Genomic DNA, 57,671 nt, shown 5'->3' with positions numbered 1-57,671 from the left:
TCGGCCAGGTACATCAGCGGCAGCACCGCATCCCCGATGCGTCCGTGCATGCGGGCACAGGCCGGACACAGCAGTCCCCCGTCGAGTGCCGGATGTACGTTCTCACACTGGAAATCCAGCAGGCGGTCCATCCACTCCTGCAAAAGTGCAAAAGACTCATCCTGCAATTCAGTACCCGCGTCATTGCGTTCCGCAGCCGATACATATCCTCCCGAAATCAGGCAAAAAAATAAGAAGATAAAAGCAATCCGTTTCATGTGTTTTTCCATTAATATTACTTCTCACAAAAATAAAAGATTCCGCCCGGCCACGATTTTAAAGTCTTGTAAAAAAGATTCCATTCTGTAGAACCCCTATCTCATTTTTGTTGAAAATCCTATTACTTTTGTACAATCGCCGGATACTCAACAAGAACACCATTCTTTTACACATACCAGCAACGCAAATACAAACGGGCTGGCTACATTTGGGAACTGAAAAACATACAAAACTTTTGCGATATGAAAAACCTATCTTTACTCGTATGCGCTGCCGGTTGTGCAGCTTTCGGGAATCAGGCAGCCGCCCAGGAACGTCCCAATATCCTCTGGCTGACATTCGAGGATACCAGTGCCGCCGAATTCGGCTGTTACGGTAACCCCGACGTACATACTCCTCATGCCGACAGCCTCGCGGCACAAGGCATACAGTTTACCAATGCCTGGTCGGTCGCTCCCCAGAGTTCTCCGGCCCGTTCGTCACTGATTACCGGATGCTATGCCACGACCTGGGGAATGGACGTGCACCCCGTACCTTATGATACTCCGGCGGATATCTTCTTCCCGCAACGGTTGCGCGAGGCAGGTTATTACTGTACCAACAACAGCAAGACGCATTATAATTCGACGACCAACAACAAAAGCTGCTGGGACGAGTGCAACAAGAAAGCCAGCTACAACAGTCCGAAGCGGGGAAAGGACCAGCCTTTCTTTGCCGTCTTCAATACAGTGACTTCGCACATGGGCCGCATCCGGACCTTCCACACCGACGGCCGCCGCGACTATACGCAGGAAGGCATCTATCCTCAGCAGCTCACCTTGCCGAGCTACGTGCCCGACCTGCCGGAGGTACGTTCCGACTATGCCGGACATCTGGAAGCCGTGCAGGACGTCGACCAGTGGCTCGGATTCTTCCTGACAGACCTGAAGGAAAAGGGACTGGATGAGAATACCATCATTTTCTTCTTCAGCGACCACGGTGGCTGTATTCCGCGCGGCAAGGGCTATCTGTACGAAAGTGGACTGAGAGTGCCTCTGATTGTGTACTTCCCTCCCAAGTGGAAGCACCTGGCAGGAGACCTGCAAGGAAAGGTCGGCGACCTGGTGAACTTCACCGACCTGGGACCTACGGTATTGAGTCTGGCGGGAGTCAAACCGACCCGGCAGATGCAGGGAAAGGCGCTGTTCGGAAAATATGCCGACAACCGGAAACGGGAGTACAACTTTGCCATCGCGGCCAACCAGCTGCACCACTTCATGCCGGTACGTGCCGTCAGCAACGGACGCTACAAATACATCCGCAGTTACCTTCCTTACCGCCAGTTTGCCCTGCGCAATTACTACCAGTGGGGAATGCCTTCGAACAAGGCCTGGGATGAACTGGTACTGGGAGGACACAATACTCATCCCGAATGGGCACTGACCTTCGATGCGCATCCGGCCGAAATGCTGTTCGACCTGCAGAACGATCCGGGGGAAATCCACGACCTGTCTGCCTCGGCCGACCATGCCGCCATCCTGAAAGAAATGAGGGAGGCACTCGCCGGACACATCCGCGCAACCCTCGACCTGGGATTCTTCCTGCCTACTTCCCGTACCGGACACATCCTTTATGAAACCGTGCGCAAGGAGAAATACCCGATGGAAGACCTGTATGCAGTGGCCGAAACCGCCGGTACGGCTACCCTCAAGGACGAGGCCCTGTTCCGGAAAGCCATCACAAGTTCATATACTGACATGAGATTCTGGGGAGCCGCCGGTTATGCACAACTGGGAAGAAGCGGTCAGCTGAAAACATGTCCGGATGCCTTGCTGGCCCTGCTCCACGATGCCGACCCCTATGTGGCTGCCGAAGCTGCCTATGCGGTGGCTTACCTGGGACATGCCCCCGAAGGTGTGGCACGCCTCGTCACCCCGGTAAAGGAAGAGCACCGGAAAATCGGCTATTCGGCTCTCGAATGCCTGTCGCTCGACAAGTCCATGCAGTCGTTTATCCGTCCTTTCCTTCCGGAATTGAAAAAGGCTGCTGAAACTCTGCCGCGTCTGGCCAATGAAGATGCCGGACTGATGGCCAGAGGCATCCTGGTCAACCTCGGGGAAATGAAAATCAAGGACCTCCACGGACCGGAAGCCTATAAAGAGGGACTGAAGCTGAACCACGGACGCCGTCCGATGGTGCCGCTGCCCAACAACTGATTTCCGGAATTTCTCCCGGGAGTCTCCGGCTCCTTCCTCTGTCTGCCTCCCGACAGACTCTTTTTTCGGAAGACAAGCAGAGGAAGTGCCGCACAATTAGCTCTGTAGGAAAATGCATAAAGGAATTTGAAGCAAAAGCTGGCGATGTTTTACTGAAAACCTCGCCAGCTTTTTCCAAAAGGCCGCGAGGTTTTGCCGCACGCAAAACGAGAAAGGATGTGATCCATAAAGAAAGATTTTCCTTTCCGTAACGTAAAGAACACCCATCACTCACAAAGACAAATCCGATTGAATAGATAAGTTGATGACACACATGAAAAAACTCATTTTTACAGGACTTCTCTGGTTACTGACCGTGACATCGGGCAAGGCACAGGAAATCGTCTTTGCCGGATACTTCGATGTAGCGACCGGCAGTCCGGAAAATACCGAAGTCACGGGACGGATTCACCTGGAAAGCAACAAGGAAGCTCCCTCCCGGAAAATTCCGGCCGGTTACCGTTTCGAGATTCTCCGTCAGGATGACCGGCCGCTGTTCCGGGTCGAGACCCAGTTCGATGCCTGCGGACGCATCATGGGCGTCTTCCGGGTCGATGAAGGAGAAAACACCGGGCTTCAGGAAAAGACCTGCCGCATGGAAGTGGCACTGAAAAGCGGCAGCCGGACCCTGCAGACTTTCCCGGTAGCCATCCACATTACCCGGCAGACCCTGTGGGAACTGTGCTACGAGCGCTACCTTCCCATGGCCCTCTCACAAGGCAGGCTGTACGGCAGCAAACGGCTGTCGGATGAAAAGGTGGCCCGGCTCATCCGGCAGGTAACAGCCGGCAACGGGCGTTTTCAGGGATTCTCGTGCTATCGGCCGCTTCCCCTGAAATTTCAGTACACCCCGAAACAAAAGAATCCTTCCCTCAAGCCCCTGGACGACGAATGGATCCAGGTCTGCAACCTGATAGGAGGTATGGGACGGGCCTACTGTCTCTCGAAGGTCTATGGCACGGAGGGAGACCCTCAGGCACGGGAAGCCCTGAAAGAAGCCCTTTACCAGGCCCTGCTGGCCTACACCTCGTGCGTACCGATAGAGGGAGATGACGTACTGATCAACGGGCAGCCCATCGGAAAGTACACCGGAGACGGCATCAGTCTACTGCACAATTACGGACTGATGAACTACAGTACCACTACGCACCAGTGGAAACTGTCGGACCCGCTGGTGGTACCGGCCCTGGCACTGATGCCCGACATCCTGGAAGGTATCCGACAGAACGACAGTACCAGTCTGCGCCTTCACCAGAGCCTGATACGCTACTTCCAGCTGTTTACTTCCATTACGGAAAAACGGCGGGAAATCGACAACCCCGAACAGCGGTGGGGCAACCTGACCGATACCCTTTATTCGGCAGGAGCCTGGGCGGATGCCAACCTGGGACACCGTTCGCGCACCCTGCTGGCCCTTCCCCTGATCTGGGGAGACTACAACCGTCCGGTGACTTACGTTCCCTACTGGTACAGCAGTTTCTATCATAACCCGCCTTTCAAGGGCTTCAGTTTCTCGCCGGGATGGAGTCCGCACGGAGTCATGGCCGACGTCAGCCGGTGGATGACCAAGTTCGGCATTCCTGCCCACCGGTACGGACAATCGGGATTCCACCCCGACGGCACCGTCTCCCACCACATCGGACACGGAACGGATGCGGCCATGGTGGCCTATGGCTTCGAATGGCTGACCGACTGCAGTCACGGCTTCCGTTACTTCAAGGATACCGATTTCCGGATTGACAGTCCCTACTACCAGTTCCAGCTCGACCGCCTGCTGGAGGTATATCCGTTCTTCTTCTACAAAGGCCAGATGGATTTTCTGGTAGCCGGAAGAAGTTATCTCAGCGACCTGAAAAAGTTTGTTTCCAAGACCTACCTTCAGGCAGTCAAGGCCCTGGAAGCGGCACAGAGCCGGGATACGCGACTGGAAAATCTGGACAAGCTGAAGGCAGTGGCCAAAGAAATCAGCAAAAACCGCTTCGAATGCTCGGGTACCCGGGCCTACTGGGTCAACGAGTTCCTGATCCACCGCAGAGGAGCACAGGAAAAGCCTTTCTATGCCTCCCTCAAGCTGAAATCGGAACGGACGGTAGGCATCGAAGATTTCAGTAAGGTACGCAAATCCTGGCACGGGGGATACGGTATCCTGCAACTGAAAGTCAGGGGAGACGAATACGACCAGCAGGTGTTGAGCAACATGGACTGGCATGCCCTTCCGGGACTTACGGAAGAATGGCGGAACGACCCGCTTCCTGCCGAAGGAGGTTCACAGGCTTCCCTCCCGGGAGCCAACAAGGTGGCCGGGGTACTGGCAGACGGGACCTATGGAATGGGAATCTATCATCACCTGCCTCAGGAAACCTACAGTTCGGCTACGGCCCTGAAAAGCTATTATTTCCTGGAAGACCGGATCCTGGCTTTGGGAAGTCACATCCAGCGGTTAAGGGAAGGACAGGGACAGGCCATCCACACCTTCATCGACCAGTCGGAGTTCAGGGATACCCTGACCTGGTATGCCGACGGCCGGCTGCATCAGGCAGTGCCCGGAGAATCGGTGGCTGTCGGAATCCATACGACAAAGCCCTGCTGGATACATACCGGCGAAAAGGGATACATCGTCCTTCCCTCGCACCGGATCCGGCTGCAAATCCGTACGGGAAAGGAAATCCATGTGACCGACCGGGAGATTGCCGACGGAACGCCCAACTTCATCGTAGCTCTGGAGCACGGCATCCATCCGGGAAAAGAGGACCTGGACGACCGGTATGCCTACCTGGAAATCCCGAACGTATCGGCAGCAGAAATGCCTCAGCGCCTCCGGGAGGTGCTGCAGGACCTGGAATACCGCTGTGCATCCGATTCCATACACGGAGTGTTCTCACGCAAGGAGCAAATCAGACAGTATGCCTTCTTCGCTCCCGGAAGCCTCCGTATCGGGGGTACGGAGATTCGTTCGGAAGCCCCAGCCATGGTCATGCTGAAAGAGGATGAAGCCCAATGGACACTGAGCGTAGGCAATCCTGCTCCGGACGGAGAAAGACAGACCCTCCGTTTCTGGTCGTCTACCCGCCTGCCGGCAGGCAACTATGCCTATACCCCGCAGGGAGTCAACCGGGTGAAGGGCGAATGCATCCGCATATCCGATTACGGCACCGGCAGTGAAGTGACCGTGGAACTGCCCGACAGCCGCGACGCCTCACAATACCATTATCAGTCGGAACTGTATGCCGCCTCACCGCTGGTCATCCGGATTCCCAAGACATCCGGTTCCGTGGAACACCGTAAATAAGCGGTGGAAAACAGTCAATAAATCGTGGACCGTTCCACCACAGACATAAAAAAATCCAGCCGCCCCATACGGAGCAGCTGGATTTTTTTCAATCATTTCTAATGGCTAAGATCTCAGGGCACTTCCATTTTCGGAAAATCCGAAAATGGTACCCTTACTTGTTTCCTGATTCACAACCTTTCCCCGTGCAACTGCCACTTCCTCGGGAGGCCACAGCCGCACTACCTATTTTATCTTGTCCGGCAGGCAACCGCCTTCACTCTCTTACTGCTTGTCAAAACCGATTGCCCACTCTTTATCTTCCGTCTTGTCGGGAACAAACGATACCCGGACCAGTCTTCCTTCGACCTTCACCTCAGCCTCACGGTCGCCGAATGTCGCTTTCCGTACCTTCCACTGCTCCGGAACCACCAGCCGCAGTTCGTACCGGTCACCTTTCACCACCCGGCTACGTCCGGAAAGACACTGCTCCTGCCTGTCCCAGTTTTCCGCCTTCACATCCATCAGTCCCTGAGTAATGTGACGCGACGTACTGAGCACCTGCGGACAGCGGCTGACCTTACGCAGCGACCACACCTTGCAGCCAGCCGGCTCCAGCGTAGCCGTCAGTCGGCCGGAAAGTCGTCCGAGATAAGCATTCTTCCAGAAGTCGAATACCTCATAGTCCCCTTTCTCATCCAGGTCCATCCGCCCGAACGGATACGAAACCGCGGTACTGTCCTTATCCGACCAGTTGAAGAGTCCCACAATGAATGTCCTGCCGTCGGTTACCCGCCAGATACGCGGCTTTTCCGACTCCAGAATATCCACCGGACGCGCATTCAGACTATGCGTAGGCAGTCCCCGCTTGATCAGTTCCAGGCGCTCTGCCGGCAACTGTGCATACTGCATGCTGGTGGTACTCATCGCTCCGGAAACCGCCTGCCAGGAAACCATCCAGCGGGCCTTTTCCAGCGGATTGCTCTCCCTTACATAATACGGGTCGGGGTCGTTGTACCATACCTTATTATTCAGGAAGTACAGATTACCCGCAAAGTCGGCACCCGTGGTGACAATCCTCCATTTCCCGTGCATGGCCCCGTCATTGTCCGGACCTACGCGCATGGCATGCACCCTTCCGAATGCCCCCGCAAACGAACTCATATTCTGTGTGGCACTGCATCCCAGCAGGAAGACTCCGGGAGCCTCCTCGTTCAGGATGTCCATACCCTTGCGGAAAGCCTGCACGAAAGTCAGCGTAGAATCCTTCAGCACCGCCTCTCCGAAGAGCGGCTTGCCGTTATAAGCCCGCTGCACATACACATTCTCCGAAGGCGCACCGGTATGCAGTCCGTCAATCTTCCAGTAGCGGTATCCCCATCCGTAAATCGTCCGGAAACGGTCTCTCAGGAAAGCCTCTCCCTCCGGACCGGTAGCATCGATGCAAGTACCCGACCAGAGCCGTGCCGTATACGGCTTGCCCTCCCTCGTCTTCGCAAAAATTTCCGCATTACAGTACGGACTGTTCGCATCTCCCGAGAACGGCATGAACCAGATACCCGGAGTCAGTCCCGCACGGTGAATCTTATCGGCCATGGCCTGCATGCCGGAAGGGAAATTCTCATTGCCCTTCATGAAATTCTTGATCGGGCCACCGTTCAACTGGATGCCTCCCTTGACTCCCGTCGGCGAATTATACGTGATGCCGTCGATCATGGAACTCTGCCAATGATCGTCTATCTGAATCGTATTCAGTCCGTAATCGTGGAGCGATGCAGCCACAAAATCGGTATTCTCCGACAACATTTTCTCGTTGGAAGCCCCCGAACCGCTCAGGTTCCGGTGATACCAGGTACTGTATACCTCCGGTTTTTCCGGCAAGTGAATGCCGTAGGCCTTTGCCAGGAAATCCCCATACAGTTCCAGTCCCTCTCTTCCGTCTTCAAAAAAACCGATCATCAGCACATCCGTACCCCGGCTTTTTCCCACCGGCACCAGATAATGTCCGAAATCGAGTCCCGACTCAATCGTATACGTCTTCGAAGCCGGATCCCACCGAGGTTCCATCACTCCAATGCCCTGGAACTGTGTCAGCCAGGCAGTCAGCACCGACTGATAGCTGCCGGCATCGGCCAGCAGTGAATACGAGAAACTGCCCTCTGCCTTCTCCAGAGGCTGCAGTCCTCCCGAACCCAGGGAACGGAACGAAGCGGCCGGCTGAGCCACCGGAATCTCCAGCGAAGCAATCCGCTGCTTCCGGATGTGAAGGCTCTGCTCTCCCCCGTTGTGAATGACCGAATGCACCTGTACAAACGGATTCCGGGCAAACACCCGCAAGGTAGTCACGAACCCATTGTCGCACTTCACTTCAAGCTGCTGCCCCTGTCCCCACAACGAATCGGTCAGCAGACTCTTCTCGGCTTCCAGAATCTTGCCTTCCAGCCTCAACCGCTGGGTACGGAACTGTGTCTTCTTACTTTTCAGCTGAATCTCATTCTGCTGAAAGACAACCTTTACAAATGCATTTTCCACAGAGACACGGCTCTGGGAAAATGCATTGAATGTACATAAACAACCACAAACCCACAATATCAGTTTTTTCATAGATATGCTTCAATAAAAGGTGTACCCATTCCTATTTTCTGTCAGAAATTCAAGCACTTGGTTTCGCCACGCTTGAAGTTCAGCCGCTGGGTCTGTCCCTGATAGACCACTTCTACCTCCTTATCGGACGCACTGGTAATCTCAGCCGTCTGCAGACGACCCTCTTTCCAGGCAAGACTGACCGTGAATCCTCCGCGGGCCTTCAAGCCACTGATGCTACCCTCTTTCCAGCTGAGCGGCAAAGCCGGCAGCAGGTGAATGTTGTTCCGGTGACTCTGCAGCAGCATTTCGGCAATACCTGCCGTGGCCCCGAAGTTACCGTCAATCTGAAACGGCAGCGCATTCAACAGGTTGCGGTAAAGTCCGCCCTGATTCTCTGCCTGCTTGCCCGCATCAATGAAGTTGACCAGGTTCGTCAGTGCCTCGTGAGCCTTCTCTGCCTCGTACAGACGCGACCACAAGGAAATCTTCCAGGCCATGCTCCATCCCGTCGTACGGTTGCCTCTTGCCTCCAGCGACTTGCGGGCAGCCTCGAATACCGGAGCATTATCGGCAGTGATGTCATAGCCTGGATACAGGCCGAACAGATGAGACACGTGACGATGCTGCGGTTCACTTTCTCCATACTCCTTGTCCCATTCCAGCAACTGTCCCTTGCTGCCGATCTGATAGCCTTTCAGGTCTTTCAGTTTATCTTCCAGCTGCAAGGCAAAATCCTTGTCGGTATTCAATACCCCGGCAGCCTTGACCGTTACCCGGAACAGATGGCGGATCAGTGCCTGGTCCATGGTACTTCCCTCACAGACCGAAGCCGGAGTTCCGTCGGGCATGAGGTAAGCATTCTCGGGCGAAGTACTTACCGGAGTCACCCACTCACCCTTGTCATTCTTCACCAGCCATCCCGCATAAAAACGGCAGGCCTCCCTCAATATCGGATAATACCGGCGAAGGAAGGATGTATCTTCCGTATACAGATAATGCTCCCAGATATGGCTGCACAACCAGGCGCCGGAAGTATTCCAGAAGAACCAGTATACAAATCCGTCCGACGGATAAGCCTCTCTCCAGATAGAGATGTTGTGATGAATGGCCCAGCCATCGAGTCCGTACATGTCATGCGCCAGTTTCTTTCCACGCTCGGCTGCCCCTTCCAGGAAACCGAACAGCGGCTGATGACACTCCGACAGGTTGGTTACTTCAGCCGGCCAGTAGTTCATTTCCAGGTTGATGTTCAGCGTATATCCCGAGTTCCATGGCGGAAGCACCTTGTCGTTCCACAGTCCCTGCAGGTTCAGCGGCTGTCCGTTGCCGCGCGACCCCGAGATCATCAGGTAACGGCCGAACTGGAACAGCTGGGCAATCAGCATGGGATCCTCCTGCTGGTGGAAACGCTTCAGACGTTCGTCGGTCGGCAGTGCCTTCTGCTCTTCGGAAGCCGGAAGGCGGAAATCCACCCGGTTGAACAACGAACGGAAGTCGTTCACATGCTCCTCATACAACCAGCTGAAAGTCTTTCCCTGATTAATCCGTACAGCCTCTGAAATCAACTGGTGCGGGTTAAGTCCCTCCAGCACCGGACTCTTGTCCGGTCCGTTGTAACTGGTAGCCGCATAGATGACAAATACCACCTCACTGCAACGGGTAGCCTCCATCCGGTTGCCGACCACCTTACAGCTCTCTCCTTCATACGACAGCGGATACAAGGCCGCCTCGAACCGCATGCCCCGGTCTTTCAGTTCTTCTCCATAAATTACGTGTGCCTCCCGGATGACCTCTCCCTTCTCGTTGAAATACTCCGGATGCAGTCTTTCGGTATGGAACTTTCTCATATTGGCAATGTCCCTGCGCTGCGCATGAGACGGTGCCTGCCCCTGCAGACTGAGGCCGTCCTTGCTGCCGGTCACCTTGGCAGGATGCTCGGAAGACAGACGGGCCGTAAAGTTCAATACCGGCTTCTCCGCCGTCATTCTCACCACAATGGCCTGGGCAGGATAAGAGGCAAACACCTCTCTCTTCACCTGTACCCCGTCTTCCTTGTACGAAGTGGTCACCACCGCCCGTTCCATATCCAGGCTGTGCACATAGTCGGTAATCACTCCCTTGCGTGCAAAATCAATCCACAGGTCCCCACAAGGCTGGTAAGCCTCATTCAGCCGGCCGATCCACTGTGCCTGCATGAGTTCACCGGCTTCCGCATTCTTTCCTGCTTTCAGCAACTTGCGCACCTGCGGCAGCAGAGACGGTACCGAAATGTCCAGCGGACGCTCAGGACCTCCACTGTACAGCGTATTCTCATTAAACTGAATCCGCTCACTGTCAGTCTTTCCGAAAACCATGGCTCCCAACCGGCCGTTACCCACCGGCAACGCCTCTTCCCAGGCCTGTGCCGGCGACTTGTACCACAATGTCCAGTCGGTTGCCGGCTGTGCCTTGCCTTCAAAGGCTCCCAACCCCAGGCACAACCCCAAAATCAAATATTTAACTTTCATCTTTACTTCTTGATTGATAAATGATAGTTCTCACCACGAATGGTTGAAATCACTACATAAGTCTCATTTTTCTGTGCATCATGAGTCACCTTCACCGCCTTCTGCGGACAGGAAACCTCATAAATGCCGTTCAGCGTAATCTGTGTATCAAACGGTTTTTCCTCCTGAATCACATCCTCTTCGGTAAGCAGGCCCATGTGTGCCCGGGAAATACGGCGCATGTCCGGTTCACAGATAAACAAGTCCATCCCCTCTTCCTTCTCTTCCAGCACATACGCCAGCGGCACATTCACCTGTTTCACACACAAATCCTGGAATGCCTTATCGGCCTTGAACAACGCACCGCACACCACATTTTCCGCTGCATTCCGGATAATGTGAGCCTCGTTGTCTGCCGAAATCACCTCGATGCCCTCCTTGCCGGACAGCAGTTTCTTAGCCTGCTTCATGTCACGGCTCTTCACAATGTAATACTGGTAACCGGCTGCCTGAGGCGCCTTGCCATGATCAATGTAGGCACAGGCATATTCATCCTCCTTGTCCAGTACTACCTTGCCTTCTTTCACTACATACAAGAAAGAAGGATCGTTCAGGATCGTTCCCTGCTTGCCTTGCTGCTCACGCACCTTTCCCTCGAACGCCTGGAACAGCGTAGTGACAGTCGGATACACCTCATCCTTGTTCTGGATATCCGAACCCAGACAGAACAGATAATCCTTAAATGCAAAGACCGACTTGTTCGCACGGAACGTCAGGTCGTAAGAGATATCGTGCATGCGGAACGAGAACAGGGCACATTTCTCCGAGCCGTCTACTCCGGCCAGGAAGGTCTCATCCGAGAAATTACGGTGTCCGGAACTGGAGCCACCCTTGTCAATCAGCTTGTCATCGGGCAACACCTTTACCGTAGTACCCGAAATGTGGTTCCAGTTGAACCGCTCCTGCTCAGGATGGAACGACTTCTTGCCGTTCTTCAGGTCGAAATACTCAATCTGTCCGTACGCCAGGTACCGTCCCTTCAGGTTTTCAGAATTAGACGATTCAAAATCCCAGATATAGCGGCTGAAACCCTTGACATTAAAATGCACCCGTTCGTCCTTCTCGACGAGCAATCCCGAATAAGGCATGAACAGCGCTCCCTTCAAGGCAGGCTCTTCAGCCCCCTCCGTCCGTGCCAGCTTATCCATCAGTTCGGCTTCTCCCACCGTCGACGTATAAGCCAGGTTCGAATTCACATCCTTCAGATAGTCGTTGACCGCCTGTGCGTTCTCCGGTCGGTTGATGATGCGCTTGAAAGCAGCCGCCAATTCCCTGTCAGGTGTATCGTATGAGAATGCCACATACGCAAAGGCCGGCAACAGCGTCTCCAGTACCTGCTGGCTCTTCGGGAAACGTCCAACCGTTCCCGCAGGCACCTCCAGGTTCGCACTGAAGAAACGGAACGTCAGCAAGCCCTGCTTCAGGTTGTTCAGCGTTTCCTCCGACAAGGCATAGGGCGTATCGTGCAAGAGGTAAGCCACCAGCGCCCCTGCATACAATGCATGCGGATAATACGCACTGTTGTACGGACCCCGATGATGATAACCCGAGAAATCGGCCTTCAGGGTTCCGAAGAATCCCGGTGCAATGCCCAAGGCATTATCCATATATTGCTTGTAAGCCGTCATGGCCACCTGTCTCTTTTCCGGGTCAGTCAGCGACAACGCATAAATCAGTTTCGGAATAGCCAGTGCCCGGAGATTATCGGCCACCTCTCCCGCATGCTGCGGCAACTGATAGCACAGTCCGAACAACGTAAACCAGTTGAACGCATTCAGTTCACGCTGGTACACCTCAGGCTCCAGGTAATCCTTCAGCAGGAAGAACGAATGGAAATATCCGGAACTGCGGAGTTTCTCGAAACACAAGGTTCCCATACCACTTCCGTCGGCCCATCCCTGGTCATTGAACCAGTCATAGATGAACTTCGCCTTTTCCAGACTCTCCCGATTACCGTTTTTACGATAATCCAAAGCCAGCGGCAACAGCATCTTCTCGTTGACGTTTCTGAACATCCTGATCTTCTGTCCGTCGATGACCGACGGGGCACACATCGGATACAGAGGCTCCCCTACCGGTACGTGTCCGGCAGTATACTTCACCTTAATCTCCGCTGCCTGTTTCAGTCCCTTGCCGATAAATCCCTTTTCAGCCTCTTCTCTCACCCGGCTCCAGTCGGAAGCCGTTCCCTCGCCCAGATACCACCGGGTAAGACGGTCGGAAATACGGGCAATGTCCTGGTCGGTAGACGCAATCACCCGGTCCACCTGTTCCGGAGCCTTCCGGTAACCGATAAAATCAGGAATCAGACTGAAGTCCTTGTGATTGACCGTATACTGCGCATCCGACATCTTCTGCCAGGAAACCTTCGGAGTAAACTCTACGAAATCCAGGTAAATTTCTCCCCCCGTCTTTCCTTCCGGGAATGTCAGCCGCACATCCTTCAGCCTAGTACCGGCAGGCACATTCAGATCGGCCTGAAACTGGCTCCACAACGTACGCCAGCCTGTAAAATTCAAAGAAAAAGGAAGTTGGGCAACCACCTTGCCCGAAGCATCACAGAAAGAAAAGACCATCGGTGCCTCCACCGGACGCGTATTATAAATCCACGCAGTAATTCCACCGTTCCGGCTCTTGGCCGCCTTGTCAATTCCCTGAGGCGAAGGCATCAGAAATTGCGCTCCCGGTTCCCAGGTAATCTTCAGTGCATGTTTCCCCAATTTGTATTTATCTGCAGCTACCTGCATCTTCCCCTTATCAATGCTCCAGTGCTGCGGTACACGCTGGTCTTCGAAAGAATAAATCTGAGCATACGACTTCAGGCAAGAAGTAAGAGCCAGAAGACTAAGTAAACAAAGTTTTGATTTCATAGTTTTATAATATCTTCAACATTAAAGTGACCCACAAAGAATAAAAAAAGAAGGAAGGATAAATAGTTATTCTTCCTTCTTTCATATGATTCGGAGGGATTACCAACCCGGGTTCTGAACGAAGTTAGGCATCAAATCCTTGTCTCTTTGAGGAATAGGAAGGAGTTCATGCTTGTTTTTCTTGGTAAATTCGTAACAAATGTACCATTCACCTCCATCGTTATACCATGTTACAATATTGTCAAAGGTTTCCTTGATGGCATCCACATAGATTCCCCAGCGGATCAAATCCTGACGGCGATGTCCTTCGAAGGCCAACTCGTAAGCTCTTTCAGTACGAACGGCTTTCTGGAATCCCTGATAATCAAGTCCCGACAAGTCGCAAGTGCTGCTTGCAACCTCCACCGGCAAGCCAAAACCACGGCGGCGTACCATGTTGATTGCCTCGTAAGCTTCTGTGGTCGGTCCCTGCTTCCATTCGTTCAGGGCTTCTGCATACAGCAACAGCACATCCGCATAACGCAGTATATACCAGTTGATGTTCGACAAGTTGGCATCTACCAGGTAGTTCGCGTCATTCACATACTTTTCAGTATCCCATTTAGCCGGGCAGATACCATCCATATATGACTTCTTGGCATCATTAGGAGCATCATCCTTCAAGGCTTCGTCAAGTGTATACTTCTTGCTGATTGGTTTCATCACACCGTTCTCACCGGTTTCGTCATTCTTGCCATACTGGTAGTTGGCGAACGAAATGGCATAACGCTTGTCCATCGGCTGGTCGTCACCGTCTTTAGGAGAACTGTCTCTCCAAGAACGGAGGAAGGTAGGAATCACACGCCAGTTTCCGGCATTGCGGACACCGCGGATACCGCTGGCAGCCACACCGTTCCACTTACCGATACGACCGCTCGGGTCAGAAGCAGCCACACCTGTGATGGCCGGTGAATAGAAGCTGACCTCAATCAGACTTTCCGTACCGTCCCATACACCGTTACAAGTGTTTTTCCAAAGCTGTTCGAAATCGCTCAGCAAATGATGCTTGCCCGATTCCACCAGAATCTTGGCTGTCTTTGCAGCCATTTCCCACTTGCTGGTATCCTTGATCGGATAACCGGCCCAGGTAGCATATACCTTGGCCAGCAAGCCCAGTGCGGCACCCTTGGAGAAACGGAAGCTGTTGTCACTTCTCACGTTATCGTCTACCGTATACGGCAAGTTGTCTACCGCATACTGCAGATCTTCTTCAATGAACTTATATACATCTACCGGATCGGCCTGTGTGAAAGTCGATGGAGAGTCGTAAGACTGAGCCGTATTGGTAATCAAAGCCACATTGCCATACCAGCGTACCAGTTCGAAATAATACAAAGCACGGAGGGCTCTGGCCTCAGCCATGTATACCACAGCCTGCTCCTGTTCGCGGGCTGTATAACTTCCGATGCGGCTGTTCAATGTCTCGATAAAATCGTTCGCACAATAAATCGCCTTGTACAGTCCGGCCCAGGTAGCACGGACCTCATCCTGTGTACTGGTATAAGCGTTGGAAGGTACCAGACGCAGACCTTCGGTAGAGTTACCGGTACATTTCGCAATATCACTCGGCAAAGTAAACAGCAGTGAAAGATGATAACGGTACATGCTTTCCTCTACCATGTTACGGTATACCCCGTACAAAACATTCTGCGCTTCGGAAGCCGTTTTCATGTAATTTTCCTTTTCAACTTCCCCATAGTTATTCTCTTCCAGCGAACAAGAAGAGAAAGCAAATACACAGGCCAGCGCTGCAGCGTAATATTTTATATTTTTCATGCTCTTAATCATTTAAAATTGTACTTCTACACCAAAAGTAAATACTCGGCTCTTCGGATAAGCTCCCCAGTCGAATCCCGGCATCAGCGGACTGTTCTTCATGTTGACTTCAGGGTCATAACCGCTGTATTTGGTAAATGTCAGCAAGTTCTGAGCAGTTCCATATACTCTCAGGCGACTGATATATGCCTTCTTGGTCCACTTGCTCGGGAAGGTATATCCCAGCGTAATGTTCTTCAGACGCAAGAAAGAACCGTCTTCGATAAAGCGTGAGTACAATTCATACTTCACATATCCCTTAGCCGAAGGCACACGGTTTGAAGCATTGGTCGGTGTCCATCTGTCGGCTACCTCTGCCAGCTGGTTGGTACGTTCGTCCTGAGACTGAGTCTGGAACATACGGGTAGCATTATACACATCGTTACCGTAGTTGAACTGGAACAGGAAGCTGAAGTCAAGTCCCTTATATCTCAATGTATTGGTGATACCACCGTACCAGTCAGGCAGACCGTTACCGATTACCGTACGGTCGTTGGTAGTAATCTTGCCGTCGCCATCGATATCCTTATACTTCACCATACCCGGCTCAGTAGTACGTCCGGCATGTTCACTCATATCAGGAACGCCCGGTTTCAGTACCAGTCCGTTCGGAGTCTGGTTGAAGTCAGAATACTGATAAACACCGTCGAATTCATAACCGTACATCAATCCCAGAGACTCACCCACCTTTGCGATATAGTCATATCCGGTAAAGTTGCTGTTGAAACCGGTTCTTACATACATTTCAGTAGCTCCATCCTGCAGGCTCTTCAGCGTATTCTTGATGAAAGAGATATTGAAGTCGGTAGTCCAGCTGAAATCCTTAGTCTGGAAGTTCACGGTATTCAGGTTGAATTCCATACCCTTGTTCTGGATCTTACCGATGTTCTGCCACTGTGAGCTGAATCCGGTTACGTATGCCAGGTCCTGTGCCATCAGCAAGTCCTTCGTATTCTTGATGAAGAAGTCGGCAGTCAGGTTGATACGGTTGTCGAACAATCCCAGGTCGATACCCACGTTAGTCGTAGTAGAACCTTCCCATTTCAAGTCCGGATTTGCCAGCTGTTTCGGAGACAACGAAGTAATCAGTTTGTTTCCTACACCATACTTCATTTCAGTATACAGGTTCATAGACAGGTAATTACTGATACGGTCATTACCAACCACACCCCATCCGGCACGCAGCTTCAAGTTGGAAATCGGTTTGATATTCTTCATGAATTTCTCTTCCGACACACGCCATGCAGCAGCAAATGACGGGAAGTAACCCCACTTATGCTTGTCAGAGAATACACTGGAACCATCGGCACGGATTGTAGCCGTCAACATATAACGTTCACCGAAGTTGTACACACCACGAGCAAAGAAAGACAACATCTTCTTGTCTTCTCTTGAAGTAGTTACCGAGCTAGGAGTAGCACCCAGGCCCAGATTATCATTACCCAAGTCATCAAACGGGAAATCCTTAGCCTGTCCGTACAGCAGTTCAGAACTTCTGAAAGAATATTCGTGTCCAAGCACTACATTCAAGGAATGTTTCTTCTTGAACTTCGTATCGTATGTCAATGTATTACTGTTCGACCAGCGCAAATCCTTTGCCATCTGTGTAGAACCATACACACCACCGCTTCGGTATGCCTGGCTGGATTCTTCTCCATAGAACGTATCCGAACGAGTGTTCGTAGTATTATAAGTACCTGCAATACGCAGTGTCAGTCCTTTCAGCAGTTTCACGCTCAAAGCCATGTTCGCACCCCAGTATTCACTCTGCTTGCGGTTGTCAACAGCTTCTGCCTGCTTGATCGGATTCACCTGAGAATAGTTACCTTCTTCCAGTTCAATCGGGTCGACTGCAGAGTTCAGCAACTCATCGTCTGTAGTTTCCAGACCACCGGTAGGTCTTGCACGCAGCAAACTGGACAATACACTCAGTGTACCACTGGTACCTGAAGTACCGATACCGTCTTTCACCGTATTTGCATAGTTAACGGTAGCATCCAACTTGATGGACTTGTTGATATCCTGTACCAGACGCAGTTTTCCTGTATTCTTCTTGTAACCACTGTTGGTAAAGATACCCTTTTCATCGAAATGAGAGAACGAAGCAGAATATTTAGTAGATTTTGTACCACCACTGATACTGAAATCATGGTTCTGTGACCAGGTCGGCTTGAACGCCGCATCCTGCCAGTCCACACCGGCTACGTCGCGGTAATCTTCCAGGCTCTGGTAAGCATAAGGTTCACCAGTCTCTTCATTGATACCCTCCTTGAAATAAGTACTTCCGTACTTGGTAGGGTTGATTTCCAGCTGCAGTTTCACAAATTCATAAGGAGAAAGCAAGTCGAGTGTCTTGGCAATCTCACGGTGGCTGGTAGATCCGTTATAAGTAATGACAGGCTTTCCTTCCTGACCCGACTTGGTAGTTACCAGGATTACACCGTTTGCCGCACGGGCACCATAGATAGCAGATGCAGAAGCATCCTTCAATACGTTGATAGATTCAATATCGTTGTTTGCAAGATAATCGATATTGTCAACTTCAAAACCATCGACAATATACAAAGGTGAAGAATCACCGTTGACTGTACCCACACCACGGATCTTGATATCAAATCCAGAACCCGGAGTACCGTCCGACTGTGTAATCTGCACACCGGCAATCTGTCCACCCAGTGCTTCTACTACAGAACTGGTCTTGAAGTTTTCGATAGACTTAGAAGATACCGAAGAAACAGAACCTGTCAAGTCACTCTTCTTCATACCACCGTATCCCACAACCACGATTTCATCCAGCTGTGCATTATCCGGCACCAGTTTAATGGTCAGCTTCTTGGCACCTTTCACCTTCACTTCCTGGTCCTTATATCCAATATATCTGACTACCAGTACCGCATTTTCAGGAGCCTGCAATGAGAAATTACCATCCAGGTCGGTTGCCGCACCTACATTCGATTTCTTGACCTGGACAGTCGCTCCGATCATCGGCATATCGTTTTCATCCAGTACCACACCCTTCACTTCTATCTTCTGCGCAAAAGAAGCGATGGCCATCAGAAGAGCCAAGAGGGTAAATACCCCTCTTTTGCTCCACATTTTTACAAGACTATATGTATTCATTCCTAAATAATATTATTATAGATATTACAGATTAAAATCGCGTATCAAACCAAATGGCAATCGGGAAAATACCGGTTCCGTTTCCTACATTGTTGCTGTTTCCATCAGTAACAAATGTCATCTGTCCGATCATGACACCGTTTGCAAATCCATAATCGTTCTGCCATTTGTTTGCATTAATCTTCACAGCCTGACTGGCTGTTTCATCCACATAACCCAATGCTACAGAAAGTTTTCCGGCATTGTCATAGTATGACAACGGAGCTCTTGCACCCGTGTTGATACCCTTTCCGATGGCATCGTAATAAGCCTGCCACATGCTGTTCATGAACGATCCCTTCACACTAGGCTGTCCTTTCAGGTGTTCAGCCGGTCCGTTCAGGTTATAATAATCGAAAGTACGTCTGTAATCCATCAGGAATTTACTTCTGTCGGCTACACCGGTTACTTCAGGAGCTACAGAAACACCTCCGGTACGAGGATTCACCTGCATTACAAACGGAGTATATCTGACAGTTACTCCTTTGACAGGAACTGAACAGTCGAAGAAGATCGGAGTCTTGACCGTTACTTCAGCAGGTGTACCCTTTCCGGCAGTTGTATTGACAACCACCATGATCACCTTGTTGTCTTTCCAGCCCTTTCCGGCACGTACGGTAAACTTACCCGTTGTCTTATCGATGCTGATGGCACTTGGTGCAGAAGAAGATTCGGTATCGATAGAATACTCTACGTTAGTTGCATTCTCGCCCAGGTCGGTATCTACCACATCGAATGAGAATGTTTCGAATTCAGCCTGTGAAGTCGCACGGAACTGACTTGCATAATTCTTGGCAGGAGTCAGGTTCAGGTTGTTACCCCAACTTACATAAGTAAAGTAGTTCGGGTTCTCGTTTACAGTCAGTGTAAACTCGTCGGTGAGTTCACTCTTGATATTCTTGGCAGAAACCGTAACCGTATATACACCGCGCGGAATAGAGTTGCCTTTCTTGGCAGAAATCACACCCGTCAACGGATCAATCTGCAGATCGCTCAGCTTGCTATCCAGATTTACAAATGAATAAGTAACTTCACCACCGTCTTTCTCTGTCGGTTCGATTTCGAAAGCCGTATTCTGAATAACCTCCAGGTCATCGTAAGCCAATTTGGTAATCGGTTCGATAAAGGCCACGATAGAAATGGTATATACATTCTCGAAGTCGGCAGAACCGTATTTATTGGTTGCAGTCACCGAAACCACACAGTTTTCACCGATTTCCAGAGCATTGTCGGCAGCTAGTGAGATCACTCCTGTAGCCGGATCAATACTTACCGGAGCATCCGGCAGAGAAACCGACTTGATGGCATAAGTCAGTCCGTCCAGAGAACCCGTACAAACCGGAGCCACTGAAGAGAAAGCAGAATTTACTTCCACTCTTGCTACCTCGGGCACATAAGTCAGAGCCAAAGGACGAGAAGTCACGTCGATGGTCAGTGCATCCTGGAAAATACCCTCCTCAGAATCCTCACCTACCACAGCAGTAGTCAGTTTCAGGTCAAGTACATATTTACCCGGCTGGATAGCAGAAGCCCCTCTTACGATGGAAATCTCTCCGGTAGCCGCATCAATCTTAAAGAAATCATTTTCAGTCACCTTCACACCGTCCTTGCGTACATTGGCAATCAGGTATTTAGAAATAGAGATATGATCTCCATCTGTAGAAACCTGTGCAGTAGGCAGTTCCACCTCACTCTCGGTGTCGATGATATCTGCATAATCAACTGTAATTTCATTCGGTTCCACAGTAATTCCATCAGGCACTGTCTTCATCATGTTGATGCTTACGATATCTTCAAACGAATAATAGTCGCCGTTTGAGAAACAAGAAATGCTCAGCGTATACAATCCCACCGGAAGTGCTCCCGTGTTCTGTATTTCAATCGCTCCGTTGCTGGTAATGGTAAAGCAATCGGTTTCATAAGGCTCCCCGTCATGTTTCACACCGATTATCGCAAAATCATACGGCTGTCCTCCTATGTAAGTAGGAGCATCCAGGGTAAAATTCATCGAAGGACCTATGTCGGTCACACCGGCATAGTAAAGAGCAAAATCAGTGGAATCTGTTGTTTCCGGATCTGTACAAGCAGAATGCGAAAAACAGAAACCCAGTGTCAGCAAGACAAACAAGATCTTAGACCAGATTTTTTGTAACTTAAGTTCCATTTTTTAGATTGTTATAATTATAATGTATATTTCAGTTGATATTCTTTTTCACCGATCTTCACAGAAACCGCAGCCCCTTCCTGATGGAATGTTCCGGCATTTTCCGATGAGTTATCAGTAAAGCGTGCTTCAATGTTCAATCCACTCAGGTCGCTGGTCTTGTCAAACGGATAAAGCACCGTAATGAAACGGGCTGCTCCGTTCGCCGGCTTGCGGATAGTGTACTGATATCCCTTACGTGTTCCGGTAACCTTACCCAGGTCATTGGAAGTATCGGAATCGACCGTTGAGACACTGAAATCCTGAGCGGTTTCCGCTACGGTACGGATCAGCAGGTTATTGCTGTCGAAAGTAGTGTGCGCACCGAACTGTCCGCTGGCAGAAAGATCATCATAAGCTGTTACATACTGTGCATCCGACAACAGATGGAAATTCAGGTTGATCTTGTCCGAGTTGCCATTGCCGTATCCCTCATCCACCAGGACAAAGAACTTATCCTCGACAAAGAACACTGCACGGCGGTGAGTCAGATTCGCATACGACTGATTTTCGGTAACCAGCAACTGCACGTTGCCGCTCTGTGTCTCATGCTTCAACATCTTTCCGTTCATGAAACCGTTGGCAATGGTCTTACTCAAGTCAGTCATCGTATTATGATTCTTGGTAGCCAGATAGGTCTGACGGTCTGCATTCGATGAAGAAGTTCCCCCATAAGAATATACTCCGGCATCCGGGAAGAAGTTGCGTCCGTTACGATAGAGTCCGAAAGTACCGTTATCCGGCTGGCAATGCCATTTATTCTCCGGGTTGTTGTTGTTTTTCAGAATCATCATCATGGAAGAAGCATCCCAGCCGTTTCTCAACATATAATAACCAGCCTTGTCGTAAGCCTTGAAACGATACGAAGGTTTGCTTCCCTGACGTCCTTCATAAGCCACCCAGCGCAGTTCCTGATCATCCGGGAACATATCCACGTATTTCTTCAGGTTCTTCAGAAGCACATTCTTGGTCCATGATACCGAACGAGTATCATTAAAGTTATCAATGGTATAATTAGGATAAATGATATCCATTACAAAACGGGCCGAGTTTCTCAGCTGTTCGGTATAGTTTTCAGGGAAGAGCGACAACTTGCCGTTCTGCAGTGCCAGCTGGTACATGTCATAAAAACCGGCAACCACACCGATGTGATAACTAGGATCCAGTTCGTTCTGCACTCCGTCTTCCAGGAACTGGTCGGTTACCTGCTTACCCATTGCGGCAGCACCTTCCTGCAGCCACTCAGCCGACTTCGTAAATTCAGGCATCAGAATACCCGCAGTAGTAACCGCCTGGTACATGGCAGCCTCAATGTTTCCCCCATCAGTAAAGTAATTATTACGTACACATTCTACATGGTCATAGAAGGCAACCAAAAAAGTAGAAAGCCATTCAGGAGTGAAGTTGGAAGACTGGATAAAATAAGCGAAGACATCAATCTGGTCCACCAGACGTTCAGTAGGCTGCAGTCCATACCATTCTACCTGGTCTTTGCTGACCTTTCCTTCCGGACAAGAGAAAGTTTCCAGCCAGCTGGTATATACTGTTTTCCAAGAATTGAAATACTTCTCATCTCCTGTCACACGATAAGCCTTTCCCTGAGCCGGCAGCCACTGATGACGATGTTTCTGAGAAACGAATTCCTGGTCTTCTATACCTTCGGGAATAAAATTCCAGTCGATCTTTCCATCCTTTTCAAAGGAGTAATACACGGCATTTTCCCCTTCGCCGGATTCTTCAAAGTTGCGTACGTAAAAACGATTTTCCAAAGCCTGGTCGGCAATTCTCTTTTCAGAAGCCGTAATAGAAGGATTCACCAGGTTAATACCCGTATTAAAAATGTCCGAACGATTCCGGTAATATTTCAACAGTTCATTCGCGGCATAATAATATTCGTTGTTTTCATAGAATTCTTTTACCTTTTCCAATCCCGGATAATCCAGATTGATGCATTCGAACAAACGGGCATCGATTACCTCATTGGGACGAGAAGGCGGAAGTACCTGAACCCCATCACCTACTTCTTGTGAAGTAGTTACTTCCTCATCACTGCAAGCACTTAAAGAAGATAAAGACAACAAACAAAAAGCATAGAAAAAATGTTTCATACCTATTAGTTTTAGTTATAAAAAGGAGATTTTATTTGATTGCAAAAGTATTATAAAACAAAATGTTCAACCATATTAATTGTTTTTGGTTTATTCAAAAATGTATTTATACTATCACTTTTATTGAAATAACTTTCAATTTTGTCTTCTTTTACCCTAAATCACCTCGTTCACAGGAAATTTGTCCCAGTGTCATGTTCTCAAATCACTAAAAACCATGAACAAAAACGGAAGTCTCCCAATTTGTACGATATTGCCTCCAACCGTACCCCCCGGATTCCCATTCCCGGCTTTTCCATCCCCACAGGCAATCGTACATTAAATTATTTCAACAAAAAGGAGGGTGCGTCAGGCATCCTCCTTCATCAAATTCAATCTTATCAACGTAGTAATTACAAATCAATCAAAATCCGTTTATCCCTCTCCTTTCTTAGGGCGCTTTACATATTCAGTAGGCAAGCATCCTACATACTTCTTGAAACTAGTGGCGAAATACGAAGGAGTATTGAATCCTACCTTTGTGCTGATCTCCGCTATGTTATAGCGGCCTTCCTTCAGCAGGAGGCAAGCCTCCTTGAAACGTATCTTACGGATAAACTCAATGGCCGACTCTCCGGTAATGGCTTTCAGTTTCAAGTGCAGGTTCGAACGGCTCATGTTCATCGCCTTGGCAAAATCCTCGGTCGAGAACTCCGTATTGTCCATATTCTTTTCTACAATCTCTATCGCACGTTTCAACAGTTCTTCGTCCATGGCATTAAATGCAATCTTCTCCGGCTCGATTTCCATCGTCTTGGAATATTTCTCCAGAATACGCATACGGGTGCGCATCATATTCTGTATTTTGGAAATCAGCAGAGACAGCGGGAAAGGCTTGGCTATATAATCATCCGCCCCTATCTGCAAGCCCTCCATCTGGGCAGCTATGTCGGTCTTGGCAGACAGCATAATCACAGGAATATGGCTGGTACAAATGTTCTGTTTTACGTATTTGCACAGTTTTATACCGTCCATAACCGGCATCATCACATCCGTAATGATGATATCGACCTCCGAGTCTTTCAGCAAATCGACAGCCTCCTGGCCGTTGGAAGCCTGAAGCACAGTAAACAAGGACGACAATCCGCTGTTAAGATAACTTCTGATTTCATCGTTGTCTTCTACCAGCAGCAGCGTACCCCGCTTTCCTCCGTTCGAATCGGCACTTTCATAATCGGGCTTCTCGGTATCGAAGAAATACATCTCCTTCGAATTGGTAGAGTGAAGCGTAACCTCTTTTTCGCCTGAAGGAGTATAAAATTCTTCTTCCGAGTAAGCAGAACGGTCCTGAGGGAAATAGATACTGAAACAACTTCCCTTTCCTTCACTGCTGTCCAAGCGGATTTTTCCGTGATGGAGTTCCACCAGACGCTGTACCAAAGAAAGTCCGATGCCGCTTCCCACGTGGCTGTCATCCAACTGATAAAAGCGTTCAAAAATACGCTTCTGTCTGTCCAGAGGTATTCCGATTCCGGTATCACTGATCTGCAGCAGCAAATATCCCTCTTCTTCCGATAACTTCACGGTAATGTTTCCCGATTCGGTATACTTAAAGGCATTGGACAAGAGGTTATTCACAATCAGTTCAAGGTATTTCACATCCACCAATACCTTCTTTCCTTCCAGATCGGATACCAGCGTATACTCTATTCCTTTGTGCCGTGCCAGTTTCTCATAATATGAAAAATTCTCCTTCACCACCTGGAATGCATCTTCCGATGCCACACTGAGCTTAAAGACTCCCAGTTCTGCACGGCGGTAATCCATCAGCTGATTCACCAGGTGCAGCAACCGGTTGGCATTCCGTTCCACGTACTTCAGCTGGTCACGCATCCACCGCTCAGAGCAACGGGCCAGCATCTCCTGCACCGGAGCCAGAATCAATGTCAGCGGCGTTCTCAGTTCGTGAGACATATTAATGAAGAAACGCATCTTCATCTGACTGATCTCCTCCTGATGCAGCTTTTCCTGATGCTCCATCTTCAAACGTGCCTCCATGGTTTTCCGTACCCAAAAATAGCGGAAGGTAAAGGCCAGCAGTCCGATGACCAGCAGCACAAACAAGATACGCGCCCACCAGGTCTGGTACCAGAACGGCAATACAGTAATCTCCAGTACAGTCGGCTCGGTATTCCATTTTCCGTCACTATTGGCTGCCTTCACGCAGAAACGGTACTTGCCATGAGGCAAGTTGGAATAAGAAACACTCCGGGAGTTAGTCAGGTAATACCATTGCTTATCGTATCCTTCCAACTGATAAGCAAAGGTATTGTGTTCTCCCGAAATATAATTGGATACCACGAAATCAAGTGTAAAAGCCTTCTGTGAAGCAGCCAGTGTAATGTGTTTGGTCATCGATATATTCTCAGACAAGATACCGGTCTCGTCATCCGGACGTACCTCCTTATTATACAGAGACAGTCGGGTAATAAAGACCTGAGGAGAATAAGGATTATCCACCAACAGTTCCGGACGGAAAGTGGTTATACCTCCGATACCGCCAAAATACATGGTTCCGTCACTGCCCCGGCAGTGAGAATACGTATTAAACTGATTGCTGGTGAGTCCATCATTTACCGTAAAATTCCTGAATTTATGAATATTCGGATTAAAACAGCTCAGTCCATGGTTCGTACTGACCCAGATAAAGCCGTACGAATCTTCCTCAATGCCATACACCACGTTATTCGGCAATCCGTCTTTTACCGTATAATGCGTAAGCGACTTTTTCCCTTCATTGAAACAATACAGTCCCATGCGCGTTGCAAACCAGATATCATGTCCGGACGACTCATAAATACACTGTATCGTATTAAGACGGCCACATTCCCGCAGAGGCAACGACAGCTTCTCCAGTCCTTCTGCCGTAATCTGGAACAACTGAAGGCTGTTTTCTCCTCCAATCCAAAGCCGGTCGGAACCATCCCTATATAACACATTAATAGACTGGCCTGCAATCAGATTACCGTGTATATCTCTGGAAACCGCACTGAATGTCTCATTATTCTTGTCAAAAAGATACAGTCCGTTTAAGGTACCCACCCACAGATACCGTTCGTTCTGAGGCAAAATGGCATAAATGTTCCGTGAGGCATGCAACGGGTCATCGGAAGTACAATGCTCAATCTGTCCCGTATTCCGGTGAATGACCTTCAGTCCCCCGGCATGCGTTCCCACATATACCCGATTCTGCTTTTCATCAATATAAATAGCCTTTACGTTGTTTGACTCCAGACCATTGGCAAACTCCTGATGCTCATTGAATAAAAATGACTTGAATTTTCCCGATTTCAGGTCATAGAAGTTCACCCCTCCATCGTTTGTACCAATCCACAGGTCGTGGTTGCTGTCTTCCACAATACAACTTACCACATTGTCATTCAATGAATTCTGATAGGGAATCCGCTGTATGTTCTTAAAACGGTTCTTCAACGGATGATAATAATTCAATCCTCCAAAGAAGGTTCCCAGCCACATTCCTCCCTGAGCATCCTTGAATATGCACCGCACCGAACGGTGGCTCAGGCTCTCCGGATCGACAATATTGCTGGTATAAGTCGTAAAAGTATCACTGCTTTCGTTGTAAATGTTCAAATCATTGAAGGTACCCACCCATAATTTTCCATTGGAATCCAGGGCAAGCGAACGGATATAGTTGGAGCTGATGCTTCCCTGTTTTGAAGAATGAAGATAATGCTCCATCGAACCGGTCTGCGGATTCAGCAAATAAAGTCCATCCCCCTCAGTACCAATCCATAAATTATTGGAGAAATCCTGCAATATCGCCTGAATCCCCTTTGAGCCTTTATAAGCATCCACCTCTCTAAGCTCTGCCTTGTCAATGGTATAGACATACAACTTTCCCAGTACATCGCCAATGTAAACATTGTTATCCACACGGTAGATTGAAGACACATCCAACCGCCGGAGATCTTTATTCAGTCCTTCCGTAGAAAAAGTTTTTGTCGGTATATCAAAGACCCTCAGTTTCCCGTCTACACAGACCCACAACTTCTCATCGGAAAGCTCGACAATATCTGTGACAAACGCATTCTGCTTGTTCTTGAAATAATAGTTTTCGAAAATATCTTTTGCCTCGTTATAGAAAGACAGCCCTTTACGGGTTCCCACCCAGATACGGCCCTTACTGTCTGTCTTCAGGATACGAGTGATGTCACTGGCAATGCTGGTAGTGTCACCTGCCCGATGCTGGTATACCGTAAAACTATAGCCATCATATCTGTTGACGCCGTCATAGGTTGCAAACCACATACAGCCCTTACGGTCCTGCGTAATGGAAAATACGGTGCTTTGCGACAAACCTTCATCAATGGATATATGAGAAAAACGAATGGCTTCATTTGCATACGTACAGGAAAGACGTGCACTTCCTGCCCAACTCAACACAAACAAAAGCAGAATGGCTATATAATGTTTCATGGCAATCTCAAGTTATATAATTCCCTCCATCATTCACTTACGTCCTGCCCCCTCGGAGCCGTTCTTCCCACAATCCATATGCTGATTTCATACAGCAGTGCCATCGGCAAACTGACCAGCAGCAAAGTCACCACATCGGAGGTAGGAGTGATGATGGCAGCAATAATCAATACGATAATAAAAGCATGTTTCCGATATTGTTCCATAAACGAGCGGGAAAGAAATCCCAGTTTGGCAAAAAGCCACGCCAGAATCGGTATCTCAAAGGTAATTCCCATCATCAGGCTCAGCATCGTCAATGTTTCAATATAGGAATTCAGCATGATGGTATTCTCCACTTCCGGACTGACCTGATACAAGGCCAGGAAACGAAATGTAAACGGAAAAATCAGAAAATAGCTGAATAGCACACCCAGCATGAACAACAGGTATCCCCACGTAATGACCCGGACCGAATAACGCCGCTCGTTCTTGTACAAGGCAGGAGAAACAAAGCGGAACAACTGGTAAATGATATACGGCGATGCCAGTATCACTCCTGCATACAGTGATACAGTCATGTGCATCACAAACTGGCCCGACAGTTTCGTATTAATCAGCTTCACCTGAAAACTGCCGGTATCCAATCCCGAGATATGCAACATCTCCCCCACTTTATCAAAAAGGCGGTAAATGTAAAAATCGCTGTTTTTGGGAGCCAAGATAATGCTGAACAACTCATCTTTAAAGAAAAATGACAAGAGCATAAACGCAACGATGACAACCACGATGCGGAACAGCGTGCTACGCAGTTCGTCCAAATGGTCCCAAAAACTCAAATCCGACTCATGCTGGCTCTCCACGATAGACTTTTATTTCTTTGTATCTTCTGTCGGGGTATTGTCTTTCAAGGATTCTTCCACCCCGTTCATACCATCTTTGAAACTCTTCACACCTTTACCTAATCCTTTCATCAGTTCAGGAATTTTCTTTCCACCAAACAACAGCAGGACAATCAGTGCTATAAAAATCAGTTCCTGCGTTCCAATGCCCATAAATAATAATATTGTACTCATATGTTTTTCTGTGATAAATTACGATTTTAATTAACCCAAGGTACCTCCGGAGAGCTTCCGGTGGCGACCAGGCAAAAATAATTCATCCCCGTGCGTAAAGATATGAAAATTGTTGAAATATATATCATTTTCTTTGAAAAACCTACATTAATATACATTTCAACAATTCAAAACAGGAAATTCATGACCGGTACATCAAGCACTTATCGGTTAATCAGATTCATAAACTCTTCACGGGTTTTAGCCTGATTGAAAGCACCGGTAAAATCAGAAGTGGTAGTAACCGAATTCTGCTTTTCCACTCCACGCATCTGCATGCACATATGCTTGGCCTCTACCACAACCATTACACCCAGCGGATTAAGAGCCTCCTGGATGCATTCTTTAATCTGCAGCGTCATACGCTCCTGCACCTGCAAACGGTGAGAAAAAATATCAACGACCCTTGCAATCTTACTTAATCCGGTAATATAGCCGTCAGGGATATAAGCCACATGAGCCTTTCCATAGAAAGGAAGCATATGATGCTCACACATAGAAAAGAAGTCAATATCCTTTACAATCACCATATGGTTATAATCCTCCTTAAATTTGGCAGCCAGCAATACCTCCTTAGGATCGACATCATACCCTCTGGTCAATGTCAACATCGCCTTAGCCACACGTTCTGGAGTTTTCAGCAATCCTTCCCGTTCCGGGTCCTCTCCCAGTATAGAAAGGATCTCTCTATAATGAGACATCAACTCCTGAATCTTATTCTCTGGAAACTTAAGTAAGTTTGTATCAATCATTATTCTATTGGTATATTTATTTGTTCACGCACAATGGCAGTCTCCTTGAATTCACCGGTCGATTTCAATTTACGCATCGCCACATGTGCTTCTTCAATACTTTTAAAATCCCCTACCCGGCACAACCAGCGAGGAGGTTGAAAATAAGTATAGACAGGCATGTCAGGAAATTCCTTCTTCACCTTTTCGGCCACATACATTGCTGCCTCACGGGCTGCACGCGAATTGTTTCCGGCATATACCTGCACTCTAAACCCTCTGGTTTTTAATACTTTCTCCGAGTTGGAAGATGTTTTCTTTACATATTTCACGCCCAGTAAGGAAGTGATGTAAGCATCCTGATGGATGGTAACCACCCCTTCGCCCGCACGATTTTCCTGCAAACTTTCCACGATCGTACGCTGCGCTTTCACACCCACAGCCAACAGGCAAAAAAGACAAAAGACAAATAATCTCATCCGTCTACTTTATTAAATGAAAAGCGCAGGGCCGGGAGGCCCGGCCATACGCCTTATTCTGATAATTAATTATTTAAAAGCATCGATAATGCCTTTGAAGTCAGCAACTTTCAAAGCAGCACCACCAATCAGTCCACCGTCTACATCCGGGTTAGCGAACAATTCTTTTGCATTTGAAGGCTTGCAGCTACCACCGTACAGGATAGAAGTGTTTTCAGCAACTTCCTGTCCGTATTTTGCAGCAACCAAAGAACGGATGTGAGCGTGGATTTCCTGAGCCTGTTCCGGAGTAGCAGTCTTACCTGTACCGATAGCCCAAACCGGTTCGTAAGCCAGGATTACCTTACCGAAGTCTTCAGCAGACAAAGAGAATACAGAAGCCAACTGAGCTTCAACTACTTCATTCTGCTTGTTAGCTTCGCGTTCTTCCAACACTTCACCGATACAGAAAATCGGTTTCAGGTTGTTAGCCAAAGCCAATTTAACTTTTTCTTCCAGGATTTCTACTGTTTCGTGGTAGTAAGCACGACGTTCTGAGTGACCCAGGATTACGTACTGAGCACCTGTAGATGCAACCATTTCAGCAGAAACTTCACCTGTATAAGCTCCAGAAACTTTATCAGCGCAGTTTTCAGCACCTACACCGATGATAGAGCTGTCAACCAGCGGAGTTACAGAAGCCAGGTGAATAAACGGAGTACAGATAATTACATCGCAATTAGGTTTATCTGCAACCAGAGCTTCATTCAATTCTTTTGCCAAAGCAATACCTTCCTGCAGGTTTTTGTTCATTTTCCAGTTACCTGCTACAATGTTTTTTCTCATTTTGTTTAAATTTTAAAGGATTAGTATTTATAGTGTTTCATCTTTCTCTTGTTCTTTCTTTTGTTCTTTCTCTTTCCGGGACTTTTCCTTTGCCTTATGCCATCTCAGCCACAGCAAGTCGATTACCGTGAGCGCCAGCAGCGGTCCGATGAACCATCCGATGACCTCGAGCAACTTGTGCAATACCGATTTCATATTCAACTGTCCCAGAGGCAATTTTTCCAAAGGAGCATTCAGCAAATACTCATCCGGCAGATTATCCGAACTCCATTTGTTCAGGACCACTCCCTTTTTCAGCAGCATCAGTCCCGGATTCGAACGGATCATTGTCTTCAGCGTAATGTCGTCCATCAGCGCGAAAGGATATTCCGCTCCCGTAGCATCCTGCCAGGCTGCAATTTCCTTGTCGGAAGAAGCCGTAAGACACAGAAAACGGTAACCGCTGTCAATGCAATAGTCATACACCTCATTGATCAGATCCATTCCGCTGTCATCGGCCTGAGCCAGATAAGGAGCCACCAGCAAGAAGGTATAACTGCTGTCGTTCAAAACCACATCGGTCAGATCCTCTCCATCCTCCTGCGACTGAATGGCAAAATCATGAATCGGCGGTTCGTATCCCTTTTCCTTGATCCGGGTATGAGAGTCCACAAAGACCCAAGTCGTATCCGTAGGCAGCGCATCTACCGTAAACTCCTTCTCCACACCTTCCTTCGCATATATGAAAGTCGTTTCATAAGTCGTCATTTTTTCTCCTTCGGGAATTTCCATTCCCTTACGGATGTCCGCCCCTATGTGATAAGGTCTGAAATCGAAGACCGGAAGATGTCGTATACAAAAAATGGTATAGAAAATGATGAAGACCACTCCATACAGCGCAACCAGCCAATCGACCTTTGTCGATACCAGTTTGACAATCAACGTCTTTCTCCATTTATACAGCGATATCGCAGCAATCAGCAACACCACATTCTTGGCAAAAGTTTCCCAGTTCGACAAGACTACGGCATCTCCGAAACAGCCACAGTCCGATATCGGATTGGCAATGGCCAGCCACAGCGTCAGCGGAGTCATCAGCGACATCACCAGCAACACCAAGGTAGGAGCCACCCTGCGATGAATGCCGAAAAAAAGATAAAATCCCAAAGCAAACTCGAAAACTCCCATACCCATGGCACCCAGATAAGGAACCACCGCAGGCATGAAGTCCATTATCCCCCATGCCTCCAGATAATCCTGAATCTTATAGACCGTGCCCAGGGGATCGTTGGCTTTGACAAATCCGGAGAAGATAAATACAGCCGCCAGCAAAAAACGGCAGATATTCACCCATACAACAACCGCAATATGTGTGTTTCTATTCACCAAATTCCAGTTTAATTAATCCGAAAACCGAATAATTAATCATATCCATATAGTTCGCATCAATACCCTCCGAGACCAGAGTAGCGCCTTTCAGCGACTCAATCTGCTTGGTGCGATAAATCTTCATCAGAATCAGGTCCGTATAAGAAGTGATGCGCATGCTTCTCCAGGCCTCATCGTAATCATGATTTTTGGCCACCATCAGTTCCAGTGCCTGATGTGCATATTTGTCATACAGTTCCAGAGCCTGGGCTTCACTCAGGTCATCGGTCTCCGCATAGCCCTTTTCCAGCTGTATCAGTCCGATGATACCATAATTCACAATAGCGATAAACTCCGACCTGATTCCTTCGGCAATCAAAGCCACCCCCTTCGTCTCGATACTCCGGATGCGGTTGGCCTTAATAAAAATCTGATCGGTTACAGAAGAAGGACGCATAATGCGCCATGCAGCCCCGTAATCGTGTAATTTCTTCGCGAACAAGTCGCGACAAATAGCTATCACATGCTCAAACTGTTGTCTCGTTTCTTCCATATATTAACACCATTATGACCTGACAAAGGTACTATTTTTAAAAGAACCATCCAATAAAAGTCCTATGTTTCATTCTTGCACAAAGCCCAAAAAGGGATTAAAGACTCATCAATGACATGGATGACGCTTTAACCCCTTTATGATATAGCTTTCAAAAATACGCCTCAAAGTGCCTGTCAAGAGCATTTCAGCACCTGACCGATACGCAATGTGGTAGTGCGCTTGATACCGTTCAACTGACACAGGCGGTCAATTGACACATGATACAGACGGGATATCTTTCCTAAAGTATCACCCGAACGCACCTTATGGAAACGGATTGCATGTCTGGCAGCCTCTGCAGCTCCTGATTTTCCACTCTTTACCGCAGCCATGGCTTTTGTACGCTGATAAGAATACATATTGGCTCCGCGGATAAACAGGTAGCTGTCGGCTACGATATCCTGCTGTGGGAAATTAAACATGAATTCCGGATTGATAACTTCACCCAGGAAACGGGTTTCAAAATGCAAGTGCGATCCCGTAGAACGTCCGGTATTACCTCCCAGACCGATCGGATCACCGGCCTTTACATATTCGTCCTCTTTGACAATCTGCTTGGACAAGTGACCGTAAATGGTTTCCAGTCCGTTATCGTGACGAATCACCACGTATTTTCCGTAACCTCTCCGTTCGTATTTCACCATTCGTACCCTACCGTCGAAAGCCGCACGTATGGTATCACCGATATATACCTTGATATCGAGTCCGTTGTGCATACGGCGCCAGCGGGGACCACATTTTGAAGTAATTTTGGTATGGCTTGTAGGCATGCAGAAATTAGTAAGATCAATTCTGAAGCTGTCTGGAATCTCTACAGATTTACCATACGCATGAACTCTTTCATTACTCCAGTTCGGATACAAACTATAAGCCGGATAAACGGCCTGTTCTGCCTTAATCTGACGTATCAGGGCCAATGAATCTACTGCTTTCAGCTTACGATCGATGGGAGCTTGCCGTGCCAACAGATCTTGTCCTGACACATTTACACTGACAAAAGCCAATGCTGCTACTGCAACGGTTTTAATACATTTCAAAATCATTATATATAATATTTTTCAGCCGGCTATGACCTGGAACCCTCTTCTTTTAAAGTTCCTTTTTACCCGATAGCCACTACTGGTTTAAACACTTCTACATTCGAATATCCTCCCCTAAAGTACAAGGACTTTGCAAAAAACGTTCCAAATATAGTTTTTTTTCAGTAATATTCCACTGTAGATTAACGATTTTTCAAGTATTTTACATGCCCGTCAAAGCATTATTTCGATATATATGTTATACAACATAATAGACATGAAAAGAATGTAATCATTCTCCTTTTCATGCCTATCACTGTTCCGGCCTGTCAGGTCCGCCCGTACGGACTTCCTGTATTTCTTACAGGCTATCCTTTTTCACAAATTTTCCGTTTTTCCATTCGTAGCACAGAGGCTGCTCCTTCAAAAACTGCTTCAGCTGCCCGGCCTTTTCCTTTTCCATATACGAGGGCGTCATATAATCGAAACGGATTACAGCATCTTTCTCAGACAGACTGGCCTTCAGCAAATACATATCCGCGTATTTTTTCAATCCGGCCAGCGAATCCGCCAACGATTCAGTGGCAGGTACCGCATAAAAGTCGTCTTCAGCAGGCAAGGTCAGAAAATCCGCCGCATCCAGCCGCTTCCAGTCGGTCGTATAGAAATCCACCTTACTGTCTTCCAACGGCCCCAGATAAGTATGTACCACACACATCACCTTCACCGAGTCGGACAAGGGCAATAATTTCATTTCCACCCGGCTCGATTCGGTTGGCTCCAACAACAGATAGTCGGTTGTCATTTTAACCATCTCCGCACTTCTGCCGAAACGGTTTTTCACCTCAGCCTTCATGCCGCTAGCCAGGAAATCCCCAAAATCCTCACGGTTCACCTTGGTCAATAAAGGAGAAAGCGAATCCGGCAATGCAATGAAAACCGACTTGATATCCTGAGCCTGCAACGTCAGTACACTACACAATACAATCAATAAGCCCGCTATTTTTTTCATATCTTCTTTTTCATTAAGCTATCACCGGCCAAAGGTACACAAATATTTCTTATCAGCAACCTCTCTCTCCTCTGTTCACATTTTTTTTGCTCTGCTCGCCTCCCCCTTCCTTGCGTTTCAGGAAGTCGGTCGGATTCTCTCCAAAGTATTCCTTATAGCATTTGGTGAAATAAGAAGGCGAACTGAATCCCACCTCGTAGGTCACTTCAGCAATGGTCTTCTCGGTAGAAGCCAGCAACGAAGCCGCCTTTTTCAGACGCAGCATCCGCAACAGTTCATTTGGAGAGTGTCCGGTAAGCGCCTTGGTCTTTCGATACAACTGTACCCGGCTCATTCCGATCTTTTCACCCAGGCTTTCCACACTCAGTTCCGGATCCGACAGATGGTCCTCCATCAGCTGCTGCAGTTTCTCCACGAATCCCTTATCCACTCCGGTAATCGTTTCTTTCTTCAGCAAAGCCGCATCGGTAAAGAAAGTCTGCAGCCTCTTCCGGTTATCAATCAGGTTACGAAGGCGTACCAGCAGCAATTCCGCACTGAACGGTTTCAAGATATACGAATCCGCCCCGCACTCATACCCTTTCACCTTCTGCTCGTTCATCGTATAGGCCGTCAGCATCATGATTGGAATATGCGATGTCTGCATCTCCGCCTTCAGTCTCCGGCAACATTCCATTCCATCCATCACCGGCATCATCACATCACAGATAATCGCATCCGGAACGTATTTCAAGGCCTTCTGCACCCCTTCCAGTCCATTCGCCGCTTCCACTACCACATACTTCTCCTGAAGCAGCATCCTCACATAATCGCGTATGTCCTGATTGTCATCGATAACCAGCACCACTTCCTTCAGGTCCGGCCGGATATCCGGTGCCGAAGAAGTCTGTACCGTCTCCTGATCGGCCGACAATACCGCTCCCTCCTTCAGATTCTCCATAATCGCATTCCGGTCATTTCCTTCCGCACAGTTGCCCGCCTGCTTCATCGGCAGTTCCAGGATAAAGGAAGTTCCCTTACCTTCCGCACTCTCCACACGAATCTGTCCGTGATGCATCTCCACGAATGCTTTCACCAAGGCCAGACCGATACCGGAACCGGCATAATGCACGTCAATCTGATAAAAACTTTCAAAGATATGGTTCACATGCTCTACCGACATTCCCACGCCCGTATCGGCGCAGCACAACTGAAGCCATTGTTCGCCGTTGCGTTCCATGCACGTAGCCTTTATCTCAATCTTTCCGTTCTCGGGAGTAAACTTAAAGGCGTTCGACAACAGGTTATAAACCATACGCTCTATTTTCTCCGCATCGGCCACCATCGTATAGTCCTTACCTTCTTCCACCGATACCGCAAAACTGATATTCTTTTTATAGGCCAGCGTCCTGAAAGCCTCCGTCCATTCCTTAAGTTCCTTGGCCAGGTCAAATTCCGACAGGAACAGCTGCAGCTTACCGGACTCAAACTTCCGGAAATCCATAATCTGATTGATGAGCCTCAGCAGTACCGTCACATTCTTCTTGGCCATGTTCAGCAAATAGCGCTCATGCTCTCCCAGCGAATGACTCTCGAGCAACTGGTTGACCGGATCCGCAATCAGCGTAAGCGGCGTGCGGAAGTCGTGAGACACATTCGTAAAAAAAGCCAGTTTTGCATGCGTAGCCGCCTCCAGCTGATTGGACAAGTCGAGCAACTGGTCGCGCTGCTCTTCCAGCTGCTTTTTCTGTGCAGACAGTTCCTCATTAAGATGCTTCTTCACCCAAAAAGCCCGGACCACCAGGAAGAGGATTCCCCCTACCAGCAGCAAAATGACGATACAGGCGTACAGCAACATACGCTGTGACGAGTAGCGCATCAGAAACTTATCCATCTGGAAGTTCAGCAATTCGATTTTCTGGTCCAGCTGAGAGATATGTGTGGTCTGCATCTGCATCACCCTCACATTCGATTTGTCGACAAGAGCCGACGAAAGTTTGTTTTCGCGATTGTATTTTTCTCCCTTCAGGATAGTCATCGCCAGCTGCATGATCCGGTCGCCACCGGTCGGATAGATAAACGTCGCATCCAGCTGTCTGTTGGCCACCATATCGATACCATAGCCCTCTCCGGCAAGCGCATCGATCCCCACAAACAGGATGTCCTGCTGACGTCCGCGATTTTCAGCAGCCAGATAGGCCCCTTTAGCCATAAAATCATTCTGTGTAAAAATCATGTCGATTTCGGGAAAGCGCGACAAGATCGAATCCACAGCCTCAAAAGCCGGCTGCTGTAACCAGGCCGCATCAGCCGATGCCACCAGCGTAATCTCCGGCGCCTGCTTCAAGGCCTCCACCAGCCCCTTATGACGCTCCACTGCCGGGCTCGACCCCTTCAAGCCCATAATCTCCACCAGTTTGCCCTTGCCTTGCAACCGGCCCACGATATATTCACCGGCCTTATATCCGATCTCGTAATTGTCAGCTCCGATATATGCCGAATATTTTTCCGACTGAATCTTCCGGTCGCACAACACCACCGGAATCCCTTTGTCAAAAGCCTCTTCCACCACAGGCGTGATTGCCTCCGATTCGTTCGGTGATACAATCAGCAAATCCACCCCCTGGGCGATAAAAGACCGAATATCCTCTATCTGCGTCTGATTATTGTCATTGGCACTCCGGATCTCCACCTGCACCTCAGGATAGAACAAGGCCTCACGTTTAATTTCCTTGTTCATCTGCTCACGCCACTTGTCATTGCTGCACTGTGAGACACCCACCACGAAACGTGGCTCATGCGGTGTACACCCGCAAACCAGCAAGCACAACCATCCCAACAATATATAAAAATTCCGAATACGAGTCATGTCTTTTTCATTTCAACAAATACAAATTTAAGGTTTTAGGTTTATATTACAAATACTCTCAGAAATTATTAAGTAATATAAAAAACAAAAAGAAAGCCGGCAGCCCTCACAAAGCATCCCCTTACTTTAACGAAAGCTACCAGCCCATCACAAAAAACAGATGTTCTTATTCTTTTACATAGTCAGGCAATACAGGCATTGCACCGTTCTGCGTACATACAAAGGCAGAAGTCTTCACAGCCCGCAAATGTGCCTCACGTACGGTCTTGCCCATCAGGATAGAAGATACAAATGCAGCCGTAAACGAATCTCCGGCTCCTACTGTATCTGCCACCTCTACTTTAGGAGTTTCCACGAAAGACACCTCACCCGGAGTAAACACATAGCTTCCGTTCACTCCGCAGGTCAGAATCAGCATTTTCAGATTATATTTGGCCAGGAGAATCCAGCACTTGTCCTGAAGGTCGATGCCCGGATATCCGAACATACGGCTCACCGTCACCAGTTCCTCATCATTGATCTTCAGAATATTGCATTTACGGAAAGAATTACACAGAATTTCCTTTGTATAGAATCCCTGACGAAGGTTGATATCAAAAATCTTCAGTGTACCCTCGTCGGGCATGGCATCCAAAAAGCGGTTGATGGTCTCACGCGATACCACACTTCTCTGAGCCAGCGAACCGAAGCAGATAGCTTTTGTCTGCTTGGCCAGACCTTCCAGAGCCGGAGTATAAGGAATATTGTCCCATGCCACCCCTTCCTTGATGTCATAGCAAGGAACACCTTCCGCATCCAGAGACACCTGTACCGTACCGGTCGGATAAGGTACCGTTTCAATCATACAGTTCAATTTTTTCTCACGGAAATTCTCCAGGATTTCCATTCCCAGTTTATCTTCTCCCACCGCACTGACCACACGGCTTTCCAGTCCGAACTGAGACACATGATAAGCAAAGTTGGCAGGCGCACCACCAATTTTCTTTCCTTCCGGCAGCACATCCCAAAGCGCTTCACCGATTCCTACAACCAATGTATTCTGATTCATGATATTATATGATTTAGATTTACACAACCGTCATTTCTTAATTTTCAGTGTATAGCCCAGCAGATAAACCACTCCTACGGCCATCACAGCAATCGCTCCGCTCTGTCCTACCGCATCACTTGCCACTCCCATCAGCAGCGGAAAGACAGTACCTCCGAAAAGACCCATGATCATCAGACCCGAAATTTCATTCTTCTTTTCCGGTTCCGACAACAGTGCCTGAGAGAATATGATGGAGAACACGTTGGAGTTACCGAATCCAACCAGTGCAATCGCCGTATAAATTACCGCCAGCTGGTCTGAGACAAACAAACCGATCATTGCCAGCAGCATGCAGCATACACTGAGAAGGAAGAACGAACGTGAAGAGAACTTCTGAAGGATAATCGCTCCGGAGAAACATCCCAGCGTACGGAATATAAAATACAGACTGGTAGCAAATCCGGCCTCCTCCAAAGTCATTTCCAGACGTTCCATCAGAATCTTAGGTGCAGTGGTATTCGTACCCACGTCGATACCTACGTGACACATGATTCCCAGGAAGCACAGCAAAATAAACGGTTTTCCCAACAGGCCGAAGCAAGCTCCAAATCCGGAAGCCTTGTCCGGTTTTTCCTCCTCAATCGGAGTAGCTCCCAGCCAGATAATGGCAATCACTGCAATCACCATATATACCGGGAAAAGCACCCGCCATCCCAGACCGAAAGTCGGCATCGCCTGAGTAGCTCCCCACATGGCGATATAAGGTGCCAGGAACGAAGCAATAGCCTTTACAAACTGTCCGAAAGTCAAAGAGCTGGCCAGTTTATCACCCGTGATGATGTTGCTCAACAGCGGGTTCAGTGAAGTCTGCATCAAGGCATTACCGATTCCCAACAAAGAGAAAGAGCAAAGCATGATACCGTAGCTGTCTCCGAAGACAGGAAGCAGCAGAGAAACAAAAGTCACCAGCAAACTCAGCAATACTGTTTTTTTCCGTCCGATACGGTTCATCAGGATACCGGTCGGCACCGAGAAAATCAGGAACCAGAAAAACACAAGCGACGGAAAAATATTCGCCTGCGAATCGGTCAGGTTCAAGTCAGCCTTTACATAATTAGAGGCAATACCCACCAAATCTACGAAACCCATGGCAAAGAACGCCAGCATCACAGGTATCAGTTTGGCATATTTCATTTGATTTTGATTAGTCATAATAATCTACTTATAAAGTTAATCACTTTGTAATTTTCAAATCTTTAATCTTGTGTCATTGGGATACAGTTCTTAGAAATTGTTCTCCGGTGTATTTACACCGCGCAGGCCAAGAAGAGTAGCAATACTGCGTCTCCCGTACAATTTGGAATCTTTTTTTGTAGGTCTTCATAGCATTAAATTAATTAATATGTTAGCATGAAAGTTTTTTGTTTGTTCACCACAAAAATAAGTGATTATCAGGCCTGACAACATTTAAAAATGCTACATCCTATAGCACTATTGTTACATGAAACATTATTCCCACAGGATGTAACATTTCTACAAAAAGGAGGAAGTTACTGCAGTCTGTACACTTTCAACGACTTCACAGTATACCCTTTCTCATCCGAGGTAAAACGCATCTTATTGTAAGGAAGTGAAGGGAACATCAGGTTAGTCATCACAAACTTTCCGTCTTCTCCAAAGGCTTCGATGCTTGAGCGATCCACAAACAGGCGCAAGGTCAGTTCCTTGTCCGTATCTGCAGGAGCCACTGTCACTGCCGGGAAGTCTTTGCTGAAATCAACCGCTCCACTTTCACTCCGGTCCATCACAAACTGGCGGCGGGCCAGGTCGTAATACATGGAGACTTTCTCGCCTTTCTCGTTCAGAAGACAGAATGCAATCTTCGATGCCCCCTGATTCTGGATGACAAGTTCCACCTCATAAGCTCCTTTATTATCATCAAGCAGACTGGCCACCTCATACTCACCAGCCACATTAAACGACGGCTTGGAAACCTTCTCACCACGTGCCTTCTTTACCTCAGGCGAAGGTGTACTCTTCAGATACAGCTCCTCTCCCACACGATAAAGCGTAAGGTCTCTCGCAATGGTATTGGCACTGCGGTACTGCCGGGTAGGCACATTATTGGCATACTGCCAGTTGCTCATCCATCCCAGCGCCACACAACGTCCATCAGGCGCATTGTTCCAGGTCACCGTTGCATAATTATCCTTTCCCCAGTCCATCCATTTGGTCAAGGTCGGCGACTCGTTCACAAACGTCTTTCCGTCGAATGAACCGACAAAATACTGGGCGGCACTACCCCCGAACGGTCCTCCGGGATTCAAGTTGCAGATCAGCACCCATTTCTTCTGACGGGTTCCTTCTACCGGGATTTCCACCAGGTCCGGACATTCCCATACTCCCCCATGAGCTCCCTGCATTGCTCCAAACTCACTCTCCTTCTTCCAGTCCTTCAGGTTCACAGAAGAATAGATTTCCATGTGTTGTCCTACAGCCAGCATCATCACCCAATGTTTGCCCGGAGCATACCAGAACACTTTCGGGTCACGGAAATCTCTTTCGGAAGAAGTCAGGATAGGATTTCCCTCGTATTTTGTGAAAGTCTTACCGTTGTCTAAACTATACGCCATACTTTGAGACTGCACATCTCCCCATGGAGTAGATTTTGCAGAAGTATAAAAAGCGACAACAGCCCCTTTCCCAAAACCTGCCGTATTCTCATGATCAACTACACATGAGCCACTGAAAATAGCTCCCCATGCGTCAGGTACAATGGCACTGCCTTCAAACTTCCAGTGCATCAGGTCGCTGCTGGTAGAATGCCCCCAGTGCATATTTCCCCAGACCGAACCGTAAGGATTATACTGAAAATACAAATGATACACCCCGTCTTTATAAAACATACCGTTCGGATCGTTCATCCAGCCATACGCAGGAGTATGATGATAAACCGGACGGAAACATTCCTTATTCGCCATATCAAACGAGTCGGACATTTTCAGTTCCTTCCAGCAGACAGCCGATTCGGGAACTCCCTGGATATCAACAGAAACATACTGTCCTTTGTAGGCAGACAGTTCAAACGGCACATACGAATCAACCCTTTCCCTTGCAAGCCGGACATTCATGACCGTTCCCTTCTGCTCATTGTTCACTACAATGCAAATCTTGCCTTCCGGTGCATCATCCTGTATGGGAAGCAGCAGGTAATTCTCTGCCACATTCAAGGAAACAATATGCTGTTCACTGACCAGATGACGGACAGTCCACGAAGAATCGGCCTGTATGCCCATTGCCATACCCCAAAAAAGTCCACAAAGAGCGGCTTTCGCTATATATGTATTTTTTCTCATAATAATAATCTATTTAATGCATTCCATAATATGTTACTTTTCCCTGAAATTATTCATACCCTTTATTCTGAGTATACAATCCCGGAATATAATACATCTGATTATAAGGTATCGGGAAAAACTCATTCTTTTCGGGAGTGAAGTGAGCGTCTTTGTAATACTGGCCGTAAGTCTGTCCGTCGTAGACGTCATGCTGTTCACTTGCAAAGTACGCATTCAGTGTCTCGGAAGCAATGCCCCAGCGGCGCAAGTCAAAGAAACGTCCGTTTTCCATAGCCAACTCCAGACGGCGTTCCCAACGCAGGCATTTACGTGCCACCTCTTTGGTAGTAAAGTAACCTTCCGGATAAAGTGCTATTTCGCACAAAGATTTTGCATAACTGATGTGCTTGTCAATGGACAAAGAGGCACGGCGGCGGATATCGTTGATAATAGTCAATGCTTCCGGCAACTGATTCAATTCAATCAGGGCCTCAGCGCGCATCAGCATCACATCCGTATAGCGGAACACATAATCATTCATTGCAAAAGCCTGCCATGAGCCATTATAAGTCTCTCCCTCAGAACGCTGAGGTACTTCCTTCAGCGAAGTATAATAACCGTAAGTATTCGGTGTACGCGAATTGGCCTTAGTCATTGTATATTCAGCTTCATATTTGTAAGGGAAAGTCGGCATACCTACTGTATGGAACAAACGGGGATCCCATTTCTGATTGTCCTGTTCCCCATTTACCGGGTAGTCAATCTGGTCATTATAATCATCAAACATCGGAAGTCCGTTCCGGGTCTTAAATGCATTCACCAGATTCTGTGAAGGCTTGTGGAAATCCCATCCGCAAGACCACATCTGCCAGCATCCGTTCAACATGTTCGACCAGTTGGCACGTCCGTACGTGGTATTATCATCTGCATAATCTGAACATTGAACAGCAAAAACAGATTCCTTGCTGTTTTTATAGGCAGGTAGGAAGATGTCACCGTAATCCTCCAGATAATCATAATCGGATGCTACCACATCATCTGTATAAGCCACCACCTTCTTCATATACTCCTGATTGATATGGCTCTCTCCGGTAGTAGCTTCATAACCGTCACCCCAGGCCAGTGTCAGGTAACATTTAGCCAGGTAGGCAGCTGCTGCAATCTTGTTGGCACGGCCATCTTCTCCAGGACCTTTCACCGGCAATACCCTGTAAGCTGCATCGAAGTCATCGATTACCTTCTGGAAGAGCTGTTCATAACTCAATGTCGTATTGCTGGTCTGCTCATGGGTATTATTTTCAACCACATTCTCATCAATCCAAGGCACCTGACGGAAGACACTCAGGAGCTTGAAATAAAAATGGCCTCTCAAGAAGCGTACTTCCGCGATACGCTGTGCTTTCGTTTCCTGTCCAAGACTATCTCCATTCCGTTCCAGAGAAATCAATGCCCGGTTGCAACGTGAAATGGCAGCATACAAACGATACCAGAGTTCATCCATTTCACCAGGGGTAGTCGATGTCAGTGTAGTCCAGATATCAAATGCATGATAACCGGTATCCGTCGTACCCGAACCGCCTTTCAGACAGTCGTCCGAACTGATGTCTCCATAAGGGAACAAATTAAACGGATACGTATACCAACAGTCACCCAGCATGGCATAAGCCGAAGTAACCATTTTTTCCGGTTCAGAAAAAGCCTGATCCTCATTCACCACCGCAGTCGGGTTATAATCCAAGAAATCATTGCAGCTTGCCAATGACAAACCTAAGGAACAAGCTGCCATCAATATATATTTTTTCATCATAACTTTTATTTTATTAGAAACCAATTTGTAAACCAAATGAAACTGAAGTTGCCAGCGGATAATTCCAGTTCGGATTTTCCGGATCAGGACAAGTAAGGCTCTTACTCTTGATTGTCATCAGGTTCTGTCCTGAAACATAGACACGTGCACTGCTCATCTTGAACTTCGACAAAAGCTTGGCAGGAACAGTATATCCAACCTGAAGGTTACGCAATTTCATATACGAACCATTTTCCACGTAATAACTGGAAGCACGGCCTTCATCAGCAGTATTGTTGGTAGTCAGTGCCGGAATGGTAGAACTTGTATTATTGGTATTCCAAGCCCCCAGCAGACGATTTCCTTTATTGGAACCAGCATCGGTAATACTCCAGAAATCAGTCTGAGCCTTCTGATTATTATATACATCCTGGTCGTATACTCCCTGCCAGAACATGCTCAAGTCAAAGTTCTTGTAATTCAATGCGATGTTCAGACCGTATGAAAAAGCCGGAACCGGATTATAGATCCAATCCTGGTCATCCGAATTAATGACCCCATTATGGTCCAGATCGGCATATTTCAGTCCACCTACACGTGCATTTGCCTGTCCCGAAGCATCCACTTCTGCCTGATTCTGGAAAAGACCTTCTACAATATATCCTACAGAAGAACCGTAAGGCATGCCCGATTCGACCAGATTTTCCTTGGAAGTGTGTGCATAAGAGCCAGTGGTAGTAGCCGGCAAATAAGTAACCTTGTTGCGGAAGAAATCCACATTGGCATTCACATCCAGTCCCAGTCCGCAAGCCAGCATCTTACGATAACCCAGACTGAATTCCATACCCCAGTTGCGTAAAGAAGGACCATTCAGCCAGGAAGCTCCTCCCTCTCCCAAAGCTCCAAGATAAGCCGGATTGATCAGCATATCATCCACATCCTTGATATAACCGTCGATGGTACCATACAGACTATTATTCAGGAAACTGAAATCAGTACCGATATTATACTGAGTGGCAGATTCCCACTTCAGATTCGGATTAGCGAGCTGGGTAGCACGGTATCCGGAAGGGAATGTACCAGAGCCCTGAAGATACAAGTCGTAAGCAGTAGAAGTGACACGGTCCAGTCCATAATCGGCCACATACAGTCCGAATTGTGCATTATTGTCAATAGCCTGGTTACCGGTCTGTCCCCATGACAATCTCATCTTCCAGTCGTCCATCCATTTTATATTCAGCAGTTTGGAAAGTCGCACACCCAGTGTAGCGGCCGGGAAAGTACCCCAACGGTTACCTTTTCCGAAACGAGAGGAACCATCCTGTCGGATTGTAAACGATGCCAGGATAAAGTCATCGTAATTGTAATCTACCTTACCGAAGAAAGAAGCCAGTCTGTATCCCACCTTGGCCCCTGTATTTTTCATCACACCGGTTGCCGCATTAGGCCACATATAATCAATGTCTTCCAGTGCATAACCTTCTGAGTAAGCCGAAAAGTCAATAGAACTCTGTTTGGACAATTCAGCTCCAGCCAGAATACTAAAATCATGCTTGCCGGCTATCGTAAAACTATAATTGGCAGTATTCGACCATGTCCAGTTGACCTCATTCTTGTTCGACAAAGTGGTTTTAGCCACATCGTTGTTCACAATGTCTGAATGATAGGTATGCGTCATCGCATTAATAAATGAATTATAAAAATCCAGTCCGAAGTTTGAGCGGAACACAAATCCCTTGAAAGGCTTGATATCCACATAGGCATTTCCGAACAAACGCCAGTAATTCAATTGATTATCCTTATTGTGATAAAGTTCACGCAGCGGATTCTGGCGGTCACTCATACCTCCCACCGGGCCCGAAAAAGTAGTACCGTCTTCTTCGTAAACAGGTACAGTAGGAGCCATTTTCAGTGCATTTTCCATCGGGGCGCAATCGACCTGACTGGTATAAGTTACCGTAAAGTTCTCACCTACAGTAAGGTACTTGTTTACATTATACGATGAATTCATACGGGCAGAAATATTCTCAAAGTCTGTATATTTCAAGATACCGCTGTTCTTCTTATATCCCAGTGAAAACATGGTAGAATGTTTATCGTTGGCGTGAGAAAGAGAAAGATCGTAGTTCTGAGAAAATCCGACTCTCGAGATTTCGTCCAGCCAGTCGGTATCGGAATACCGCATGGTTTTCTTGCTATTGATATAACCGTCATACAAACCGTTTACGGTATAGTTTACGTATTGACTGGTACTTGGATTCCATACAGTAATAGGAGTACCCGAAGCAGCATTCAGGTTCAAGCCATAATTGCTGGCATAAGATACCGGATCCAGTCCGTCATTCAAGGCAGCCTGCGCCAGTGCAGTTGCATATTCTGATGAATTACAAACCTCCATCAATGACTGTGACGTATAGAACTGTGCAGTCAGATTAGCAGAGAAATCCACCTTTACCTTGTCGGCCTTCTTACCTTTTTTAGTAGTAATGATAATCACACCGTTTGAGGCACGAGAACCGTAGATAGAAGCCGAAGCGGCATCCTTCAAGACCTGCATGCTCTCAATATCATTAGTATTCAATGAATTAAGAGACATGGTAGTAGGAACTCCATCAATTACATAAAGCGGGTCCTGTGAAGAGTTAAAAGAACCGATACCGCGGATACGTACCGTAGCAGTACCGCTCGGAGAACCGTTGCCCGTAATGGTCATACCTGCAACCTTTCCCTGCAGGGCACGCATCGGGTCTGTGTCAGAAGTCGTTTTCAAAGATTCCGTAGAGACTACGGCTACCGATCCTGTCAAATCAGCTTTACGCTGGGTAGTATATCCCGTTACCACTACTTCCTCAAGCATTTCAGAATCTTCCTCAAGCACGATATTCAGTAATGCCTTTGATTTTACGGTCTGGGATTTAAAACCTACATAAGAAATCGTAATTTCACTTCCGGATTTCACCGATAAAGTGAACCGGCCATCAAAGTCGGTAATCGTACCGTTTGTGGTACCCTTTTCCAATACTGTTGCTCCGATAATCGGTTCTCCGTCCGATTTGGAAGTAACAACTCCTTCAACCTGCAAACTTTGCGCTTGCAACACCATACACACCATTGTAAACAGGAGTGTAAGAAAGATGTTCTTTTTGTTGTTTTTCATTTACGCATTAATTAAAGTCCAACATTCATAATCTTCTCAACACTGCTTGAAAACAGCATTGCAAATGTATCATCCCACAACAAAAAGAGATATAAAAAATGTTTCATCCTCGGACAGGTATGTTGCATGTAACATTATTGTCCGAGAATGAAACATTCCTATAATGACTTCCTTCGCAAAAGGAGGTTATTCCTTATTAAATCGCTTTTTTCCACTGGCTACGATCAGATATACCCCCAGCAGAATCAGAGGAACACTCAGCCACTGGCCGATATTCAGGGTCATGTTCACCTCTTCTGCCACCTGAGGATTCTTCATGAACTCCAGTCCGAAGCGGGCACCGAAGAAAATAATCAGGGAAACACCGGTAATCAGTCCCACTCTTTTCTGCAAATGGAACTTGTGATACATGGTCCAGGATACCACCAGTGCCACCAGGCAGTAGAGCATTTCGTAAATCTGCGTAGGGTGACACGCCTGTGCTACCCCGTTCTGATTATACAGTTCCTGCCATTCACGCGAACGGATAAACTCAAATCCCCACGGCAAGGTAGTAGGGAAACCGAAAATCTCGGAATTCATCAGGTTACCGAAACGGATACACATGCAGACTACGGCCACCGCAGGTATCATCCGGTCGAACAGCCACCATACACTCTTTTTGGTAACCTTCTTGGAATACCATATCAACGCCAGGATCAAGGCGAATACCCCACCGTGGCTGGCCAGTCCACCTTTCCATATTTTCAGGATTTCTACCGGATGTGCTCCATAATAATCCCATTCATAAAACAGACAATGTCCCAGTCGGGCTCCGATTACACTACTTACAATACAGTAGATAAACAACTTGTCCGACCAGTCGTCGGGATACCCTTCTTTTTTCAGCAGACGGGATACCATTTCATAAGCCAGAATGAATCCCAGTCCCCACATCAGTCCGTACCAGCGGATTTCTATCGAACCTAAATGTACCAACACGGGATCTACATCCCAAACAATACTTGCTAATGCCATTTTCTATGTTTTTTATCGATTTGTCTTTTTATTATTGCAAAGGAATAAAAAAAAAGACTGTGCCCAAAAAGTTCAATATAAAAATATACCCGAGACATCCACTTTAACCGTAAGATACTGAAAAGAGTTACGTGATTCATTTTCTCACGGATGCATGTCTTTCTCCGAAAACACCTTTATGAGTGGAAGAAAAGATGGCGAGGAATTTTCAAGACATGGCGGGGAAAATAAAAAACATCGCCACGAAATGCGCAATGCATAAAGAAGCGTTTCGACACCTATAATTATAGAGAACCGGATACGACACGGGAGAAAAATTCCGGATAGGGCTAAAGAAAAAAATCTTCCGGAAAGCCCTGAGGCCCGCCGGAAGATTTCGGATAAAAAAATTATATCAACAGCGATTAGTTACACCAGATGAGCAATCAGTTCTTCACGGTCGCCAGCCAGCAAGTCGATTACCGGCACTTCGATCATGGTATAGCATCCCGGTTGCTGACGCATAGAAGCACGGGCTACACAAACCAGTACCTGGGCAGTAAGCGCCGGGTTGTTGATCTTCATATCGAACTCGAACAACTGGTTGTGTGTCTTTCCGGATACACCCTTGCGTACCAGGTTTACTCCATGTCCCACATCGTTCAGGTCGTCTACACACGGAACCTGGATAACGTGAGTCTCATCGTTTACAAAGTATGCATCGGCCTTGATGGCAGCCTCAACCGTCTTGAAGTCGGCACCTTCTTCCAGTTCTACATATACCATACGGCGGTGAATACCTGTACCAACCGGAATAGTCATTGACAGTGCATCCTTCACACCTGCAATGGCACGTACGGCAACCGAGTGTCCCATGCTGCGTCCCGGACCGAAGTTAGTATAAGTGATGCCTTTCGGAGCGATGGCTTCGAGCAAAGAACGTACCACTGAGTCACTTCCCGGATCCCATCCTGCAGCGATAATAGAAACCGCATTGTGTGCTTTGGCAGTCTCACCCAATGAACGGCGCAGGCTGGTAATCTGTGTGTGGATATCGAAGCTGTCAACGGTATTGATACCCAATGCCAGAATTTCCTTGGCATAAGCTTCTACGCTACGAGTCGGAGTAGCCAGAATCGCCACGTCTACATCCTGCAGTTCCTTGATATCTTTCACTACCGGATAGTCGGCCAGTTCTGCCGGCTTGTTTTCCGCACCATTACGACGGACGATACCTGCAATTTCAAAATCAGGAGCTGCTTCCAAAGCCTCCAGTGTAAACTTTCCAATGTTTCCGTAACCTACTACGGCTGCTCTAATCTTCTTCATATCTTTTAGGTTTTTATTTATTCAACTTTTACGGTTGCAAAAATACATAATTAGAATGATTACAAACAAGGAAAAAGGCCATGATTTTAATTTTATTCTGCCCCAACTTACAATTTATAACTTCCTTATGCTTATTTTTGCACCATTATTTATAATTTATCAGAAAAACATGATTGAATATATCAAAGGAGAACTTACAGAACTTACACCGGCCATGGCGGTTGTAGAATGCAGCGGCGTGGGCTACGGAATTTCCATTTCCCTGAACACCTATTCGGCCATTCAGGGAAAGAAAGAGGTCAAACTGTTCATCTACGAGGCCATACGGGAAGATGCACATATATTATATGGGTTTTCGAACAAACAGGAGCGGGAACTGTTCCTGCTGCTCATCAGTGTATCGGGTATCGGAGGAAATACGGCCCGCATGATTCTTTCGGCACTGACGCCCTCGGAACTTTGCAATGTCATCAGCAGCGGAAACGACAAACTGCTGAAAACCGTAAAGGGTATCGGACTGAAGACGGCACAGCGTATCATTGTCGACCTGAAAGACAAGATCGGCCTGATCGGAATCGAGACAGGTCCTCTGTCTGCAGGCAGCAGCACTTCTGCCGCAATTCAGTATTCGGAGGTATACGAAGAAGCCGTAGCTGCCCTGACCATGCTGGGATTTGCACAGGCACCTTCACAGAAGGTGGTATCATCCATCCTGAAAGAGGCACCGGATACCCCGGTAGAGAAAGTCATCAAGATGGCCTTGAAGGTGCTGTAACGGATTCCGTGATTTACTGCAGGAAGCCGCATCGCAGGTACAGGCAAAAAAAATCAGGAGAGAAATTCTCTCCTGATTGATACGACAGACCGTCCGGTCTGAATATTTTCTGTTCTTTTATCTCGAACTCCTTGTAGCCCCGTCCTTAAGCGGGCTATCCGAAGCCGAAACCTTATTTTTCCTGAGCAAAACGCTTTGCCTGTTCTTCAATCAGGGCAGCGTCCTCAAAATAATTGATCTTCATGGCACGGCGAACCTCATCCATGGTCTGTGCCGCAGCCTCACGGGCTACCTCACAACCCTTCTTCAGGATTTCATACACCGCAGGAATGTCTTTTTCAAACTCTTTACGGCGTTCACGGATAGGGCTCAGTTCTTCCTGCATGATGGCAGCCAGGAATTTCTTCACCTTCATGTCCCCCAGTCCCCCACGGGTATAATGACCTTTCAGTTCGTCCAGGTTAGGATATTCCGGCAAGTAGCGTTCAAAATGTTCCGGACGGCAGAAAGCATCCAGATAAGTAAACACGCAGTTGCCTTCCAGCTTACCCGGATCGCTTACCTTGATATGGGTAGGATCGGTATACATGCTCTTCACCTTCTTTTCTACCTCATCGGCTGAGTCTGACAGATAGATACAGTTGCCCAAAGACTTGCTCATCTTCGCCTTTCCATCGGTTCCCGGCAAGCGCAGGCAGGCAGCATTGTCAGGCAGCAGGATTTCCGGCTCTACCAGTGTTTCTCCATAAATATGGTTGAAACGGCGGACAATCTCACGGGTCTGCTCGATCATCGGTTCCTGGTCTTCACCCACCGGTACGGTTGTAGCCTTGAACGCCGCAATGTCGGCAGCCTGGCTGATCGGGTAAGTAAAGAAGCCCACCGGAATGCTGGTCTCAAAGTTACGCATCTGGATTTCTGTCTTCACCGTCGGGTTACGCTGCAGACGGGAAACCGTTACGAGGTCCATGAAATAAAAACTCAGCTCGCACAGTTCCGGAATCTGCGACTGTATAAATATGGTAGATTTTGTCGGATCCAGACCTACAGACAGGTAATCCAAAGCCACTTCAATTACGTTCTGACGCACCTTTTCCGGATTGTCGATGTTGTCGGTCAGCGCCTGTCCGTCTGCCTCGAACACAAAAATCTTATCATAAAGTCCCGAATTCTGCAACTCCACACGGCGGCGCAACGAACCTACATAATGTCCGATATGCAACTTACCGGTAGGGCGGTCGCCGGTCAATATAATTTTCTCTTTCTTCATCGGTAAAATAGCTGTTTAATGATTATTTGCCGCCAAAGATAATATAAAAAACTGAAATGCCGACATTTAAAGATTGCCGAATGCCATTTATTTATCATCCGCTTTTTAAATGAACCAATATGAACTTGATTACTAAAAAGGTAAATCGGATATTTGCTATCAGAATTTTATCCTGACCGGAGATGGGGTCGGACGATAATATGGAAAGCGTTTTTTGCTTTTATGCAGGGAATGCATCTGGATGCAGTAAATATAGAAAGACAAAGACAACCGCCTGATTCCTGATTAGTATCCTCTTGACATCACCCACAATACTCCAGCCCGAAACGATTAACCGCATGCAAGAATTTAAGTAAACAATAAAATAAATAGCCATGAAAATACCCGGATTATCATTTTCTCTTAAAAGAGCTGTCGGCATTACTGCCTTAAAACAAAAAGTAGCAAGAAAAACTGGAATACCCACTACCAAACAAGGACTGGAAAGAAAAGTTGGAGCAGCTGTCATCAAAGCCATATTTAAGAAATAACCGTACTCAATGACAATGATCTAATAAAGAATCGGTCCCAAAATCAACTGCAATGAAGAAACATAAGTTTATTATATTAGTAAGTTGCTTGATGGGAATCATTTCATTGGATTCCTGCAGTAACGGCAAATCTGGTGGGAAAAAATTCAATCCACAGCCAGAAGAATCAACCCTGACAGATGCAGAACGACAGGCAGCTATTGAAGCCAAGCGTGCTTCACTGGCTGTAATTGACACAGCTACAGTCATCGGGAACGGTATTAAACTTACCATCATGACTCCTAATCCTGACCCCGAGAACTTTGTATCAGCACAGATGAGCAATGAGCTGGCAATAAAGATGTTATCCGTAGCCTCCCGCAACGGAATCAGTGGAATGGGCGGAGACCCGTCATTTGTCTTTGCCGCAGGTATTACCGGAGCCGAGAAAAAACCGACAGGTACGGCACCTCAGAAAACCATGATTACATATAATGTTACCTTATATGTAGGCAACATACTTTCGGACGCAGTCTTTGGTACCACCTCCGTCAAGTTGGTCGGAGTGGGCGAGAACGAACGGCAGGCAGCAATAAATGCGGCAAGAGAACTCAATGACAACAGCAGTATCCAGCATATGTTAAGCCAGTCAGTTCAAAAAATCATTGACTATTACAATTCACATACCGACGAAATAAAGTCGCAGGTCAATGGATATCTTTCAAGGGGAAAGTACGACGAGGCCTATGCCATACTTCGCTCAGTTCCACAGGAAGCCACCGAGACATTCAAATATGCCCAGGCGCAATTGGAAAAAGTAGGTTCAAGAATGCTGGAGAAATACAGTACAGAAAATTTTGCCCGTCTTAAAGCTGCCATTGCTGCTTCTGAAGGGACCTACAATCCGGAAGCAGGAGCTTATCTGGCTATGATACCGGCCGGTTCCGCACAATATAATGAGGCTCAAAAAATATACGGAGATTATACAAAGCATTTAACTATCACCCAAGAACAGGAAAAGACTGCTGCACGTGAAATGGAAATGAAAAAAATGGAACTTGCAGCCAAAGCTTCCAAGCAGATGTCTTCATCGGAGATGCGCAGAAGAATCGCTCTGGAAGATGCACAGACCTCACCTTTCAGGATGTTATGGTACAAATTATGCTATGGCTTAGGAGATAAGGTGCCGGTAAATTATGATCCCGACGCTGAAAATACAACCGAATAACAAGGGCAAACGATTAACAGCCAGAAACCTCCTGGAGGTATCGGCATTATAATATGGGTCATTCGTGAATGACTCATATTTTATAAGAATAATTACTTAACAATATTAGATTATGAGAAGAAAAGTATTTTTTGCTGCGCTTTCGCTCTGTACCCTCACATGGGTATCCTGTGGAGGAGGCAGTAAAAGTAGCAGTAATCAACTTACGGCAGGGGCAGCTGACCACTCAGCTGCCTATATGGAAGAGGATGTGAATGCAATCGACCAAGCCTTGCCGGTAATCATGGTATTGCCAAGCGACAGGGTACTTAAAGAATATCATTCCCTGAAAGAGACCGGTAACGGGGTGGAACGTAATTACCAGACCTACTTGCTGAGCAGTTCATCCAATAAAGCCCTGACTTCAGCCGTACAGAATGAATTCAATCAATTGGGATATCCTTTAAATGATCTGGAACAAACACTGAAACAACTGGCAAACCGTTCAGCGACCGATGAAGCCGACCAGCTGGCCAAAGATGCCAAGACGCTTCTGCTAGCTACTGCCAAACCGGATATCATAGCCGAACTTGATTACAAAACAGCGCTAGACCGCAAGACATTCAAGAAGACATTGGATTATACACTCACTTTCATGGATGCTTATACCAACAAGGTCATCAGCACAAAGACAGGCTCCAGCAATGACAGTGATTTCTCTAAGTCGTTAAAAGAACAGATGCCTTCCATCTCTAACGAATTGCAAAGATACTTTTCGGATATACTTACCCGAGGACGTGAAATATCTGTACGCATCACCGTAGAGAGTTCATCCAACATTAATTTACAGGACGAAAGTATAGAAGGACAGGTATATGCCAACTGGATAGACGATTATATGGATACACATACCGTTAAGGGTACTTACCGGCTTAATACGAATACCAAATATGAACTTGCGTACACCAATGTCCGTATCGCCACACTCAATGAAGACGGGACTCAGCATTCCGCTTATCAGTGGGGACGCGACTTTGCAAAAGCCATGCGTAAAAAACTGGGGGTAAAAGTCAGCAACCTGTCACAAGGACTTGCCGACGTCCATCTGGTTATTACCGGCATGTAATCTTACACTGTGTAACTGATCTATATAACACCAACGGATACAATCATGAAGAAAACAATATTAACCATCTTTGCAATCCTCTGTGTCATTTCAATGATACAAGAATGCAGCTGTGGCGGTAAAAAGAATGACAATGCTGATCAGGGGCCTGCCACAATCAGGGAAGCAATCATTGCGAATGATTTTGAAGCATGTAACAGAATGCTTGAGGATTTGTACAACTATAAGGTTATTGGTAATGCTACTTTCGCAGGAACAAGCATGATCTACGACGAATATATTCCCCAAGCCATACAGGTGCTCAAAGCCGAAGCCTCCTATCTAATGGATATGCAGAGCCCTGATGCGGAAAGACTTTTCATGCTATGCTTTAATGATGTAAGTGGAAAACTGGGAGAATTCAGATATGGAGAAAAAAAGACAAAAGGTCCAGACTACAATAATGACCAGTATATGTCATGTGCGACTTCATTGAACGGATGCCTGATTACAATAATAAAAGAAGCCCTTATCAAAGATAATCTTTCGTTTGCGGAAAAGGTAGAAAAATTGGTATTGGTCAGCATCAAAGCAGATAAAAAAACGAACGGTACATTTGAAGAAGACGATTATACATACACATTTGACCGGTCTGCACAAAAAATGGCTAAAGAACTTATAAGGGATTATAAGAATTCACATTAAATGGAAGTATCCCAACCTGGCAGGCAAGGAAGCTGGAACAAAATAAGTATTCAAGCAAAAACATATGATAAGTTTAATTCATTGCAGCTTTTAAATGAACCAATATGAACTTGATTACTAAAAAGGTAAATCGGATATTTGCTTTTGAAATTAAAGCATCAAACATGTAGCATATGAAATCTTCTATCACAATAGACCGTGCATTCATGACAGCCAGAATCAATGCACTGGCGACAAAGAAAATATTCTGGTCGGAAGTGGATTTCCAGTTGGCCTTAGCCTGGGAAATCAAACAGACGCTTCCTGAGGCCGATATTTGTCTGGAGCGCCGGTACATGAATGATTCCGGCGAGCCGATGTACATCGATGTGTGTGTAACGTATCAAGGCAGACTGTATCCCATTGAGCTTAAATACAAAACCAAACAGGTAGAAATTCCGGATGCAGACAATCAGCTCATCAGCCTGAAAGCGCACGGTGCCTGTGACCTGGGACGATATGGTTTTCTGAAAGATATTGCACGCATCGAAAACCTGTCGAAAAAAGAAAATTTTGAAAGGGGATTTGCCATTATCCTGACCAATGACCCTCTGTATTATACAGCCAACCAGAGAAAGAGCGTTGATATTGAGTTCAAAATACATGAAGGAAAAACCGTGGGCCCCGGAACACTGGCCTGGAGGTCGGAAGCCGACTGGACCAAAGAATATCCGCCGCTTACTCTGTCGGGAACTTATACCTGTCACTGGTTTCCCTACGATTATCCGTATGACAAGTCGGGAGCTTTCAAAGTGCTTATATGTGAAATTGAACAGAAAAACTGATGCTTCAAAGGTAATGCAAGAAGGTATTACACGTCTTCTGCCCGCAGAAGTTTTACATGGAGATATGTGTTTGAGTATTTATCAGATTATCAATAACTAAAAAAAATAATATTATGGGACTTATCAACAATTTTCTAGACAGATTCAACAAAGCAGAATTTACTGTTTCTCCTAACAAGAAACTGAAGACCATTTCAAGTGAATTTAAAGAAGCATTCGGAGTTTCACTGGTATTTTACAAAGGCAACATAATTGCCGACAGTGATTTGACTCTCAATCAGTTGAATCAGAAAACCACCAAACAGGTCACTACTTCTGACGCAAGTCTGAAAATTACTGCCAACATGAAAGTAGGTGATGCTGAAAAACTGTTTGACAAGATATTTGGAGTAACCGTACAAATCAAGGACAAGAGTGCCAAGAAACTGGTTCCTAACGAAATCACAATCGGACAAGCAGCAAGAGAGGAATACAAGAAATAATATTCATCTGAAACAGTTATTAGAGCGAGATTGACTGAAAAGACTCTGACATGCCTTGAGGCAATCACGCTCTAATGACTAAATATCCAATCCATAATTCAATTTTAGCGATGAGTAAAGAATATTACAAGAAAAAACTGATAGACTTACGTGCCCAGATTGCCAAAGAAAGGGAAGCTAAGAAAAAAGACAATGCCAATTACGCAAAAAGTATTAAAATGGCCTCCCCTAATTCCAAGGTAATGTACAAAAAATTAAAAATAGACCGGGCAGCCTCCCATGACCGTAAGATTGAATCTTTGAAAAAAGAAATCGAACGGACACGTGCCTACCTCAAATCACTGTCATCCCGCTGATTGCAGTTGACTTAATTTAAAGAGACTGGGGTTCCACTAAGAAGACCTCCAAGAAAGACACATTATGACCACATTTCTTTATTTACTGGCCAACAAGGTATTCTTCTTCTTTAGCGCTTCCGTGCTTCTGGCCTACTTTGCTGTCGACAAATGCAGCTACACGTTGTCAGACGAAAACGGAGACATTAATGCAATCGGTTACACAGTTATCAGTTGTGCATGCTTGATCTCCCTTATACTGGCTATTCTAATGGGAATATTTTCTTTTAAGTATTACCATGAAAACGTATCAAGAAGCGAAAAGTTTCGTTCCAGCAACGTCTCGCTGCTGGGAGACAAAATCAAACATGCGATTACGACCACAATATTCGGTTTCCTGTCTTTCATGCTAACGATCATCAGTATCTGCATGTTTGCCTTATCGTCTTTTTAAGACTACAATCAACAAAAAAATTCATCGGATGAGAGTTCCTTTTGCCTTCACTTTCAGACCTCCCCTCCGATGAATTTCTTCTTTTACGGATATCCTCCTTAAGACACTATCCCAGGAAACGCATATCCAGGCAGATACCTGCCCAGCTTCCGTTAGCACTCGTGTACTACATATTTCAGGCGATTTCTTACCACTTCCAAGAACTTAGTGAATGCTCCCGGCTTACCGGAAACCATTACCGGCCAGTTTCTGCATATCAGGAATTTCGCATCTTGGAGCACCAGGCAATCTTCTTCGGTACGGTTACCAAAAAACTCGCATTTGCCCTTTTTCTCCATAATCTCACAATAGGTCTTGTATTCCATGAATACTGTATCCATATTCTTCTGAAAACTGAAAGCCGCCTTCAGTTCATCCAAAGTAAGACCTTCGTGCTGCGACATATAGTATTTTACGATATCATGTACCAGTTCCGCCTTTTTACTGTAAACCGTTCCCACTAGTGTCTCTTAAAAAATGTAAAACATCTCAATATGGCTCATTATGATGTAAAATCCAATTCTAGCTGACCGTCATTTTTGTAAAGGATGTCGTATTCAGCATGGCTAAATAGATCCTTGATATTGTCTTTTACAAGCATAGAACTACCAAGGATTCTCATTACTTTGTAGATGTCCCTATTGAGTTTTAATTCACTCTCAATAATGGCTACCAAACAATAAGTAATGATAGCCACATATATTTGAATTCTGACTGCATTCTCAGAGTTCCCCCAAAAGGATTTTACTCGAAGATGCTGCTTTAAAAATTTGAAGAACAGCTCCACTTTCCATCTGTTTCTATAAAGTAAAGCT

At 47.1% G+C, this 57,671-nt stretch carries 39 protein-coding genes (1 of these 39 running past the window's edge); 10 read left to right on the top strand and 29 right to left on the bottom strand.

Annotated elements, in window-relative coordinates; genetic code table 11:
• Positions 1 to 257, bottom strand: the 5' end (the start) of a protein-coding gene (locus H3001_RS00195; RefSeq protein WP_181213724.1) for a hypothetical protein. The gene continues 1,639 nt to the left of window position 1, outside the view; only the first 257 of its 1,896 coding nucleotides appear in the window; its start codon is at positions 255 to 257; its stop codon lies off the left edge, out of view.
• Between the two features lie 243 nt (positions 258 to 500).
• Here H3001_RS00195 and H3001_RS00190 point away from each other — a divergent pair, with 243 nt between their 5' ends.
• Both H3001_RS00190 and H3001_RS00185 read left to right on the top strand, forming a co-directional pair.
• Positions 501 to 2,453: a sulfatase family protein gene (locus H3001_RS00190; RefSeq protein ID WP_181213723.1), complete on the top strand. Its 1,953-nt coding sequence runs from the start codon at positions 501 to 503 to the stop codon at positions 2,451 to 2,453.
• A gap of 313 nt (positions 2,454 to 2,766) precedes the next feature.
• Positions 2,767 to 5,781, top strand: coding sequence for a polysaccharide lyase family 8 super-sandwich domain-containing protein (locus tag H3001_RS00185; RefSeq protein ID WP_181213722.1), 3,015 nt, complete (start codon positions 2,767 to 2,769; stop codon positions 5,779 to 5,781).
• A gap of 264 nt (positions 5,782 to 6,045) precedes the next feature.
• Here H3001_RS00185 and H3001_RS00180 read toward each other — a convergent pair whose 3' ends face one another.
• The 25 genes from H3001_RS00180 to H3001_RS00060 all read right to left on the bottom strand — a co-directional run bounded on the left by H3001_RS00180 (position 6,046) and on the right by H3001_RS00060 (position 49,151).
• On the bottom strand, positions 6,046 to 8,364 hold the full coding sequence (locus H3001_RS00180; RefSeq protein WP_181213721.1) for an alpha-galactosidase: 2,319 nt from the start codon (positions 8,362 to 8,364) through the stop codon (positions 6,046 to 6,048).
• A gap of 41 nt (positions 8,365 to 8,405) precedes the next feature.
• A complete protein-coding gene (locus H3001_RS00175) occupies positions 8,406 to 10,853 on the bottom strand; it encodes a glycoside hydrolase family 95 protein (RefSeq protein WP_181213720.1) in 2,448 nt (815 codons plus the stop codon).
• A 2-nt stretch (positions 10,854 to 10,855) separates the two neighbouring features.
• Positions 10,856 to 13,762, bottom strand: coding sequence for a chondroitinase family polysaccharide lyase (locus tag H3001_RS00170; protein WP_181213719.1), 2,907 nt, complete (start codon positions 13,760 to 13,762; stop codon positions 10,856 to 10,858).
• A gap of 99 nt (positions 13,763 to 13,861) precedes the next feature.
• On the bottom strand, positions 13,862 to 15,577 hold the full coding sequence (locus tag H3001_RS00165; RefSeq protein ID WP_181213718.1) for a RagB/SusD family nutrient uptake outer membrane protein: 1,716 nt from the start codon (positions 15,575 to 15,577) through the stop codon (positions 13,862 to 13,864).
• Between the two features lie 12 nt (positions 15,578 to 15,589).
• A complete protein-coding gene (locus tag H3001_RS00160; protein ID WP_181213717.1) occupies positions 15,590 to 18,736 on the bottom strand; it encodes a SusC/RagA family TonB-linked outer membrane protein in 3,147 nt (1,048 codons plus the stop codon).
• A gap of 31 nt (positions 18,737 to 18,767) precedes the next feature.
• Positions 18,768 to 20,939 (bottom strand): surface glycan-binding family protein, encoded by a 2,172-nt coding sequence (locus H3001_RS00155; RefSeq protein WP_181213716.1) that lies wholly within the window; start codon positions 20,937 to 20,939, stop codon positions 18,768 to 18,770.
• Positions 20,940 to 20,956: 17 nt separating this feature from the next.
• Positions 20,957 to 23,086, bottom strand: coding sequence for a heparin-sulfate lyase HepC (gene hepC, locus H3001_RS00150; protein WP_181213715.1), 2,130 nt, complete (start codon positions 23,084 to 23,086; stop codon positions 20,957 to 20,959).
• Between the two features lie 414 nt (positions 23,087 to 23,500).
• A complete protein-coding gene (locus H3001_RS00145; protein ID WP_181213714.1) occupies positions 23,501 to 27,565 on the bottom strand; it encodes a two-component regulator propeller domain-containing protein in 4,065 nt (1,354 codons plus the stop codon).
• A gap of 29 nt (positions 27,566 to 27,594) precedes the next feature.
• Complete coding sequence (gene tatC, locus H3001_RS00140; protein WP_181213713.1) at positions 27,595 to 28,407, bottom strand: twin-arginine translocase subunit TatC; 813 nt, start codon at positions 28,405 to 28,407, stop codon at positions 27,595 to 27,597.
• 9 nt (positions 28,408 to 28,416) lie between these two features.
• Positions 28,417 to 28,620 carry a Sec-independent protein translocase subunit TatA/TatB gene (locus tag H3001_RS00135; RefSeq protein ID WP_178244788.1) on the bottom strand — a complete coding sequence of 68 codons (204 nt, stop codon included), beginning with the start codon at positions 28,618 to 28,620 and terminating at the stop codon, positions 28,417 to 28,419.
• Between the two features lie 203 nt (positions 28,621 to 28,823).
• Positions 28,824 to 29,411, bottom strand: a complete 588-nt coding sequence (folE, locus tag H3001_RS00130) for a GTP cyclohydrolase I FolE (RefSeq protein WP_178244790.1) — start codon at positions 29,409 to 29,411, stop codon at positions 28,824 to 28,826.
• The gene (locus H3001_RS00125; RefSeq protein ID WP_178244792.1) at positions 29,411 to 29,869 is read right to left on the bottom strand and encodes an SPOR domain-containing protein; all 459 of its coding nucleotides are present in this window, start codon (positions 29,867 to 29,869) and stop codon (positions 29,411 to 29,413) included. The genes folE and H3001_RS00125 overlap by 1 nt, the downstream gene beginning before the upstream one ends.
• Before the next feature lie 69 nt (positions 29,870 to 29,938).
• Complete coding sequence (gene tpiA / locus H3001_RS00120; protein ID WP_178244794.1) at positions 29,939 to 30,694, bottom strand: triose-phosphate isomerase; 756 nt, start codon at positions 30,692 to 30,694, stop codon at positions 29,939 to 29,941.
• Between the two features lie 27 nt (positions 30,695 to 30,721).
• Positions 30,722 to 32,062: a BT_3928 family protein gene (locus H3001_RS00115; RefSeq protein ID WP_181213712.1), complete on the bottom strand. Its 1,341-nt coding sequence runs from the start codon at positions 32,060 to 32,062 to the stop codon at positions 30,722 to 30,724.
• Positions 32,052 to 32,594 carry a DUF1599 domain-containing protein gene (locus tag H3001_RS00110; RefSeq protein WP_178244800.1) on the bottom strand — a complete coding sequence of 181 codons (543 nt, stop codon included), beginning with the start codon at positions 32,592 to 32,594 and terminating at the stop codon, positions 32,052 to 32,054. The genes H3001_RS00115 and H3001_RS00110 overlap by 11 nt, the downstream gene beginning before the upstream one ends.
• 176 nt (positions 32,595 to 32,770) lie before the next feature.
• A complete protein-coding gene (locus H3001_RS00105) occupies positions 32,771 to 33,679 on the bottom strand; it encodes a M23 family metallopeptidase (protein WP_181213711.1) in 909 nt (302 codons plus the stop codon).
• A 337-nt stretch (positions 33,680 to 34,016) separates the two neighbouring features.
• The gene (locus H3001_RS00100) at positions 34,017 to 34,667 is read right to left on the bottom strand and encodes a DUF3256 family protein (RefSeq protein WP_178244804.1); all 651 of its coding nucleotides are present in this window, start codon (positions 34,665 to 34,667) and stop codon (positions 34,017 to 34,019) included.
• 52 nt (positions 34,668 to 34,719) lie between these two features.
• Positions 34,720 to 37,515: a hybrid sensor histidine kinase/response regulator transcription factor gene (locus H3001_RS00095; RefSeq protein ID WP_181213710.1), complete on the bottom strand. Its 2,796-nt coding sequence runs from the start codon at positions 37,513 to 37,515 to the stop codon at positions 34,720 to 34,722.
• A 166-nt stretch (positions 37,516 to 37,681) separates the two neighbouring features.
• Entirely contained in the window at positions 37,682 to 38,563 is an 882-nt protein-coding gene (locus H3001_RS00090; protein ID WP_181213709.1) for a carbohydrate kinase family protein, read from the bottom strand.
• Positions 38,564 to 38,593: 30 nt separating this feature from the next.
• On the bottom strand, positions 38,594 to 39,757 hold the full coding sequence (locus tag H3001_RS00085) for an MFS transporter (protein WP_181213708.1): 1,164 nt from the start codon (positions 39,755 to 39,757) through the stop codon (positions 38,594 to 38,596).
• Positions 39,758 to 40,095: 338 nt separating this feature from the next.
• On the bottom strand, positions 40,096 to 41,847 hold the full coding sequence (locus H3001_RS00080; protein ID WP_246368293.1) for a DUF4980 domain-containing protein: 1,752 nt from the start codon (positions 41,845 to 41,847) through the stop codon (positions 40,096 to 40,098).
• Between the two features lie 103 nt (positions 41,848 to 41,950).
• Positions 41,951 to 43,690: a RagB/SusD family nutrient uptake outer membrane protein gene (locus H3001_RS00075; protein ID WP_181213706.1), complete on the bottom strand. Its 1,740-nt coding sequence runs from the start codon at positions 43,688 to 43,690 to the stop codon at positions 41,951 to 41,953.
• 13 nt (positions 43,691 to 43,703) lie between these two features.
• A complete protein-coding gene (locus tag H3001_RS00070; RefSeq protein WP_394367776.1) occupies positions 43,704 to 46,772 on the bottom strand; it encodes a SusC/RagA family TonB-linked outer membrane protein in 3,069 nt (1,022 codons plus the stop codon).
• Positions 46,773 to 47,012: 240 nt separating this feature from the next.
• Positions 47,013 to 47,843, bottom strand: a complete 831-nt coding sequence (gene lgt, locus H3001_RS00065; protein WP_181213704.1) for a prolipoprotein diacylglyceryl transferase — start codon at positions 47,841 to 47,843, stop codon at positions 47,013 to 47,015.
• 408 nt (positions 47,844 to 48,251) lie between these two features.
• Positions 48,252 to 49,151 (bottom strand): diaminopimelate dehydrogenase, encoded by a 900-nt coding sequence (locus tag H3001_RS00060; RefSeq protein ID WP_178244826.1) that lies wholly within the window; start codon positions 49,149 to 49,151, stop codon positions 48,252 to 48,254.
• Between the two features lie 169 nt (positions 49,152 to 49,320).
• Between H3001_RS00060 and ruvA the strand changes: the two genes are divergently transcribed.
• Positions 49,321 to 49,926 carry a Holliday junction branch migration protein RuvA gene (ruvA, locus tag H3001_RS00055; protein WP_181213703.1) on the top strand — a complete coding sequence of 202 codons (606 nt, stop codon included), beginning with the start codon at positions 49,321 to 49,323 and terminating at the stop codon, positions 49,924 to 49,926.
• A gap of 172 nt (positions 49,927 to 50,098) precedes the next feature.
• Here the strand turns inward: ruvA and trpS are convergent, their stop codons facing one another.
• Positions 50,099 to 51,196, bottom strand: coding sequence for a tryptophan--tRNA ligase (gene trpS, locus H3001_RS00050; RefSeq protein ID WP_178244829.1), 1,098 nt, complete (start codon positions 51,194 to 51,196; stop codon positions 50,099 to 50,101).
• Between the two features lie 374 nt (positions 51,197 to 51,570).
• Here trpS and H3001_RS00045 point away from each other — a divergent pair, with 374 nt between their 5' ends.
• From H3001_RS00045 to H3001_RS00015, 7 genes are all read left to right on the top strand, one after another.
• Complete coding sequence (locus H3001_RS00045) at positions 51,571 to 51,726, top strand: hypothetical protein (RefSeq protein WP_178244831.1); 156 nt, start codon at positions 51,571 to 51,573, stop codon at positions 51,724 to 51,726.
• 52 nt (positions 51,727 to 51,778) lie between these two features.
• Positions 51,779 to 52,933: a hypothetical protein gene (locus H3001_RS00040; protein ID WP_181213702.1), complete on the top strand. Its 1,155-nt coding sequence runs from the start codon at positions 51,779 to 51,781 to the stop codon at positions 52,931 to 52,933.
• 112 nt (positions 52,934 to 53,045) lie between these two features.
• Positions 53,046 to 54,038 carry a DUF6175 family protein gene (locus H3001_RS00035; RefSeq protein WP_181213701.1) on the top strand — a complete coding sequence of 331 codons (993 nt, stop codon included), beginning with the start codon at positions 53,046 to 53,048 and terminating at the stop codon, positions 54,036 to 54,038.
• A gap of 45 nt (positions 54,039 to 54,083) precedes the next feature.
• Complete coding sequence (locus tag H3001_RS00030; protein ID WP_181213700.1) at positions 54,084 to 54,722, top strand: hypothetical protein; 639 nt, start codon at positions 54,084 to 54,086, stop codon at positions 54,720 to 54,722.
• Between the two features lie 173 nt (positions 54,723 to 54,895).
• Positions 54,896 to 55,546 carry a hypothetical protein gene (locus H3001_RS00025; protein WP_181213699.1) on the top strand — a complete coding sequence of 217 codons (651 nt, stop codon included), beginning with the start codon at positions 54,896 to 54,898 and terminating at the stop codon, positions 55,544 to 55,546.
• A 113-nt stretch (positions 55,547 to 55,659) separates the two neighbouring features.
• Entirely contained in the window at positions 55,660 to 56,028 is a 369-nt protein-coding gene (locus H3001_RS00020; protein ID WP_181213698.1) for a hypothetical protein, read from the top strand.
• A gap of 110 nt (positions 56,029 to 56,138) precedes the next feature.
• On the top strand, positions 56,139 to 56,384 hold the full coding sequence (locus H3001_RS00015) for a hypothetical protein (RefSeq protein WP_181213697.1): 246 nt from the start codon (positions 56,139 to 56,141) through the stop codon (positions 56,382 to 56,384).
• Positions 56,385 to 56,969: 585 nt separating this feature from the next.
• Here the strand turns inward: H3001_RS00015 and H3001_RS00010 are convergent.
• Positions 56,970 to 57,317: a hypothetical protein gene (locus tag H3001_RS00010; protein WP_181213696.1), complete on the bottom strand. Its 348-nt coding sequence runs from the start codon at positions 57,315 to 57,317 to the stop codon at positions 56,970 to 56,972.
• A gap of 41 nt (positions 57,318 to 57,358) precedes the next feature.
• Positions 57,359 to 57,671: transposase (locus tag H3001_RS00005; protein ID WP_181213695.1), on the bottom strand; the 313-nt coding region annotated here is incomplete at its 5' end.

This window comes from Phocaeicola faecicola (assembly GCF_013618865.1).
Taxonomy (GTDB): domain Bacteria; phylum Bacteroidota; class Bacteroidia; order Bacteroidales; family Bacteroidaceae; genus Phocaeicola; species Phocaeicola faecicola.
This window is presented reverse-complemented; position numbering and strand designations above follow the sequence as displayed.

Excerpts from the sequence above, each read along its gene's own strand:
- H3001_RS00190 (WP_181213723.1), top strand. The coding sequence starts at position 501 with ATGAAAAACCTATCTTTACTCGTATGCGCTGCCGGTTGTGCAGCTTTC.
- H3001_RS00185 (WP_181213722.1), top strand. The coding sequence starts at position 2,767 with ATGAAAAAACTCATTTTTACAGGACTTCTCTGGTTACTGACCGTGACA.
- H3001_RS00180 (WP_181213721.1), bottom strand. The coding sequence starts at position 8,364 with ATGAAAAAACTGATATTGTGGGTTTGTGGTTGTTTATGTACATTCAAT.
- H3001_RS00175 (WP_181213720.1), bottom strand. The coding sequence starts at position 10,853 with ATGAAAGTTAAATATTTGATTTTGGGGTTGTGCCTGGGGTTGGGAGCC.
- H3001_RS00170 (WP_181213719.1), bottom strand. The coding sequence starts at position 13,762 with ATGAAATCAAAACTTTGTTTACTTAGTCTTCTGGCTCTTACTTCTTGC.
- H3001_RS00165 (WP_181213718.1), bottom strand. The coding sequence starts at position 15,577 with ATGAAAAATATAAAATATTACGCTGCAGCGCTGGCCTGTGTATTTGCT.
- H3001_RS00160 (WP_181213717.1), bottom strand. The coding sequence starts at position 18,736 with ATGAATACATATAGTCTTGTAAAAATGTGGAGCAAAAGAGGGGTATTT.
- H3001_RS00155 (WP_181213716.1), bottom strand. The coding sequence starts at position 20,939 with ATGGAACTTAAGTTACAAAAAATCTGGTCTAAGATCTTGTTTGTCTTG.
- hepC (WP_181213715.1), bottom strand. The coding sequence starts at position 23,086 with ATGAAACATTTTTTCTATGCTTTTTGTTTGTTGTCTTTATCTTCTTTA.
- H3001_RS00145 (WP_181213714.1), bottom strand. The coding sequence starts at position 27,565 with ATGAAACATTATATAGCCATTCTGCTTTTGTTTGTGTTGAGTTGGGCA.
- H3001_RS00135 (WP_178244788.1), bottom strand. The coding sequence starts at position 28,620 with ATGAGTACAATATTATTATTTATGGGCATTGGAACGCAGGAACTGATT.
- folE (WP_178244790.1), bottom strand. The coding sequence starts at position 29,411 with ATGATTGATACAAACTTACTTAAGTTTCCAGAGAATAAGATTCAGGAG.
- H3001_RS00125 (WP_178244792.1), bottom strand. The coding sequence starts at position 29,869 with ATGAGATTATTTGTCTTTTGTCTTTTTTGCCTGTTGGCTGTGGGTGTG.
- tpiA (WP_178244794.1), bottom strand. The coding sequence starts at position 30,694 with ATGAGAAAAAACATTGTAGCAGGTAACTGGAAAATGAACAAAAACCTG.
- H3001_RS00110 (WP_178244800.1), bottom strand. The coding sequence starts at position 32,594 with ATGGAAGAAACGAGACAACAGTTTGAGCATGTGATAGCTATTTGTCGC.
- H3001_RS00105 (WP_181213711.1), bottom strand. The coding sequence starts at position 33,679 with ATGATTTTGAAATGTATTAAAACCGTTGCAGTAGCAGCATTGGCTTTT.
- H3001_RS00100 (WP_178244804.1), bottom strand. The coding sequence starts at position 34,667 with ATGAAAAAAATAGCGGGCTTATTGATTGTATTGTGTAGTGTACTGACG.
- H3001_RS00095 (WP_181213710.1), bottom strand. The coding sequence starts at position 37,515 with ATGACTCGTATTCGGAATTTTTATATATTGTTGGGATGGTTGTGCTTG.
- H3001_RS00090 (WP_181213709.1), bottom strand. The coding sequence starts at position 38,563 with ATGAATCAGAATACATTGGTTGTAGGAATCGGTGAAGCGCTTTGGGAT.
- H3001_RS00085 (WP_181213708.1), bottom strand. The coding sequence starts at position 39,757 with ATGACTAATCAAAATCAAATGAAATATGCCAAACTGATACCTGTGATG.
- H3001_RS00080 (WP_246368293.1), bottom strand. The coding sequence starts at position 41,847 with ATGGCAATGGGCATACAGGCCGATTCTTCGTGGACTGTCCGTCATCTG.
- H3001_RS00075 (WP_181213706.1), bottom strand. The coding sequence starts at position 43,690 with ATGATGAAAAAATATATATTGATGGCAGCTTGTTCCTTAGGTTTGTCA.
- H3001_RS00070 (WP_394367776.1), bottom strand. The coding sequence starts at position 46,772 with ATGGTGTTGCAAGCGCAAAGTTTGCAGGTTGAAGGAGTTGTTACTTCC.
- lgt (WP_181213704.1), bottom strand. The coding sequence starts at position 47,843 with ATGGCATTAGCAAGTATTGTTTGGGATGTAGATCCCGTGTTGGTACAT.
- H3001_RS00060 (WP_178244826.1), bottom strand. The coding sequence starts at position 49,151 with ATGAAGAAGATTAGAGCAGCCGTAGTAGGTTACGGAAACATTGGAAAG.
- ruvA (WP_181213703.1), top strand. The coding sequence starts at position 49,321 with ATGATTGAATATATCAAAGGAGAACTTACAGAACTTACACCGGCCATG.
- trpS (WP_178244829.1), bottom strand. The coding sequence starts at position 51,196 with ATGAAGAAAGAGAAAATTATATTGACCGGCGACCGCCCTACCGGTAAG.
- H3001_RS00045 (WP_178244831.1), top strand. The coding sequence starts at position 51,571 with ATGAAAATACCCGGATTATCATTTTCTCTTAAAAGAGCTGTCGGCATT.
- H3001_RS00040 (WP_181213702.1), top strand. The coding sequence starts at position 51,779 with ATGAAGAAACATAAGTTTATTATATTAGTAAGTTGCTTGATGGGAATC.
- H3001_RS00035 (WP_181213701.1), top strand. The coding sequence starts at position 53,046 with ATGAGAAGAAAAGTATTTTTTGCTGCGCTTTCGCTCTGTACCCTCACA.
- H3001_RS00030 (WP_181213700.1), top strand. The coding sequence starts at position 54,084 with ATGAAGAAAACAATATTAACCATCTTTGCAATCCTCTGTGTCATTTCA.
- H3001_RS00025 (WP_181213699.1), top strand. The coding sequence starts at position 54,896 with ATGAAATCTTCTATCACAATAGACCGTGCATTCATGACAGCCAGAATC.
- H3001_RS00020 (WP_181213698.1), top strand. The coding sequence starts at position 55,660 with ATGGGACTTATCAACAATTTTCTAGACAGATTCAACAAAGCAGAATTT.
- H3001_RS00015 (WP_181213697.1), top strand. The coding sequence starts at position 56,139 with ATGAGTAAAGAATATTACAAGAAAAAACTGATAGACTTACGTGCCCAG.